The organism is Fontibacter flavus (assembly GCF_042432905.1).
Classification (GTDB): Bacteria; Bacteroidota; Bacteroidia; order Cytophagales; family Cyclobacteriaceae; genus Fontibacter; species Fontibacter flavus.
This window is the reverse complement of the sequence record NZ_JBHLWI010000001.1, coordinates 1-57,671: the sequence shown is the minus strand read 5'-3', so window position 1 is coordinate 57,671 and position 57,671 is coordinate 1. Positions and strand designations below refer to the sequence as shown.

The following is a 57,671-nucleotide window of genomic DNA, read 5'->3' as shown; positions in this document are numbered from 1 at the left end:
TACCTAGGAATGCTATCAAAGCGAGTAACATGGCAATATCCAAAAATGTACTTTGATCATTCTGCATACTGTAAACAGCAATAATCCCAATTGAGGTCAAGATCAGCATATCAAGTGCGATAACCCTATCCGCTATACTTGGACCTTTCAGAAATCGTATAAAGACCAAAATAACCGACAATCCCAAAATGGGAAGAAGTATATAATTATAGTATTCCTGAAGACTCATCTCATTAATTCTAATAAACGTTTTTCAAAATCTTTTTTAACCCCTTGGATAAAAGATTTGTTATCCTCACAGTGGATCACGTGCACATACATGACTTTCTTGTCATCGGAGACATCCAACACCATTGTTCCCGGAGTTAGACAGATCAGGTTTGCCAAGAAGGTGATTTCCAGATTACTTTCCGCCTCTAAGGGAAACTTGATGATAGCGGGAGATAATTTTGATTTGGAATAAAGGGACTCCTTGACAGTTTGTAAATTGGCAAGTACTATTTTCCAGAGTATGTAAAAAAGGAAAAGGACCACATTGGGCAATATGGTAAAATATTTGTTGTCCTTCCTGTTGACCGTGATGATCCAAAGAATCCCGAAACTGATCAGGAAACCAAAGACAAAATTTTCCTCTGTCAATGTTCCTGTGGCAAATAACCATACTACGGCCAGTAAAATATTGCTTAAGAAGAGTGATTTGGTCATGGATTCAAGGTTTTTTGTCCCAACACAGTTTCAATATACAAAGATGGATTCACTAATTCGGAAGCAATCTGCTTTGATAAGACAATGATTTGCTCTGCTCCGAAACCTATATAAAGGGAAATAAGAGATAAAAGAAAGATGGGAAAGATTATTACACCTTTTTCCTTTATTCCCAACTGATGGAAGTATGTTCCTATGGCTTTTTTCGGAAGATCTTTTCCGGGTTTCCAGAAAACTTCTGCCCATACTTTAGCAATTACCCAAAGGGTAAGAAAAGATCCAAGGATTACAAAACCCACTAATACATATTCTTTGGCTTCCAAGCCCCCTTGAATGAAGAACAATTTTGCCCAGAAACCTGATAGGGGAGGAATCCCCACCAAGGAAAACATGGGAATGGCCATCAGAAGTGACAGCAGAGGGTAAGATTTATACATCCCGCCCAATTCTTTGATATTCTGAGTACCGTTTATCTTGAGTATGAGTCCCGAAACCATAAATATATTGGTCTTGACCATGATGTCATGTACCAGATAAAAGATGGTTCCTGCAATGGCGATTTCTGTCATCATACCAAGACCGGCCATCATAAAACCGATATGGCAAATGATCAAATAGCCGAAAATTTTACCCAAGTGTTCATGTGTCAGGGCTCCAAGACCTCCTGAAAGTATGGTCAAAGCGGCCATAACAGACAAGATGATGCCCAAAAACTCATCCCCAACGAATATCAGGGTAAAAGTTCTCACCATGGCATAAACCCCTACTTTGGTCAACAAACCTCCAAATATGGCAGCTACTGCAGGTGGTGGGGTGTGATAGGAGGCAGGTAGCCAAAAGTAGAGAGGGAAAACAGCAGATTTTATTCCAAAGGCTACCAAAAACAAACTTGCCGTCACATGTACTAATCCTCTGTTATCGATATTTTTGACACTGATCGCCAGATCGGCCATATTCAAGGAACCTGTCAGACCATATAGAAAAGCGATACCAATGAGGAAAAATACAGAGGCCAAAAGATTTAAGGCCACGTATTTGATCGCTCCTTCTAACTGTGCTTTTTTTCCTCCCATTGTAATCAACACAAAAGAAGAAATGATAATGACTTCAAACCAAACATACAGGTTGAAGATGTCCCCAGTAAGGAAGGCTCCCTGGAGCCCCATCAATAAGAAGTGCAGCATTGGGAAAAAGCCAAATTTCAATCTAGCTTCGGACATGGTTCCTGATGAAAATATGGAAACGGCAAATCCTGCAATAGCTGTCAATAAGACCATGGTGATACCAAAAGCATCTGCTACAAAGGTTATCCCGAAAGGAGCCTGCCAATTTCCAGCTTGGGTGACCTGGATTCCATTTTGATAGACTAAAGTGAATAACGTGACCACAATCCCCAAGTTGATCAGAGAAAGCAGTATGCTCAAAGTTTTTTGGATTTTGGTATTACTCCAAAAAAACAACAGCGTGACAGCTGAGGCCAATTGGAATAGGATGGGAGAAACTATCCAGATATTACTCATATTTCTTCGTCAGTTGAATTCAACTCGTCCAGATCATCTGTTTCGAGGACTTTATACACTCTTTTGATCAGAATTATAGCAAAGGACTGTAGGCCAAAACCGATCACGATGGCAGTTAAGATTAGTGCCTGGGGTAAAGGGTCTGCATAGATTTCAGAAAAAACCTTTGATGCTTCGTCAATGACAGGAGGATGTCCTTTGACTAATTTTCCCAATAGGAAGATCAGTAAATTCACCCCATTTCCTAGAAGGATCAGTCCAATGATCATTTTAAACATACTTCTTCTTAAAAGCATATAGATGCCGGCAGCATGTAAAAGACCGATTATCAATATCAATAGTAATTCCATATCAGATGGTTTCAGAAATTGAAAACATGATGGTAAGTGTAGAGCCTACCACTACCAAATAAACACCAATGTCAAAAAACAGGGCTGATCCAACCATTCCGATAAGTCTGAGTGGTTCCTCAAACCATAAGCCTGTCATAACAGGAAGCCCTACTATCCATGGGCTTAAAGCAGATACTATGGACAGGGCAAGCCCAATAGGCATCAAGTACCTTGGATTAAGTTTGACTATGCCTTGGGTTTCTTTTAATCCAAAGGCAAATGAGTGTAAAATAAAAGCCAATGCTGCCATGAGTCCTCCTACAAATCCACCTCCTGGAAGATAGTGGCCCCTAAGCAAGATGAAAACTGAGAATAGTAAGAGTAAAGGCAGCAAATACGTGGCTGCAGTTTTAAATATCAATGATTTCATTTCAGTCTTTTTTAGATGGATTAAGGTCAAGTTTCAAAAGGCTGAAAACACCCAAGGCAGCTATGACCAAAACTACGGATTCTACCATGGTATCAAATCCCCGAAAATCTACGAGGATGACATTGACTACATTTTTGCCTTTAGCCAATAGATAGGCATTTTCTGCATAATAGTCAGAAATTTCAGAAGATGAAGGTGCTTCAAATACCTCCAATGCCAATACGGAAATGAGGGTTCCGAAAAGAATGGAAAGGATGGCATCTCTGATTCGGATCCTTTTGGAAGAGAAGGTTTTGTTTTTAGGCAGGCGGAACAAAACCAGCATGAACAATAATACGGTCAAGGTGTCGATTGAAAATTGTGTCATGGCCAGGTCGGGTGCAGAGTAGTATAGGAAAAACAGGCAGTTAGCCAAACCTATAATCCCTAAAGCCACAATTACACCTGTTCTAGTCGAGGCAAAAAGCGCAAAAAATATAGAAGTGACCATAAGAACCACTACGATAAATTCGGAAGGGGTAATTTGGGAAATTTGGCTCCAATCCAAATGGATATTCACACCATACAGGAGACGGTAACCCGCTAAAAATGTCAGAAAGAGTAAAATGGTAATCACATAATTTCTTAAATAACCATTTTGAAAGAAACCGGTCCAGTATTTCGCAAAAGCCCCAAAGCCATTTCCTAAATTTTCACTGAGTTGGATAGGGGCAAAACTGTCAAACCTCATTACTTTTTTACCCAACGCCTCAGAAGGCTTGAGCATATAATAGATCCCAAAGCCCAATACCAATGTCAGCAAGCTCAAGACGATTATCCAATGGAATCCATGCCAAATGGCCAGATGTATTCCTGTAGGATCAGTCGAAAGGTTACTGTAAACAGCCTGCATGAAGTTGTCTAAAAGAAATGGGAAAACACCGAAAATTACGGACAAAGTAGCCATCAGTACTGGAGGTACCCAAAGGAGTGGACTGGGCAAGTGTACTTTTTTGAAGGGTTCCGGCAAATTACCAGTGAAAGGTTTTACTCCCACCCAAAAACCTGCTACAAATAAGAAAATCTTCGTTAGAACCAGTAAAGAAGTCAATACAATTGCATAGCCACCAAAGTGGAAGGTTGCTTCATACATCACTTCTTTACTGATGAAACCCAAAAACAAAGGAATTCCTGCACTGGAAAAGGCAGCTACATAGCCTGCAAAAGCGACTGGTTTCATGACTTTTTGCAATCCGGCAAGGCGGGTTACATCTCTTGTGCCTGTTTCATGGTCAATAATTCCCGTGATCAAGAAAAGTGTTGCCTTATACAAGGCATGTGTTAAGATAAAAAGAACTGCCCCAAGCAAAGCCTCTTTTGTTCCAACACCTATTAAAAAAACCAAAATACCTAAAGCAGAAATGGTCGAGTAAGCCAGAATACTTTTTAAATCAGTCCTGAAAAGGGAATGTGCAGCGGCATAGACCATGGTTATTCCTCCTACTACGATCAGTGTCCCGTTCCAAAGTAGCGTATCACCCAACAAAGGAGTGAATCTTGCCAGCAAGTAGATACCTGCCTTGACCATGGTAGCAGAATGAAGGTAGGTACTTACTGGAGTTGGTGCTTTCATGGCACCTGGAAGCCAAAAATGAAATGGAAACTGCGCTGATTTGGTAAAGGCACCTATAAAAATCAAAAAGATGATCCAAGAATAACTGGAATGTTCCTTCAGTATTTCAGGGGATGATAATAATTCCGTGAATGAAAAGCTGTTTCCAATAAAGCCCATCCAGATCAAACCACCCAATAAAACCAATCCCCCAAGTCCTGTAATACCTAAAGCGGTCATGGCTGATTTTCTGGATGAAGCTTCTTCATTGTTAAATCCGATCAGAAAAAACGAGGTGATACTGGTCAGTTCCCAGAAAACAAACATGGTAATCAGGTTGTCTGATAGGACTAGACCAAGCATAGATGCCATGAACATGGCCAAATAACCATAAAATCTATCGAGATAGGTATGCCCTTTGAGATAATAGGAGGTATAAAAGAATACCAATGTTCCGATTCCTGTGATCAAAAGGGCAAAAAGCAAGGATAACCCATCCAGTCTGAAATTTAAGTCAATTCCATAACTGGGTATCCATTCATAAGGAAAAGGAATAAATTCTTCGGCTTTGATTCCAAAGACGAATTGAAAAAAGTACAGGAACAATCCTAACGGTAAAAGCGGGTAAATCTGCGGAATTACCTTTTTCGCATATCGGCTTAAAAGGGGTGTGAAACCAGCTAAAATAAAACCCGACAAAATAGCTATGATCATAAGGGTATTTTGATTCAAAGATGTAAATGGCCTGTAAAATACAAAAAAAATGGGGGGGAGCAGTTAGCATTTTTATGAAAAACACCTGAACTCTTTCAGGATAGTATAATAATGAAAAGGTAATGTTTTGATTAATGTAATTTTTATGTGTTTTTTTGGTCAAAATGATAAAAATTAATCCGTTTGGTTATTTTTTCTTAAATTCACATTCTCAATAACCATTAAGCCTATTATGTCTAAAAACAATTACCAAACCGAAGTAGCCAAAAGGTTTACCATTTATAATAGTTTATTTTTAGATCTTCCTTTTAGTGATATCCATAGGACAGGAACTCTATTGCCTATTTTAGCGAGCAAGTGCCAGGAAGGTTTTGATAAGGGAAGGACTCCCAAAGAAATTATAGAAGGATTCTTTGAAGAAATGATGTCCAAAAACTCAAAGGCCGAGCGGCATGATTTATTGTTCAAAATGGTCCAATATGTGGAACGGCAAGTTGTATTGTTTGACTCCATAGAAGATGCTGCTTTTGAGAAAATCCATGATTTAAAGGGTAAAGGTAGTGTTGCTGCCCTAGTTGCCAGGGTAGACAATGACCGAAAGCGTGAGGCCTTGATTGAGAAATTGAGAAATTTCTCTGTTCGATTGACCTTGACGGCACACCCTACTCAATTTTATCCGGGCAATGTGCTCGGCATCATCACGGATTTGGAATCAGCCATACGTTCCAATGATTTGGGTAATATCAACCTGCTTTTGCAGCAACTTGGAAAGACCGGGTTTATCAATAAAGACAAGCCAACGCCCTTGGATGAGGCTGTCAGTTTGATCTGGTTTTTGGTAAATGTTTTTTATCATAGTATTCCCGATATCATGACCAGATTGCTCAATATGCTTGAAATTCCCCTTCATGAATGGGACAATCCGGGCTTATTGAAAGTAGGCTTCTGGCCTGGAGGGGATAGGGACGGTAACCCATTTGTAACCCATGATATTACGGTAAAGGTTGCGGAAAGACTTCAAAAATGGATTCTGAGATGTTACTATAGGGATGTAAGAAAAATCAGAAGGAGATTGACCTTCAAAAATGTAGAACCTATTATGCTGAAGGTAGAGAATGGTCTTTTCAATTCCTTATTTGAGGACCAAAACTACTACAACAGCAAAGAGGAATTACTGTTTGATCTGATGGAAGCAAGAAAAGGATTGATTGAATATCATGAGGGACTTTTCTTGGAGCAGCTGGACGAATTTATCCTGAAAGTAAAGATTTTCGGTTTTCATTTTGCCAATATGGATGTCCGACAGGATAGTCGTAAGCATGATGGTTTATGGGATGAAATCATGGAACTGCAGATTGGGAAAGAAGCTTTAGAAACCTATCATCGGCTTAGCGAAGAAGAGAAAATCAAATTCCTGCTCGAAATAGAAGGATTACCGGATACCAAAAAAATCAAGGATGAGTTTCATCAAGAAATGCTCAAGTCCTTTGATGCCATTAAAACTGTGCAGCAAAACAATGGGGAAGACGGGCTGCACCGTTATATCATTTCAAACTGTCAGTCAGCTTTGCATGTATTGGAAGTTTTCCAATTGGCTAGGTTGACATTGGGCAAAGGCCAAGAAGATTTGCCATTGGATATAGTGCCGCTTTTTGAAACCATCGATGATTTGGCTGAAGCTCCTGCTATTATGGAAAAGTTGTATCAGCATGAGAGTTACAGGAATCATCTTAGGAACAGGAAATCCAAGCAGACGATCATGTTGGGTTTTTCGGACGGGACCAAGGATGGAGGATATATCAGGGCGAACTGGTCCATTTTACGTGCCAAAGAAGAGCTGAGTAAGATTTCGAGGAAATATGACGTGCATGTTATCTTTTTTGACGGTAGAGGAGGACCTCCGGCTAGGGGAGGCGGAAATATGCACAATTTCTATGCTTCGCATGGCCCACAAGTGGAAAACCAGGAAATCCAGGTGACCATTCAAGGTCAGACAATATCGTCGAATTATGGGAAACCAGCCTCTTGCAGTTACAATTTTGAACAATTGCTCTGTGCAGGAGTGGAAAATGAGCTATATCCGTCTCCTGAGAAGACATTGAATGCCTATCAAAGAGCACTTATAGATGAAATGGCAGAGGTTTCATACAATTTCTATAAAGATTTCAAAAGCCATCCCCAGTTTTTACCATATTTGGAACACGTTACCCCTTTGAAGTATTTCGGTCAGGTCAATATAGGTTCCAGGCCTCTGAAGAGAGGAAAGGATAGTGGCTTGAAGTTTGATGACCTTAGGGCTATTCCATTCGTGGGTTCATGGGCACAAATGAAGCAGAATATTCCAGGTTTTTTTGGTGTAGGAGCGGCATTGGAATCCTTAAAGAAGGAAGGGAAATTTGAAGCATCGAAACAGTTGTATAATGATTCGCTTTTCTTCCGATCCCTCTTAGGGAACTCAATGCAGTCATTGGCCAAATCTTTTTATGAAGCCACGGCTTATTTAAAAAAGAACAAACAGTATGCAGAATTTTGGCAATTGATGTTTGATGAATATGAAAGAACTATCCGGTTGTTGCTGGAAGTTTCGGGCATGGATACTTTGTTGCAAGACAATCCGACCTCTAAGGAATCTATTGAAATCCGTGAAAAGATCGTGCTTCCTGTCATTACTATTCAGCAGTACGCTATCCAGACCATGTTGGAAAAAGGAGTGGATGACCCTGTTTTGCAAAAACTGATTTTGAGGACCATGTTTGGCATTATCAATGCGGCACGGAACGCAGCTTAATTTTCTTTTTATTCAAAAAAAGCCCGAAAGAATTTTTCTCTCGGGCTTTTTTTATTCTTCATCATGAAAATCTGGCAGAGGAAGATGCAAAACCTCATACACCTTACTCAGGTTGTCATAGGTTTCTGCCAGAACTACAAGCATGTCACCCCCTAGAATTTCAGTTGTGCCATTTGGAGTTAGGTATTTATTATCCCTTTTTAACATGGCTATGATGGCATTTTTTGGAAATCCCAGTTCCAGAATTTTTTTACCGATAATGTCATTATCCTGAGGAATATGGATTTCAACCATGGCTGTTTTAGGTCCTTCTCGTAAAAATGTATCCAATGGTGACATCGGTTTAACTTTCTCAGGTAAAGCAACTTTCAACCATTCCGCAACTTTTGAAAGGGTGGTGCCTTGGATTAATACAGATGTTACCGATATGAAAAATACGATGTTGAAAATAATCGGAGCCTTATCTATGCCAGCAATAAGCGGGTAAGTGGCAAATACAATTGGAACAGCTCCACGGAGGCCAACCCATGAAATATACCATCTCCTTCTATTTTTCATTTTAAAGGGCAGCATACTGATAAACACTCCCAGTGGCCTTGATACAAAAATAAGGAAAAGAGAAGCTGCCAGACCTAATCCTGCTAAAGGTATCATTTCATTTGGATTGACAAGAAGCCCAAGGGTAAGGAACAGCACAATCTGCATTAGCCAAGCCAATCCGTCATAAAGTTTCAAAATAGTTTTTTTATGAATAAAGTCCTGGTTTCCAATATATACTGCGCAAAGATAGACAGCGAGGAATCCATTTCCTCCCAAGAAATCAGTAAATGAAAAAGTGATAAACATCAAGGAAATTAACAAAACAGGATAAAGTCCTTCGAAACCCAGATTGATTTTATTAATGGCTATTTTACTGAGCCAACCGAAGGCTAGTCCAAGAATAGCACCCAATATCATTTGTTGGAGAAATAAGATCAGAAGGGACAAAAATGAGGTTTCCGGATTCATAACAAGACCCAAAAATGCAATGGTCAAAACGTAGGCCATGGGGTCGTTACTACCACTTTCGAGTTCCAGTGTTGATCTTAATTTATATTTTAGTGCGAGGCTTTTTGACCTGAGGATGGAAAACACTGCAGCAGCGTCGGTGGAAGATACAATGGCACCAAGAAGGAGGGATTCATAAATGGAAAAGTCTGAGATGTACCAAAAAAACACGCCAAGAGATACCGCAGTAATCAACACTCCTATGGTGGACAAGACTATTCCCTGCCCGAGTACGGGTTTGATAGATTTCCAGTTGGTATCCAGACCACCTGAAAAAAGGATAAAATTAAGAGAAACTATTCCGATAAACTGAGCTATGCTCGGATTGTTAAACTGGATTCCCAAGCCATCAGTTCCGGCAATCATCCCAATTCCCAGAAACAAAATAAGTGTAGGTACTCCAAACTTATAAGATGTCTTTCCAGCCAAAATGCTCAAAAAAAGCAAGATAGATCCTATAAAAAGAATGTTTTCAGTTGTCAAGTTCATAATAAAGGATAATCAAAGAGTCGAGGTTAAAATTAATATTTCCGAACAAGTCAACAAAGCTAAATAAAACTCATAAGTATGTTTGTTTTAGTTTTTGAAAAGCAATTTTTTTTATGGACTGGTAAAAGGTAGAATTCTCCTAATTTGAGACGAATCTTCAAAACAAGGGTTCCGTTTTCATTTACTAAAACCAGAGTATGTTTAAAAAAATACAATTAGGACAGCATTTAAGTTTCATGTGGGCTTTTGGGAATGGTTGATTTTTTCTTAAAAAAGTTTTACTGTAAAGACAGGAACTGCTAAATATGGAATTTCAGTATTAATTTTTATATTGTTTTTATGGAGAGATTACTAACAAAAAGGCATACATTATACATCCTACTGGATTTTTCAGAATATTCTAAAACTGAACTGTTATTTGCGAAGTCCTGGATTGCAGACAGGGACTTCGAGGTTCGTGTGCTTCATCAGCTGGATCTTTTAGTTCCTACTTTGACCAGCAAAGACATGAGGCTTAAGATCTCCTATGGGGTTAAAAGAGATATCTTAAACAAATGGTTTCAATTGAAGAATGAAATTTTTCCGGACAATGAGCATGTGAAATTTGAGATTTTGGATCATTCAATTGTGGATTATCTTACAAAAATCCCTAAAGATGAGCGCATTTTTATAATAATGGGGCTGAAGGGTGGAGGGAAACTGAAGCAGATATTTATTGGCAGTATGGTCAATGAAGTGATTGAAAAATTGGATATTGTCACATTCGCATTACCTAAAAGTTTGAAGAATTTTACCCCAAATGAAATCATTATTACTGTCCATCCTGAATTTGATTTTAATATAGAAGCATTGCATCAATTATTGGACATTGTACCAGACACAGTCAATACTTTGAAATGGATCAGTATTGCTAAAGAAGGAGAGCAAGTGGAAGATCTAAATGATTATTTGGAATATTTGATCAAAAGGACTAATACAGGGCTGCAGCAGGAAATGGCAGTATTTTCTGGCATGAATGTTTTTGCTCAGGTCAAATCTTTTTTTCAGTCAAATGAAAATAAAATCCTGCTGATACAGAAAGGAGGTAGAACTTTTATGGATAAACTATTTAGGAAATTCCTGATCAATGATCTAGTATATGATGGTTCAATTCCTTTAATTATTTTACCCTTATGACCTGTTTGAATGAATTGTCCACTAGCCCTTTTATGGAGTTTGCCATTATTTTGTTTTTTGCAGCTTTATTGGGCATAATTGGTCAGTTATTGAAACAGCCTTTGATTGTAATGTTTATTTTTTTAGGTGTTCTGGTGGGCCCTTCCTTCTTGGATATTGTTCAATCTAAAGAACAAATCCATCTTTTGGCAGATATTGGCATTGCTATACTTTTGTTTATTGTAGGCTTGAAATTAGACCTTAGATTGATCAAATCCATCGGTAAGATTGCCTTGATGACAGGTATTGGGCAGGTCATTTTTACATCACTTTTTGGATATGTAATCGGAATAGCACTTGGTTTTTCCAGTATGGAAAGCTTTTACATTGCTGTGGCTTTGACATTTTCAAGTACCATTATCATCGTAAAGCTCTTGTCAGACAAGAAAGAAATTGATTCCTTACATGGTCAGATAGCAGTTGGTTTTTTAATAGTGCAGGATCTCGTGGTAATTCTCGTCATGATCATTTTGTCTACCTTAAACAGGGCAGGGGATTCACTCATAGGTGTTGAAATCGGATTGACACTGATTTATACCATGATCTTTGTTGGGTTTACTTTTCTGGCGATGAGATATTTTGTACCTGGGATAACATTATTTTTGGCAAGATCTATTGAATTGTTGACCTTATTTGGAATAGCATGGGCAGTAGCAATGGCGGCAATAAGTGAATTGATTGGTTTCAGTGCAGAGGTTGGAGCTTTTTTGGCAGGAGTTACCCTAGCCTCTTCTCCCTATAAAGATGTTATCAGTAGTAGACTGGTCAGTTTACGGGATTTTTTGCTCCTCTTCTTTTTTGTAAACCTGGGATCTAATCTTAATTTATCTTTGATCGGGGAGCAAATTCCTTCCTCAATAATTTTCTCACTATTTGTCCTCATTGGTAATCCCCTGATTGTACTTGTCATCATGGGTATAATGGGATATAGAAAGCGGACTTCCTTTCTGGCGGGTTTGACTGTAGCCCAAATCAGTGAGTTTTCTTTGATTTTTGCAGGATTAGGACTGGCTGTAGGGCATATCAACGAAGAAGTATTGGGTCTGATCACATTGGTTGGACTAATTACAATTGCTTTATCTACCTATATGATTTTATATTCTTATCCACTGTATGATTTCCTAGCACCTATCTTGGGTGTTTTCGAAAAACGACACATAAAGGAAGGAAAAGACCGGATGGCTAGAGATCAAAATCCATTTGAAATTGTTGTGATCGGACTGGGAAGGTTTGGAACTGAAATTATCAAGAGAATCGAAGAAAAATCATCGGCCAAATATTTTGGTGTAGATTTCGATCCACAGGTAGTGCGTGAATTCCAAGAACAAAATAAATCTGTTATTTATGGTGATTTGGAGGACCCTGAGCTTTTGGACCGTATCCCTCTTCAACATGTGAAATGTATTATCAATACTGTTCCAAATGCTGAATTTGCAGTTCATTTGGTAAAAAGGCTGGGCAGACTTGGGTTTAAGGGAAGTATATACCACACTGCTCTTCAGAAAATTGACCAATATTTACTAAAAGAAGAAGGTATTGAAGGTATCGTAATTCCCTATCAATTGGCGGCTACCAATTTTTTTAATGATTACCTCAATCCGGTTCTTCAAAAAAATCAATAATTCTGCTCTATGAAAAAAATCAATGCTTATTTTGAAAGTACCAAAAAATATTGGGAATCAGATGTGTCTTTTATTTCTCTCCTGCTAATGTTATTGGTCATTGTTTTTATACTGCCAGTGCTGATAGATAGAGAGACTGATAATGCGTTGTTCTTGAACCTCATGTTTATTATTTTGTTTTTTATCGGTATTTTTTCCGCGAGAGAGAAGGTTTTTGTAATAGCATCCATCACCATGCTAACCTTACATGTTTCACTCCGGTTAGTAAGATTTGGAGATAACCCATTTGAATTTTACCTGTTGGAAAGAATTGTGGTAATTTTAAATTTTGCACTATTTATGCTCATCAATTTCCGGCTACTCTTCAGAGATGATGAAGTCAATGCATATAGGATAATTGGTGCTGTGAATGTTTATCTTTCACTTGCATTAATAGGAGCATTTGCCATGGAAGTGATTCAATTGACAACAGGAAATTCTATTGAGGGGAATATCCAATTGACTGGTAGAGATGAAGATTTTGGCGATTATATTTATTTCAGTTTGGTGAGTTTGAGTACAGTTGGATTTGGCGATGTTCATCCAGTAAATATCTCCTCAAAAATGCTGTCTTCGTTTCTCTCTGTGGTAGGGATACTTTATCCTGCAGTGGTTATTGCAAAATTGGTCTCATTTTCTACAAAAAAACAATGAGGCTGTCTCATAAGTTGGGACAGCCTCTTTTTTATTATGCCAGGTATCTGAATCAAATTTCATATAGCCAAATTTCAGGGCCTTCATTTGACTTATGATACAATCTCATTGAATATGGGATCAATTTAAGGTGTATTCTACCACGATTTCTGTTTTCAATAACCTTGAAATCGGACAATTTTGCTCTGCATCTTTAACCAATTCAGCAAATTTTTCAGCATCAATTCCCTCCACTTTTGCTTTCAAATCCAACTTTGATTGCTTGATGGTTCCTTCTTCAAAAGTTATAGTTCCTTCGACATGAAGCTCTTGAGGGGTAAAACCTGCATTACTCAGGTTAAAACTGAGCTTCATAGCAAAGCACCCAGCATGTGCTGCGGCTACTAATTCCTCAGGATTGGTTCCTTTTCCATCTTCAAAACGAGAGCTAAAGGAATACTGGGTTTTATCCAAAACACCAGTCTGTGTGCTTAAGTGACCTTTTCCTTCTTTTCCTGTTCCTTGCCAAACGGCTGTTGCTTTTCTTTTCATTGTTAATTGGTTTGTTGTGATTATGAATAGTTTTTAATTTTTCCTGAAATCAAGGTTATGTCAAATCAATAAGAAACTTCAATTATTTAAAATTTTACGATTACAAAATCTTCCTCAAACTTGTCCGATAATTTTGTCTTTGTTTATATAATTTCTTGAAATTGGAAATGTTCAATTTATTAAATTTAAACTTTATCTTCATTTAAAATGAGCAGTTTATCTTTAAATATCGAAGTTTTATCCGATGATCATCTTATTGATGCTCTTTTATTGATGCAAAAAGTTTTTTTTGAAGAGCAACAAATTCCAGTAGACTACCTACCGGTAAAGATATTCCCGCAAATTTCTTGGGGGATCTTTAATGGAGATTCATTGATTGGATTGTCCATCGCCTGGAAAGAGGAAGATTTATGGCATTGGGGGAGATATGCCGTTCATCCTCAGTGGAGAGGGAAAGGGTTGGGTAGAAAATTAGCACAAGTTTGTTTAAGTGATCTATTCCAACAAGGTGCTCAGGAAGTTCATATAGATGCCCGCGATGTGACCTTAAAACTATTATTACAATTTGGGGCAAAAGTAGTGGGGGATACTTTTGATTTTTATGGACCGGTCACGCCAATGCGGTTAAAGGCAGTTGATTTTTTTGAAAACATGAGGCTTAACAAATTCAGAAGATGAAAAGGGCTATTTGAAAAAAGATGGCAATTATAAGGAAGTATATGAGGAAATAAAAAAACCACCTCCTGAGAGGTGGCTTTCGGATCGTAAGTGGTTATTGTATTTTCGATCTAGTAATTTACATTGGCAAGTCATTGCCCATGTAAGCATTAGGATTCGCCATAGGAATATTGGCGCCCCATTTTTGATTGATTGCTTTGATGAATTCATTGGCAACAAAGGCATGTGCCCTTGCATTAGGGTGAACACCATCCAAAGAAAATCCGCCATTAGGTGGAACAATGGAAGCGGTTAGGCCTACACCTCCAGAACTTACCTGGCCTTGAAGCACTCTGGTTAAAAGCGCATTTACATCAACCAATACCAATCTCTCCGCATTAGACTGAACTGCAGCAGCTATGATATTATTGAAGCTTGTAATTTTGCCAGAAACTTCATCTTGCTCAATTTTGGTCAATACAAATGAATCTTCAACCGGAGAGCTAACACCTCTAACTTGCTGTGGATCACCACCAACTGGCTGTCCAAGAGCTTGTGAAAGGGTTAAAGTAGCCTTATCAGTATTATTGGATTGTCTGATGGAAGGCAGGCCATATTGGGTCAGATCGGTGAGATGCTTGTCATGCATAACAAATCCATTTTGACCCGCAGTAAAGTTGATCGTTCTTAATGCTACTTCTTCAGCAGTAATAGCACCCATTGCCTGTAATTGCAAAAGACCTCCATTGTATTGTGCATATCCTTGGTTGACAGCAGCTGCTGTACCTGCATCTAAAGGAAGCGCATTCCACGGAACCAGGTTAAAATAAGGTAGTACTGCTAGGCTCGGAATATTGGCAACCGCCCCTTTGGCTTGGGCATTAGCCTGTAGCATAGCCCCCAAAGCAAGTCCAAGTCTTTGCGTGAAGTCAGCATCTGAAGTAAGGATAGCAGGGTTGGAAGCTCCACCTATTGCATATCCCAAAACATCATTATTACCCAGCCAGAAAGTAAAGAAAGTACCGCCATTTCCCAGGGCTGTAGCTGCATCCCCAATTATTGTGGAAGTACCTGGATTGCTGGCAAATCTGGCGTACAAAGGATTGTAAGCGGGGTTTTCTGCTGATGCCGGGCCACCTGTAAGAGGAGTCAAGGCCGTTCCCAATGTAATTCCAGGAACTCCAAAATTATTCAAAGCAGCCTTGTTCCCTGTGAACGGTGCAGGTAATTCTCCGGGTCCAATTGGGGCAGGAGCAGCAGCACCTGTGGTCGGGTTAACACGTAACACCAATCTGCCCAAAGGTCCCTGAGGTCCCATGGCATAATAACCGTTGACAGAATTGATGTCAGGAACATTGAAATCTCCTGCGCCTACAACTTTAGCCTGGTCAGCCAAAATCACTGCAAATGAATTTTGCTGACCTCTGGTATACAGGGCACCATCCATAAAACCAGCTGTCAGGGAGTTGCCGACACTTATAATCTTGGACATATCTGCTGAACCCGAGGTTGGTTCTTGAATGTCCGGAGCAGGGAATTCGTAGCTACAAGAGGCTAAGAAGCCAAGTACTACTAGGTATTTTATTCTATTTATAAATTTCATAAATCAGGCTTTAGGATTATTTGAACAACTCATCAAATGTGATGGACACATAGTAGATAGCACCGATTGTAGGGCCACCAAAGTTCAGGATATATCTGTTGTTCAAAATATTTGAACCACCGAATTTGACAATTGATTTCAATGAACTTACTCTATAACTCATCTGTGCATCAACAGTTCCTACTGCAGGTACATCACCTATTGCAAATGAAGATTCCCATCTGAATCCGGTTTGATATCTATAGGCTACATTGAAACCAAGATTTTTGGTCAGTTTTCTGTTACCGAATATCAAATTGAATTTATGCTCAGGTGTGTTGAATTCTGATAAAAACTCTTCACCGATTTCAGTGATCAGTCTGTTGAAGTTGTAGTTGCCAGAGAAAGTATAGTTTTTCGGTAAATTGTACATCATACCGAATGCCAATCCATGTGCCCTAACTTCCTGACCTACCAAGTTGGTATAAGTCTGGAAAGTATTCTCACTTCCAGGAGTAGTGATCGGGGTCAATAGGGTAGGGGCATTCAAAGCATTGATGGCCAATTGTTCTGCATTAGCAGGTACAGGGAAGATCGGCCCCGGAGCTTTTCTTACTGCTGTTTGGGTGATGAAATCGTTGTAAATGTTGTAATAGTATGCAAAATCAAACATCAACTTGTTGTCAGCCAACAAACTTTTATAACCTACTTCGATGGATTGTACTTGCTCAGGTCTCAATGCCGGTAATGAAGTAACTGGCTCTAATAGTGCTGTTGCAGCAGGGGCTACAGGGCTTGCACCGGCACCTACTGCAGCGATGTATCTGTTGACAGATGCTAGGGAGTAGGCATTGTTGAAGATGTCATACTTTTCTCTGTAGAATGGAAGGCCACCTATCAATCTAGCAGAAACCACGTTTAGGTCTATATGCTGTCCCTGCGTGGTAGGCATTCTAAAGCCAGTTTGGTAAGATAACCTGAAGTTATGATTCTTTTGGGTAAATACACCTGAAATCCTTGGACTGAACTGTCCATCAAAGTTTTCATTTTTGTCATACCTGATGGAACCGGTCAATTTCAATTTGTCATTGAATATTCGCTTCGCTGCTTGGGCAAAAGCACCATATTCTGCAATAGTGATATCATTGCCTTCCACATCAGCGAAGATGGTACCATTTGACCTTAGATCATATACTCTATATTGTGCACCAACCTGCAAGTCCATAAAGTCGATTTGATTGCTGAAGTCATATTGGCCTTCTGCCATGAACATTCTGGATTTATCGTTGAACAATGAACCTTGAGGGATAAATTGGTTCTTGATGTTGGCTGCTGCGTTGTTAAATTCAGGAGAACCTGGCATCCATCTTCCTTGGTCTGCCACACCTCTTGCTGCATTATGCGCTGCTGCTTGTTGTTGTGTGTTACCAAATGATCCCGGTGCTACACCCTGCTGAGCAAGGGCGCCCATATAACCCAATGTATATTGGGCAAACCATAGAGAGTTGTCTTTCCATTGGTTGTTGATGTTTACACCGGTAAGGTCAGCAATATAAGATTCACCTGAATTCTCAGTGGTTACATATGACCTTAAGAAGAAGTTTGAACCTTTCAATTCCACTTTATGCTGGTTGATTTCAAAGTTTCTAAGAGAATATCTTTGAGCACCGGTATAGACTGAAGTTCCGGCACCATAGTTCATGGTATAGGAAAGTTCAGCTTTGTCTGTAATCCTATAGTGGAGTGCACCGTTGAACTTGATATTTTTTGCGCCATAATCCACTAAGAATCTTTCGTCATATCCTGTTCGGGAGACTACTTGATCCGGGATACTGTTCAAATAACCGCCAAGTCCTAAAGCATTTGCTTGCTGTTGAACAGCTGCTACATTTCGTAATAATCCAATATTGTTGGCCACTTCATCACCAAATACGTGAACTCTGTTGGCTCCCGGGTTGAAAGGAAGGTCTCCCTGTGCCCTACGGCTAAGGTCAGTTTGGTCAGTTCCATGCCAATCTGTGGCCTGCATGTAGGAGAAGTTCAATTTGAAAGCAAACTTGTTATTGAATGCTTTTGCATATCGGATGGAGCCTTCGTACATCGGACGGGGACTGCTAGGTTCTCCTTCTCTTCCATTGATATGGTTGACTCCTTGCTTGTAGAATGCACTCAAGCCTTGGTATTCAAATGGGTTCTTGGAATTTACCAACAAGATACCGTTGAAAGCATTTGGGCCGTAAAGTGCAGAAGCAGCTCCAGGGATAAATTCAACGCTTTCTACATCCAATTCCGATGGGCCGTTCAAGTTACCGATAGGGAAGTTCAAAGCGGGAGCCTGCGTATCCATACCATCTGTTAATTGAACAAAACGTGTATTACCAGTGGAGTTGAAGCCACGGGCATTGATAATCTGGAAATTGATAGATGAGGAAGTGACGTCAACCCCTTTGAGGTTGGCGATACCTTTGTAGTAATTGTCAGCAGCGGTCTCTCTGATGGAAAGGATATCCATTTTTTCGATTGAAACCGGAGATTGTAAAATACTTTCTTCTACCCTTGATGCAGAAACTACTACTTCCTGACCCAACATGGTCTGTTCAGACATCACTACTTCCAGATTGGAAGTGCTTTGCGTGATTTCAACTTCTTTGGAAGAGAAGCCAACCATTGAAAACACCAAGGTGAAAGGAGGGGCTTGGTTTACTGTCAGCCTGAATCTGCCGTCCAGGTCAGTAACAGTACCTATGATTCTTCCTTTAACTATAATGTTTACTCCCACAAGGGTTTCTTTGGTGATGTCCTCAGTGACCCTACCGCTGATGGTAGTGGACTGGGCATGAACCTCAGTAGCCCCTATGATTACTACGACAAACAATAGTATTAATGTCTGCCAAACACTTTTAGTAAATTTTTGCATAAGGTATATTGGGTTAATTGTAGAATTAGTTTTATCCAATTTATTCTATTGTTAATAATTGTGAAATTTAGATTAAAATCCTAATTATCAATAAAAATGCAATAAAAATATTTGAGGATTATTGATTCCTTCTCGAAGAAATTTTTGAAACCTGCTCATTTTCAATGAAAAATATTTTGGCATAAAAATGCCCATTGAATTTTCTTGTTAAACCAAGTATCCAAAAATGAATCGAATTTTTTTGGTCTAATGCTTTTCAATGGGCAATTTGTATTTTAAAACGGCTCAGATCATCGAGGAATTTGAGATTATTTGCTGTTACTGGTTTTTTTATTTTCTTCGTTTACGTGCTTGACAAGACGGTCACAAAGGTCTTTAATTTCTTCAGCCATGTACTCATCACCGGTGCTGTTCAGAATTGTCTGCGCCATTCCGCCAAGGATGTCGATATAAAATCTTTTCATTTCCACTACTGACATGTCATCAGTCCAAAGATCAATCCTTAAAGTGCTGTGGTTTAGATTATCCCAAACATTCAAACTTATACTCTTCGTGGATTCCATTCCACCTTCTTCTTTATCGGTAGCATCCCATTTGATCGTTTTAGGAAGGTTTTTCTCATCTAATTGGACCGAAAATTTTATTTCTGAATTTTTCATTGAAGTTTAGATATTTTCGTGACAAATCTACTAAAAAAAAATTGTCCGTTTTTGTTCCCTACTTCCATCACTTTATTTCTATTTTTAAGCCATGCAATGGACACTTTCATTTGATATCCCTCAAGGGGAGACCAAAATCTCACACCGGTCTTCCATTTTTTCTATTGGCACATGTTTTTCCACCACGATAGGTGAGAAGCTCAATGAGAGAAAATTCCCCATACTCAACAATCCTTTCGGCACGCTGTTCAATCCTGTTTCTATGGCACAGGTGATGGAAGATGCCATTTTAGAAATGCCTATCAATACTGATATGATGTTGGTGAGAGATGGGCTATACCTTCATTTTGGGATGCATTCTGATGTGGTAGCATACAGTCAGGATTCTTTAGAAAGACTGATACATAAAAAGCAACAGCAGAGCAAACAGGTTCTCGAAAAAGCGACACATCTTCTGATTACTTTTGGTACAGCTTGGGTTTATGAATATGGCAATTCCGGTCAGATAGTGGCAAATTGTCACAAACAACCCGGTGAGCTGTTTGAAAAAAGACTGCTGCATCCGGATGAAATCCAAAAGGCATTCAGTAGCTTCTTCAATATTCTAAGGCAGATCAACCCGAAAGTGAAAGTCTTATTGACTGTCAGTCCGGTAAGACATACTAAAGATGGGATTCCAGAGAACCAACTCAGCAAATCTGTGTTGAGATTGGCTGCCCACGACCTGACTGAGACCTATGATTTTGTAGAATATTTCCCTAGCTATGAAATTATGATGGATGAGCTTCGTGATTATAGATTTTATAAAGAGGATTTGATCCATCCTTCTCCGCAAGCTGAGGATTATATTTGGGAAAGGTTTAAACAAACATGGATAGATCCAAAGACTTATCCTTTGATCCAGGAGTTTGAAAGTATCAAAAAGGATCTTGCCCATCGTCCTTTTAATCCGGATAGTCCTGCCCACATGAAATTTTTGGACAACCTGCAAAAAAGACTGGAAAAATACAGTAGAGACTTTGATTTTTCTAAAGAAATGGACCAGCTTAGAAAGCAGGTGAATTACAGGGGGAAATAAAAGGATTGGAACCTTTACAAAAGAACAATCCCAATGAGTCCAAATAGGAGGCCAAGCAAGCTTCCAGTAGCAATTTCATTGAGGGAATGCCTTTTCATCTCGAGCCTGGACCAAGATGTGGCTAATGCTAAAACGATAGCAGGAATCCCTATAAAAACGGAAAGGTCCCATAATCCCATGCTGACATAAAATGCGATTGCAGCATGCATGGATGCTTTGATTTTAAAATTGACCAAGGCCATTATCAATATCAATCCAGAAAAAACTAAGGTGTTCAATAGGACTGTGAGGGGCAGATTCATAAAATAAAATGTGCTCATTAAAATTAAAATCAAAAGCATAACGACAGGATAAAACCCTTTTCTTTGCTTTTGGTCAGAGACGTCAAAGTTGGTGTAAGTACCTTTTTTTGTTTTATGCCAATTATGAATGCTAATCGGTAAGGTGACTATGCAGATGATTGACAAAGAAACGAAATAGGCTTGTTCCAAGGTCAATCTTTGGAAGCTCACTGCAATCACATAGACTGAACCCAACAGTAAAGGATGACCGATTACGGAAATTATTTTGGCGGTTTTTGCTTTCATTTTAGGAGTTCACACTTCACAAAAATAGGGTAGTTGATATCTGCTTGTAAAAAAACTTATTGGATTTTGTCAGAAATCTGTTTAGCCAATAATTCATAACCAAGATCTGATGGATGTATACCGTCGGGTGCAAAAAAGTTTTTCGGGAATTTTTCTGAACTGTTCTCAAAATCGACTAGAGAAAATTTTGTTTTGAGATGGAGTATTTCTCTGGCTAAAATACTCCTGTGCCAACCTAGAAAAAACCGGATCAAACTTGGGATAGCAGGGAATTGGTTGACCGGAGGAATTGTAGGAATAATTATTTTTTTTACCGAACCAATTGAGGTAATTTCTTCAAGAAATTCGCTAAGTGCAGATTGAAACTTACCGGGAGAGGTAAAATTAAAACAATCATTTGCTCCAATCAGAATAATGACAATGTCGATTTTGGTTAAATCTTCAGGGTTTCCTTTGGTATACAGTTTTTTGAGCTGGAAAGCCCTGAGGCCATTTTTGCCCAGGTTATAAATATCATGAGCTTTTTTAAGTTGATGAAATACTTGGCTTGAAATGGTTTTTTCAACTGAACTTGCACCTACGCCAGCAGCGGTAGATTCACCTATTATGAGGATCTTGGATTTTGCCGAATGGCTTTTATGAACAATTGCCTCTGAAAATGGGGTGAGCCTGGTGATGTTTTTTCTTAGGTTTTTTCCTAGTTGTATGAGTATGGGGGAAAAAGGAATAAATAGAATTAGTTCGACAAAATAAGAAAGTCTATTCCAAAGCATAAAGAAGTTAATGATGGGTACATAAAAAGGGGTTGAATTTTCAACCCCCGGATTTTTTGGCTTTGTAACCTTCTTGGATGAGGATTTGCAGCACTTTATCCCTATGGTCTCCTTGGATGAGAATTTGGCCGTCTTTGGCACTACCTCCAACACCACATTTGTTTTTGAGTAGTTTGCCCAGATCTTTGAGGTCATCATCTGATCCTATAAATCCATCGATTAAAGTTACTTGTTTGCCACCTCTGGATTTTTTGTCCAGCATCACTTTAAGATTTTGTTGTTGGGGAGGGACTGTCTCTATTTCTCCATCTCCTTCCAGCTCAAATTCAAAATCCTGATTGGTGGAATAAACTACGCCATCTCTTTTCTTCCAATCGTTTTGTTTGTTTTTCGCCATTTTAATTTTTTGCTTTCATTGTCCAAACGGGTCTTTTGGCTGCATTGACCACGTCTTCCGCTATACTACCGCTCAGGAGGTGTAGAAACCCTGTTCTGCCATGTGTTGCCATGGCAATCATGTCTGCATTGATGTCATCTGCAAATTCAAGAATACCATCTTCTTCGGAGGTACTGTTATACACTGAGCTTGAAGTTGCTTCAACGTTAAAGTCACTGATAAAATCATTGATTTTCTCCATGGAAGTTCTGGTGTTCTCAAACATGGATGGTGTATTGATTTTGACCAAATGCAGCTCTGCATCAATTGTTTCCACTAATTTTTTTAGTCTTTTGACTACATCTCCAGGCACATTGTTAAAATCACTGGCAAAAACTATTTTTTTGATCGCATTAGGTTCCACCTTTCCTTTGATGGTTATCACTGGACAAGTGGAATGCCTCACCACTTTTTCTGTATTACTTCCGATCAGGACTTCTTCCAAGCCTGATGACCCTTTACTGCCCATGACTACTATATCTGCCTGGGCTTCTACAATTTCTTTTGAAATTCCGGCAAAGGGATTGCCGAATACCATTTTTGTTTCAAAAGAGAAACCAGAATCTTTCATGCTGGCCTCAAACTCTTCCATTTGTTTCTTTCTCTTTTCTATAAGCTCAATCATAAAAATCTGGGTACCCTCATTGCTGAAAGCACCTGCTTCACCGTAACTGCTAAAACTCTGTGGAGTAGGCAATTCAATGACATGGAAAAGTTTTAGTTTGTTTTTCGTTTTCTTCGCCATACCCTTGGCAAATTCAAGGGCATAACCAGCTTCTTTTGAAAAATCGTAAGGTACGAGAATTGTTTTCATGTTATCGGGTTTTGATTGATGTTGGAAAATACAAAAAATCCATCAATCCTAATCAATAGATGAAGATTTATCTAAAAAAATAATAGTCCTATACCGAATAAAATAACCCAAAGTAAAGTTGAGATGGCCATTTTCTTCAAAAATGGATCCAGTTCATGTGCCCGATTTTTGGTCTGTACGGCTTTTCCGATGCTAAACATCAAAGGAAGAACTAGAAAGGAAAGTAGACATCCCCAAGCTCCATGGGTCCAAGCAAAAGCAATCATGCAAAGATTTCCCACAATGATCAATGTCCAGTTATAGGCAACTGCTTTTTTTCTGCCTATTCTTACCGGAATGGATCTTTTTCCTGCTTTAAAATCAGATTCAATATCTCTGATATTATTGATGTTGAGCACAGCTGTGCTGAAGCATCCCAAAGAAATTGCTGGCCAAAAAACCCCTGCTGTAATCGATAAATTATGTAGAAAGTAAGTTCCGGCTACGCCCAATAGTCCAAAAAACAGAAAAACAGAAATATCACCTAAGCCCAAATAACCATACGGGTTTTTTCCAGAAGTATAGGTGATGGCTGCCCAAATAGCCGCTAAACCAAGCCCTAAGAACAGTAAAAATAATTTCCAGTCCTGAACTGCGATGTACAATAAAAACAAGCCGGATACTAAGGAAAGTGCTGCGAGAATGATCATAGCTTTTTTCATTTCCACTAAGCTGATCAAACCTGATTGTACTGCTCTGACCGGGCCTTTTCTTGCTTCACTGTCTGCGCCATGCACGCTGTCGCCATAATCATTGGCCAAGTTGGACAAAACTTGCAAAAATATAGTAGTCAAGGAAGCCAATGCAAGTATTTCCCATCGGAAGCCGTCGGTGAATGCTGCCAAAAAAGAACCCATGAAAATGCTGGAAAGTGCCAAGGGTAATGTTCTTAGCCTTAGGGCATGAAGCCAAGCCTGTTTTTTACTGGAAAGTGTAATGTCCACTTGATTGTTTTTGGGCAAAACTAATAAAAAAACCTGTCTCCCAAAGGAGAACAGGTCATTGAAATTTTTTAAGTGAATCTTAAGCTTTGATCAAATTGATAATCTCATCGTCAGTTGGTTTAACAGAAGAAGGGAAGAACTTAACTAATTCACCATTTTCATTGATCAAATATTTGCAGAAATTCCAAGTAGGTTCTTTGTCGTTCCAGCCATTCATATCCTTATCTGAAAGCCATCTGTAAAGCGGGTGTTTATCTGCTCCTTTCACAGAGATTTTATCCATCATTTTGAAAGTGACACCATAGTTTTCAGAGCAGAACTGTTTGATCTCTTCATTACTTCCCGGTTCCTGACCTCCAAAATTATTGGCAGGAAAACCGATGATGACCACATCTTCACCATGCATTTCATGGAGCTTTTGAAGGTCTGCATATTGTGGGGTATAACCACATTTAGATGCCACATTGACCAAAAGAAGTTTTTTGCCTTTGAATTGGGAGAAATCAACCATTTTTCCATTAATATCATTCATTTTGAAATCATACAATGACTTTTCCATAAGCAATTGGTCCAATGTTGTTGGTTTTTCAGTTGATGGCTTTTGAATGCTTGAAGTACAAGCTAAAGCAATAAGTGCAAATACAAATAGGATCTTTTTCATATTACATTCTGTGTGGGACTTTTATTCCTAGTAACTCCATGCCTTTACGGATTGTTTTGGCAGTTAAGTTAGAAAGTGCAATTCTAAACGATTGTATTTGGGCATTGCTTTCATTGAAGATGGACAATTCTGCATAGAATCGGTTATATTCCTTAGCCAGGTCAAACATGTACTGTGCGATAATGGAAGGGGAGTATTCTTCACCTGCCTGTTTGATTTTCTTTTCGAAATCATTCAGCATCACGATCAAATCCCTTTCGGTATTTTCCAATTGATCTAAATTTTCAAATGCTTCAGCATTGTAGTTGACACCGATCTGTTCAGCTTTTCTCAAAATAGAAGCAATTCTGGCATGGGAATATTGGATAAAAGGCCCTGTATTGCCTTGGAACTCGATGGATTCCTGTGGATTGAAGAGTATTCTTTTTTTCGGATCTACCTTGAGAAGGAAATATTTCAGTGCACCCAATCCCAAAATTTCATAAAGCGCTGTAGCCTCTTCTATAGAAAAACCGTCAATCTTACCCAATTCCTTGGTATGGCTTTCTGCTGTATCGATCATTTCCTGTATGAGGTCATCAGCATCTACCACAGTACCCTCTCTGGATTTCATTTTTCCGGTTGGTAGGTCTACCATCCCATAGGAAAGATGATAAAGGCCATCACCATATGGTCTGCCCAATTTCCTCATGATTTTAAACAAGACATCGAAGTGATAATCCTGCTCATTGCCTACCACATAGACGGACTTGTCAATCTGGAAATCGTGGTATTTGAGGTCACAGGTACCCATATCCTGGGTGATATAAACAGATGTACCGTCAGCTCTTAGCACAAGTTTTTCATCCAAACCTTCATCAGTCAGATCAACCCATACTGAGCCGTTTTCTTTTTTGAAGAAGACTCCCTTTTCAAGTCCTTCCTCTACTATATTTTTACCCAGCAGATAAGTGTCTGATTCATAATAGAATTTATCAAAGCTAACCCCCATTTTTTTGTAGGTGGCATCAAAACCCTCATAAACCCATCCATTCATTTTTTTCCACAGGTCTACCACTTCTTTGTCACCTGCTTCCCACAATCTGAGCATTTCCTGTGCCTCTAACATCAATGGGGCATTTTTCTTTGCGTCCTCCTCTGTTTGGCCTCTTCCAAGCAAATCTTTGATCTGAAGTTTATATTCCTTATCGAAAATGACATAATACTTTCCGGCGAGGTGATCACCTTTCAGACCTGATGATTCAGGTGTTTCTCCATTTCCAAAATGCTGATAGGCCACCATGGACTTACAGATATGGATACCGCGGTCATTGACCAAATTGGCTTTGATCACCTCATAACCATTGGCTTTTAAAATTTCGGAAACTGAGAATCCTAGAAAATTATTCCTTAAATGACCTAAGTGCAGGGGTTTGTTGGTATTCGGACTGGAATACTCAACCATCACTTTTTGACCATTTGAAGGCAATTGACCGAGGTTGTTATTGGTATATAAATTTTTGAAAATACTTAACCAAGAGGATTCACTTACTGAAATGTTCAAGAATCCCTTTACTACATTAAAATCAGTTACTGCGGCACAGTTTTGAACAAGGAATTCGCCTATTTTATTACCTGAAGCCTCTGGATTCAGTTTAGTGACTTTTAGATAAGGGAATACCACAAAAGTGTATGTGCCTTCAAATTCTTTTCTTGTGGGCTGTAGGCCAATTTCTTCCAAATCAACTTTGTGGTTAAAAAGTTCTTTGAATGCCTGTTGAATGGTGTTTAATATTTGATTTTCTAGTGTCATTTTTTTAGAAATGGCAAGTGATTTTCAATTATCACTTATATGTTTGAATATCGATTTTCAAATTTGGAAGACAAGGTTTCATTCAGAAATTTTCAACCAAAGATTTTGTGGTAGCTTCCAAGATATCAAAGGCATTTTCTGCCATGATATTTTCGGTGTCTAAGGTAGGATTTACCTCTACAATTTCCCAACAGCATACCCTTTTATCCTTGATCAATTCGGTGTTGAGTGCGAGCGCCTCTTCTACTGTCAAGCCATGTGGAACAGGTGTACCGGTGCCTACGGAAATTGAGGAGTCCAGACTGTCCACGTCAAAGGAAATGTAAATTTGATCGCAATCTTTGAGGACTTCCAAAGCCTGTTCAGACACCTTTTTTACACCTAAACTTCTAACTTCATCCGTGGTGAAATTTTTGATGTTATATTTTTTGATCAAGTAGTCTTCAGGTTCTTCTGTGTCTCTTACAGAGATAAAAACGATATCCTGTGCATTGATTTTGGGAAAATCACCTCCAATTTTTTTGATTTTTTCCCAGTATTGCACTGCCTCAGTTGTAGGTTCATTCACTTGACAGTCCAAGTTATCTGTCTTTATACACATGGCAAGCGGCATTCCGTGCATATTCCCGGAAGGGGTGGTATAGGGTGTATGCAGATCAGCATGAGCATCAATCCAAATGACTCCGAGTCTTTTTTCAGGATGTGCGGCTTTGATGCCCATAATAGTACCTGCTGCAGTGGAATGGTCCCCTGCCAATACTATAGGGAATTTTTTCTCTAATCTCAATGACTCTATGGTGCTGTACACATTTTTTAAAACCTGATATACACCATCAATATATTTGGCATGTGGAAATCTATTGCCTTTCCAAAGGAAATTGTTAGCATCCGGTACGTTGATCGGGTCGAATCGTGTAAAAAAATCTGAAGTTTTGTCCAAGCTGGCGATTTTCAAAGCATCTATCCCTAAGCTTGCCCCTCTGGTGCCTGCGGCAATTTCGGAACGTACTTCCACGAGTTTGATTTTTCTCATATTATTTAGCTTTTGGGTTTATCTCTAATTTGGCTTAAAGTGCCGCAAAAGTAGGTATTTAGGGCCCAAGAAACAAGCTGATGAATTGGGCCTGTCCATTTGAAACTAATAAGCAACAGTTTGAAATTTTCGATAATATAAACTTCTCATGTCGATTCATGATTTTAAGGATGGAATTTAGCAAATAAGTAAACAAAGCTGAAAACCAAGATGGAAATACTAATTGAGGCAATGATTTTCCTTATTTGACTATTCAAAAACCAATAATATCCCGGGCAAGAAATTTTTCTTTTTTTAATTATCTTGTGTGAATAAATTGAGGAAGGTCAAGGGAAAATTTCAGGGGCAATCGCATCGTTAAACGTTTACTTGATTGAAAATTAAAGATAAAATAGGCTGGAAAACCGCTGGAGCATTGGTGGTAGCCAATATGATCGGTACGGGAGTTTTTACCAGTTTAGGTTTTCAGGTTGCAGATAGTCAGAATACTTGGAGTATCATCATACTTTGGTTGGCAGGAGGGGTGATGGCTCTGATTGGGGCATTTGTATACGCAGAGTTGGGAACTCATTTTAAAAAATCAGGAGGAGATTATATTTTTCTTTCCAGGACTATTCACCCTGCTGCTGGATATTTGTATGCCTGGGTTTCTTTGACTGTAGGGTTTTCAGCACCGATAGCTATTGCCTCCATGGCAATGGTGCAGTATTGGGAACCTTTGATCGGTGTTGATTACAGTACATATTTGGGTATTGCTGCAATTTTGGCCATGAGTGCATTCCATTCCTTTTCTGTATCACAATCAGGCTTGGTACAAAATATTCTGACAGCTATTAAACTTCTATTTGTTTTCTCATTGATTCTACTCGGCCTTTTCTATGCCGGTGTTTTACCAGAAGCCGGATTTGATTTTAGTTCCTCTTGGACCAGTGAAGTAGTCCGCCCAGGTTTTGCGGTATCTATGGTTTTTGTGTTTTATGCCTACACGGGTTGGAATTCCGCAGCTTATATTGTGGAAGAAATAGACAGACCAGTAAAGAGTTTGCCTAAAGCACTAATTTCGGCTACGCTTCTGGTCATGATGGTATATATATTATTGCAGCTGGTGTTCCTTAAGCATGCCAGCATAGAGCAGCTTTCCGGAAAGGTACAGGTTGCCACTTTGGCTTTTGGAAATTTGTTTGGTACATCGGGTATTTTTTGGGTGAGTCTATTTATCGGTATTCAGTTAGTAGCCACTATCAGTGGTTATACCTGGGTGGGGCCAAGGATTACCAATGCTCTGGCCAAAGAATTCAGGTTTTGGCAGCCTTTGGCAAAAACGAATGCAAACGGAGTACCTGTAAGGGCAATTTGGTTCAATACAGCCGTAAGTTTGCTTTTGATGTTTTCCGGTTCTTTCGAAACAGTCTTATTATATGCAGGTTTTGTTCTGCAATTGATGGGGACGATGACTATCGGAGCATCTTTACTGGTCAAAAGCAATGATGGATTCAGAAGTCCCTTTAAGCCATGGCTACAGATTCTGTATATTATTTTCAGTTTATGGGTGATGGCATTTATGCTGTATGATAGACCAAAAGAAAGTCTTTTAGGGCTTGGAATTATCGGTGTAGGCTTCATCCTTTATTTGTTTGACAGAAAAAATGAATTGAAATAATCAATAAAAACACTGATTTTTAATTTGATTTATCTAGGCGTTTTTTTCTAAAAACGTCTTATCCGTTTATTTTTCGATAATAATCGGAAGTTTATTTATATTCACCCATCAAGCTAAAAATAAGCGGAAATCTCTATGGCCTTATTGTCTAAATTGCCCCATATTGGGACTACTATTTTCACGGTGATGTCAAAATTGGCTACCGATCACCATGCCATCAATCTTTCTCAGGGTTTTCCTGGATTCGATTGTTATCCCTATTTACAGGACTTGGTCTCGGAATATATGCGTAAGGGCTACAATCAATATGCCCCCATGAGCGGTGTTCCGATTTTAAAAAACAGGTTAGCTGAAAAAACGGAAAATTTATATGACGTGAGTTTTGATCCTGAAACGGAAATAACGATTGTTTCGGGAGCTACAGAGGCTATATTCGCAGCAGTTACTGCTGTGGTCAGAAGAGGGGATGAGGTGATTTTGCTGGAGCCTGCCTATGATAGTTATGCTCCGGCCATTGAGCTCAATGGAGGCGTTCCGGTGTATGTGTCTTTGAACTTGCCTGATTTTTCCGTCGATTGGCAAAAAGTGAAAGACGCCATTACGGATAAAACGCGGTTGATCATGATCAATACTCCCCACAATCCCTGTGGCTACGTCTGGACCCAGAATGATCTGGATATTCTAGCTGAATTGATTGAGGATGAAGACATTTACCTGATCAGTGATGAGGTATATGAGCATATCACTTTTGATAATAGGAATCATCTTCCATTATTTACCCATCCGGTTTTAAAAGAAAAGACTTTTACCTGTGGATCATTTGGGAAGACATTTCACATCACCGGCTGGAAAATTGGATATTGTCTAGCACCTAAAAAATTGAGCACGGAATTCAGGAAAATTCATCAATTTTTGACTTTCAGTACGTCCACACCTATGCAGTATGCACTAGCTGACTTTATGAAAGAGCCCAGCCGGTATTTGTTTTTAAATGAATTTTATCAAAAGAAAAGAGATCTTTTTTGTGAAGGATTGAAACAAACACCTTTTAGGTTTTCACCGACACAGGGCAGTTTTTTCCAGGTGGTGGAATATGGACACCTGTCTTCAGAAAAGGATTTTGACCTGGCGGTGAGGTTGACCAAAGAAATCGGAGTAGCAAGTATCCCTATATCTGCATTTTATCATGATCAAAAGGACCACAAATTACTACGGTTTTGCTTTGCCAAAGATGATGAAGTGTTGGAAGAAGCTTTGGGACAATTGTCAAAGGCCACCTTCTGATCATTAACCCAAGTCAGCCTTTAGAATGACAATGGAATGGCATTTTGTTCTGTAAGTTGTGCCTTGTACCTCTATTGCATCATGATACAAAATATCATTTGGAGAATCAAGACTGGTATCTAGCCATCTTCTCCAAGTGACCAGCTTATCATCCATGATTATGGGAAGTTCAAAATCCAGGTCATGGTGATAGGCATTGATAATATAATGCATGGCTTTTTTTCCATGCATAGCCACAATGGTAAATGCGATCGAATGAGATGTTTCTGACCAATCCGGGAGGTTTATTTTTACCCCATGCCAGATGATTCTGGATTGTTGAAGAAAATCGCTAAGGATTAAATTGAAGTCTTCCTGAGAAGATTCCATTCTGAACCGTTTATGGATCAGTAATTTAACAAAACGGTAGATGTCTTTATTTTTGTGAATCAGGTCCCAATCAAACCAGGTCAGTTCATTGTTTTGGCAGTAGGCGTTGTTGTTTCCATACTGTGTGTGACAAACTTCATCACCCATCCAAATCATTGGTACGCCCAATGAAAGGAGGTTGATTGTTAAAAAGTTTTTGACTTGCCTTCTTCTCAATGCCAAAATATCTGGGTCATTAGTTGGCCCTTCCACACCACAGTTCCAGCTGAGATTGTCATTATTTCCGTCTCTATTTTGCGCATTATTGGCAAGGTTGTGTTTTTCATTGTACGAAACCAGGTCATGAAGGGTAAAGCCATCATGGCAGGAAATGAAATTAATACTTTGTTCAGGCCCCCTTTTTTTGGATGCATACATGTCCGGACTTCCGATCAGTCTTGTGACAAAATCACCTATTTTCCCCTTATCCCCTCGGAGAAAACTTCTGGTGTCATCACGGAACTTACCGTTCCATTCTTTCCAGCTATCTCCTGTGAAATTCCCAACCTGATAAAGACCTGCGGCATCCCAAGCCTCAGCAATCAGTTTGGTACCTGCCAAAATCGGATCTGATTCAATATCCCATAAAATTGGAGGATTTTCAATAGGATTACCTTTTTCGTCCCTTGAAAGGATAGAAGCCAAATCAAATCGGAATCCATCCACATGCATATCCCTGACCCAAAAATGTAGGCTGGATAAGATCATTCTCCTGACAATAGATTGGTTTGCATTGAGGGAGTTTCCGGTGCCAGAATAGTCCTTGTATTTAGATTTATCCTCTTCCTCCAGTAAATAATATATGCTGTTGTCGATTCCTTTAAAAGTATAGGTAGGACCGTTCTCCTTGTTTTCTGAACTATGGTTGAATACCACATCCAGGATTACTTCAATGCCTGCTTTGTGGAAAGCTTTGACCATATCTCTGAAATCATTCAGCACCTGCAAAGGGTTGCTTGGATCACTGCTATAGCCTTGGTGCGGAGCAAAAAAAGAAATTGGAGAATAACCCCAATAATTCTCTAATCCTGAAGGGGCATCTTGGGTATCGAATTGGAATACAGGAAGTAGCTCAACAGCGGTAATGCCCAAATCTTTGAGATAAGGGATTTTTTCAATCAGACCAAGAAAGGTCCCTTTGAGATGTTCTTCAACCCCGGAATTATCCCTTTTGGTAAATCCTCCAACATGCATTTCGTAGATTACTGTTCTGGAGAAAGGTCTTCTGGGGTGCTTATCATCCTCCCAATCATATTGACTGGTATCAACCAAGACACTTTTCAATGAGGATGCAGATGCGTTTCCAAATTCATTCAAAGCCTTGCGATTGTAATCCTCAGGTATGGTTACTGCCTTGGCATATGGGTCTAAAATAACCTTGGAAGGGTCAAACCGATGTCCTTTTTCTGGCTGATAGGGTCCATGGATTCTATAGCCGTATAATTGTCCAGGTTTTAGGTCTTCCACGCAAATATGCCAATAGTGATAGGTTTTATTTTTGACCTTATCCAATTTAAAGACCTGACTTGGCAGAAGGTCATTGGCATCGTTGAATAATAATAAGTCAACATCAGTGGCATTTTTTGAGAAAATACAGAAGTTGACCCCATCTTCAGAGAAAGATGTGCCAATAGGAAAACTCTGACCTGGATGTGTCTTTACGGATACTTGAGTATTCAACATATTAAAGAAGGACAAGGGTGATGCTTGTCCATTAATGGGTGATTATCAAAAATTTAGATGCAATATCTGTTAAAATACGATAAAATCAATATTCCTGGGGAATTTATTATGGCAGAATTGGTGATGTATTGATTGTTTTTTCGACCTGATTAGAGAACTTGCTTATGATGAACTGTTGGATTTTCCCCTCAATTCGTTTGATTTACCAATTATAAAAGCAAATTTTGTAGTTGGTTTTTAAGCATAACCCAATCCTTTAAAATGAATAAATATATAGATCTTATTCAGCAGACATTTGATTTTCCAACCAAAGAGTTTCATGTTGATAATAATGAGTTGCACTTCAATGGTGTGAACCTCATGGATATCATCAAAACTTATGGTACACCGTTAAAGCTGACATATTTACCTAAAATTTCAGAGAACATTCAAAATGCCAAAACCTATTTTGGCAATGCCATTGAAAAACATAATTACAAGGGGAAATATACGTATTGTTATTGTACTAAATCTTCACATTTCAGTTTTGTGCTGGATGAAGCTTTGAAAAATGATATCCATATTGAAACATCCTCAACCTTTGATATCAATTTGGTCAAAAACCTCTATGCCAAGGGTAAGATAACGAAGGACACTTACATTGTTTGTAATGGGTTCAAGAGGGAATTGTACAAACAATACATCACAGAATTGTTAAATGACGGTTTTGTCAATTGTATTCCAGTCTTAGATAACCTTGGAGAGATAGATTATTACCTGGAACATGTGAAAGTGCCTTTTCAGGTGGGGATTAGGATTGCAGCTGATGAAGAGCCCAAGTTTGGTTTTTACACTTCAAGATTAGGTGTAAGGTACAGCGATATCATCAGTTTGTATGAAGAAAAAATCAAAAATAACCCCAATGTGTCTTTAAAGATGCTGCATTTCTTTTTGAATTCAGGCATTAAGGATACAGCATATTATTGGTCAGAGCTGACCAGATTCATTCAAAAATACGTGGATTTGAAAAAAATTGCACCTTCTTTGGATACTATGGATATTGGTGGTGGATGGCCGATCAAGTATAATGTATTTTTTGATTATGATTACCAATATATGGCAGAACAGATCGTCAAAAACATCAAATGGATGTGTGCCAAAAACCATACTGATGAGCCCAATATCTTCACAGAATTTGGCTCCTATACAGTAGGGGAGAGTGGGGCAGTATTGTATTCCATATTGGACGAAAAGCTGCAGAATGACAAGGAATTATGGTATATGATCGATGGTTCTTTTATTACTCAGTTACCGGATAGCTGGGGCCTGAACCAAAAATATATCATGTTGGCTGTCAACAATTGGGATGAGGAATACCATAACATCAACTTAGGTGGTCTGACCTGTGATAGTATGGATTACTATAACTCCGAGGCACATCAATTTAATATTTACCTTCCTAAAGTAGAGGAGGGGAACAAGCAGTATATAGGTTTTTTCCATACAGGAGCCTATCAGGAGTCCTTAGGGGGGTATGGTGGTATTCAGCACTGTCTGATTCCGGCACCCAAACATGTGATCATAGATAGGAATCCGGATGGCAGCATCAAACATTGGTTGTTTGCACCTGAGCAGACATCTGAAAGTATGATGAAGATTCTTGGTTACGAATAAAGCTAAAAAGCATGGTCAGATCAGATCATGCTTTTTTATTATTTTTTTAAACTGTACATTGTTTTATAAAATTGACTTTTATCACCTTTAAGCGAACCATGAACATCCTTTCAGCATTTATTTTCATTATTCATCTAGGAAAAATGGATTCTTGTGATCAAGTGCAATTGGTATATAAAAAAGGAACTCCAATTAATCAATCGGAATTGCTTTATATAAAGAAAAGTGGTGGAGATTTTTTTGACAGAGCTGAAAAGATCTTAAAAGAAGTTGAGAAAGAGATTATTGAATTAGCAGAAAAAAGAAATGTAAAAACGGTTGAAATTTACGTGTTGGATAAGCAGCATGGAGAAATTCCGACTGAATCTCAGATAGGAAAAGTCGGATTTGTTACGGTTTTGATTTCATTGAAAAATCATATTTAAAATTTAATGTAGTATATTTTATTCTTAAACTATCTTAATTTTTAGACTTATTTTATGTCAAATTTGTTAAATATTTAGCTTTTTCCGCATTAACTTTGGTTATTTGTGGTTGAGTTTAATAAAATTTCACAAAAAACATTTTGGTGTGGTTTTTGTCAAAGGTTTTATTAATTGGCTTTAATCGTGTAAAATTTAAACTATTTCAGTTTTTCTATTTCATAATTTTATGATACTTCGTTCTTCAAAAAAGTACTTACTACTTCTCCTTGTGTCTGTCTCTCCTTTGATATTAACTGCTCAACAGATTTATAAGGGGGAGTATAGCTTCAATGGTATAAAAGGGGAAGGCGTAATTGAGTTTGTGGAAGGGGAAGAAAAAAGTATGATCAAGCAAGGTGAGTTTAGATTTTTAAGAAAAGAGAAAGACAGAGAAGATAAGACCAGATTTTTAAATACTGAGGTAAAAGGCATATATGAGCAAGACAAAAAATCAGGATTGTGGGAGTATATTGATGAGCGTCACTTTGTGCTATTAAACGATGTAGAGGATTTCAGGTTATTATATGACATCAATAGCCAACAGATCAAACTAAAAGCAAACTATAAAGAAGGTCTTCCGGATGGTATTTGGACATTTGAGGAGAATGAATACAAGGGGGGGAAATTAAGTCGAAAATCACAGGCTGAGGATTTCAGGTTTAGGAATGGGGATATTCAAGGCAGGTTTCAATACAAATCATTTGTAGGCGACAAAACTCATTTCATAAGAGGGGAACTTACCAGAAATGGAGACATGAATGGAGAGTGGACATTTGTCTATGAGGAGAATGGTAGTCTGATCAGCGAGGTTAGGAATTATGAAAATGGATTTTTGTTAGGTATTGTCAAAAGAGATCTGGAGTCTGATAAAGTTTTAGAAGAAGTTGTTTTTTACCAAACGATAAAGAAACTCAACCAAGTAAATGCCCAGGAAAATAAAGGATTTAGAATTTCAGAGGAAAATTTCGGGATTCTTTTCAACGATGGGTTTTTATCAGGTTCAGAGCAGTTTAAAATACAGGAGGCAGGCAATCAATTCATTACTGAATTTTTGACGAATGTGTTGAGATATGATGAGCAGTTTGTCAATGAAAAAGGAGAGTTGATTGATTACCCTATACATACCAAAAAGTTTGTTTTTGAACTGAGCAGAGCAGAACAAAGGATTGTTGAAGAGTTACCTGTTAGGTTTGACAGGATTCGTGCTACAGTCAAGGATTATGCTGAAAGGAATTCATTGAGACTAAACAGGCAGAAATCAGACTCCTTATCCTTTGCCTATGCTTATTTTCAATATCAAGTCGGAAAATTGGATCAATTCAGTGAAATCATGAATTTGTTCAGGTCAAAGGATATTCAATATTATGATTTGGAAAATCTTGTAGAAGAAGGATTACCTTTTTTGACTGAAATAGACAAGGTAGAATACAGCTTTGAAGATAGTGTAAGGATACGCGAATTGGAATACAGGATCGGGGACTTGTCAGGAGGTTTTTATGGTGTTTTTGAAAGTTATATCAATCAGATCCAGTCTAAAACAAACGAGATCAAATTATTTGTTGACAAATCTTTGACCAGTATTGAAAGGGATGATGACCTAAGATCTCTTCAAAATCAGATTCAGGAGAGAAAAGATGATTTGGATGAAATGTTTTCCAATACTGGAGAATTGGATAATAAAACAATTGAATTGTTGCATGCTGTTCAGAAAAATATTTTGGGTAATAATTTCAATCAGATCAACGAACGATATGCTAGAGAAACAGAATTTGCCGGAAAGAAGGAAGTTGCTGATATCATGATTGACTTACTGGATGAAATGGAAAATCAATTCGAACTTTTGGTGGGTGTTTATCCTAAATTCCAACAGATGGACGAATTGTATATGGAGGAAGTCTTCAATCCTTTCACCTATACCCGATATGAACAAAGGGCTAAAAACAGGTTGTATGAAAGTGCTGAGAAGCTTTTGGAGTATTATCTGGAGCAATTGGCAATCGAGCAAAATTATACAGAAATCAAGATTTGGTTGAATAAGGCGGACAAATTGTTTGAAAGAATGGGTGAGTTGAGGGAAGCTGATACCAGGAGGATCGAGAGAAGGATTAATAGAAGACAGTCAGTAAGTAAAATCGAATCTTTGCTGGAACTTTAATTTGGAATTGGAATGATTAAGATATTTAATAATCTCAGGATTTTTGGGGTGTTTTTATTAATGATAACGGCTTCTATACCGGGGATTTCGCAAAATATAGCTGTGCCTCAGGAAAAGATTGGCTTACCTGCAACCACTGAAAACTGGAATGGTCTTTACCTAAAATTAAGATTTACCGATAAATGGTGGTGGTATCAGGAGAATCATTACAGAAGAAGAAGTAGTGTAGATAATAGGTCAGATTTTATAGGGAGGATGAGCCAATTATATAACCGCTTTGGTATGACTTATTTATTTACAGATAATTTTGAAGTTACTTTTGGTCCTACCTTAGTCTGGAATTTTTCTCCTGACAGGGGTAATCCAGAGTATGTAGATTCAGTGCTTGAGCCAAGGTTTTGGCATCAATGGCTCCTGACGCAAGGGGTAGGCAGGGTGAAGGTTTTACATCAATTCCGATTTGAGCATAGGTTTAAGAGAAATAATGATTTAGGAGCTGAATTCAACTATACGGATAGATGGCGCTATAAAATCACCGCTTATGTTCCCTTGAATAAGCCAAAGATGGAAAATAAAACTTTTTTCCTAGCTCCATCAAATGAGTTTTTCTTTGAAACAGGCAAACAGGTTTGGAATATCTTTGAGGAAAACAGGGTCTATACAGCCATAGGTTATACATACAATAATTATATGTTTTTTGGTGGGCATATGTGGACTTATGGACCTACTAATACACCTGGTACTTATAGAAACCGGCATATCATCAGGTTGAATGTGATGTATACAATTGACTTTAGAGACAAGAGAAGGCCTCTGACCAGGGATTTTGCTTTTTAAAATTAAGGAAGGGTAGAAGTAAAAATGAAAAAAATAATCATTGTATTTGTTTTAGTATTTGCAACTCATCTGGCACATGCCCAATACAAGGGTCAGTTCAGAGGTATACATGCCTATGAAATGACCACTGGAAAAGGTTTTTTCGGAATGAATTTTACAGGAGAGTATTTTCCTTTAAATTATTTCTCCATTGCACCCTCTGTTACTTTTTTCTTGCCAGCGACCGGTAACGCTCGAGGGTTTGACCTGAATGCGAGGTATTATCTGACCGAAAAGGAAAAACAATGGTATGCCTTATTCGGATACGGGCATTATACCAGGAAATTTGAATTCAATCCAAAGGAAACAGAGCGGTTTAATTCCATCAACCTTGGTTTGGGGGGCATGCTGAAAATCAGAGATGAATTGGGTTTTAATCCTGAGATCAGGTATCAGCCCATTGGGAGAAATGAACTGATTTTCAAACTGGGGATAGTTTATTTCATCAACTAGAAAAAAGTCCAGTCAATTTATGTTGACTGGACTTTTTTAAGTCATTAGCCTGCTTCTGCATGGTCAATTTTTTTACCGGCTAAGCTGAGGTATTCCTCCATACAATCAGCAGTCATACAACTGTGAATGGGGAGGATTCCCAACAAATCACCCACTTTTACTTTGGAGAGTAATTCATCAGAGGCTTTGATGATGCCATGTTCCTGTGAGATGCTTTTCAGAAATGAACGTTGGATTGGAATTTCCCAACCTGCTTCCTTGAGATAGACCACCTCCCCGAAGTTCTTGGTGCCGTCCGGTTCAGTCAGCACATCCTTTGCCAGGTGAACACCTCCTCCATGAACGAGTATTTCTTTTCGGTCTTTTTTGATATCCACCACCGGGACTGCCAATGCCACAGCGACATCTTCCGTTTTGCAGCTCCCCAAATTGACCTGCATCATGTCGTAAAATACAAAATTACCAGGCCCCATTTCATCCACATCACCAAAATCATCAATAACCGAACAGCCCGGTGTATCCCCAATCCTAGTCACCAGATTTGGGTATTCTGTAAGGTATTTATTCTTGAGCATACTCAGTGCAGCAATGCTCTCGTCGTATATTTTTTGCTTATTTTCTATGTAATAGGTATGGCCTGGATGGAGGTAAAAACCCTTGAAATATAGATTTTTACCCTTTTTGGCTTTCCTCAAGATCGCTTCAATCAATCCAAAATCTGTAACCTCAACTCCTGTTCTGCCATATCCTGCATCAATTTCAATAAAAAAGCCAACCGGATGTTCCAGTTCATCGGTCAATTTTTCCGTGACTTCTTCATTGATCAACTGGACCGAGAGAGATTGGTTTTTGGCCAATTTATTCAGCTTTTGTGTTTCCAAAGGATTGAATGGAAAAGCGATATGGATATTTTCCCAGCCATGGCCGCAGAAATACTCAGCCATTTTGATGGAGGAAACAGTGATCTCTTTGATGCCATATTCTTTGGCCCATTCTCCCACTGTGTGCGATTGCGCAGTTTTGAAATGTGGAACCAGTTTCATGCGATTTTTATGCGCCTTATCTGCCATTTTTTTAAGGTTTTGACGGCAGATTTTTTCATCAAGCAATAAGGTCGGAGAGGTGATGTGATTTAGGTAGGACATGTGATGGTTTCTTTATTGATGGGAAATTAGGAAGAAAGCTAGACTTCCCCAACAATGGTTTGATAGAAGGGCTATGTGAAAAAATTAAAATTGTACCAGGTACCAAGTACCATTTACTAAGTACAAAGGGCCAAGAAATAAGTTTATTGGAGCATAAGGAGGATCAATTATGATGGGCAAGGAATAATAGGAAGTTATGGCTTTGTTGAGAAGGAGATGATTTGATTTTGAATTGGCCTTCAGTTTCTATTACCAAGGGATAATAATTATTCTTACCAATAAGTATTATTCATCACCTCATTCTACCAATAAAAAAGTTTGGTTGATTACAAAATTGTGGAGAAAAGAAATTTTTGTGTTTTTTCTCTATATTTCATTTTCAATACAATAAACCAGAACAAACCTATGAAAACTATTGTAAGATCTCTTCCATTCAGTTTGATGGCAGGATTGTGCACCATCATTTTTTGGTCCTGTAAAAAATCTCCTTCGGAACCCGTTGATTTAAGAATAAAGCAAATGGACCATGAGGAAGTCAGGAAAATGGCTTCAGAAATTGAATCTACAATGAATCCGACGCTTAAAGATGGACTCTCTATGTCCCTTTGGGCGGTAGATTCCCTGATTGTTGACCCCATATCCATCGATATGGATGAGTACGGGACATTATACTATACCAGTTCGGACAGGCTTGGTAAAGTCGAGTTTGATATAAGAGGCCATCAAAACTGGGAAATAGAGTCTATTTCACTACAATCTGTAGAAGATAAAAGGGCATTTTTAAGGAAAGAGCTTTCACCGGAAAGAAGTCAGGAAAACACCTGGCTGAAAGATTTCAATGGTGATGGTTCCCATGACTGGAGGGACATGTTGGTAATCAAAGAAAGTGTCTACCAAATCAAGGACACTAATGGAGATGGATTGGCAGACTGGTCCCAAAAGATGATTGAAGATTTCCATGAAGAAGTGACCGATATCGCTGCAGCGGTTTTAAAGCATGAAGACGATTTGTTTGTCGGTGTAGGCCCGGATTTCTGGCGTTTGAAAGATAAAAACGGAGATGGTGTTATTGATGAGAAAACCGCTATTTCACATGGATATGGCATCCATATTGGCTTCGGGGCGCATGGGATGTCAGGTGCTACTGTCGGACCTGATGGACGGATTTACTGGGCAATTGGTGACATTGGTTTCAATGGCAAAGGTCCTGATGGAAAAGAGTGGAAATATCCCAATAGAGGAGTGGTCGTACGGGCCAACCCGGATGGTTCAGATTTCGAAGTTTTTGCCATGGGCGTCAGAAATACCCACGAGTTTGTATTTGATGATTACAATAACCTAATATCTGTGGACAATGATGGTGACCACAGAGGGGAGAGTGAGCGCTTGGTTTACTTGGTCAACGGTTCTGATACTGGTTGGCGGATCAACTGGCAGTTTGGCAAATACAGGGATCCGGACAACAATACATACAAAGTTTGGATGGATGAAAATATGTACAAGCCCCGTCATGAAGGTCAGGCTGCTTATATCACTCCTTGTATCATCAACTATGTCAACGGTCCTACAGGGATGTTGTATAATCCAGGTACAGCTTTAGGCCCGAGGTGGAAAAATTCATTTTTTGTGGTGGAATTTGTGGGCAATGCAGCCCGTTCCGGAATACATGCCTTTAAACTGCAGCAGCAAGGGGCAACATTTGAGCTGAAGGAGACCGAAATGATCCAGAGTGGAATGCTGCCGACAGGCATAGCTTTTGGTCCAGATGGCGCATTGTATGCAGCGGATTGGATCAGTGGTTGGGGGAATAAGAATTATGGAAGGGTTTGGAAGATTGAAGATGAAGAAGGGAAAAACTGGGAAGCAAGAAAAGAAACAGAACGGCTGATCAAATTGGATTATAAAAAAATGTCCGAAGCTGAATTGGAGGAACATTTATTCTACGAAGACCAAAGGATCAGGAGGAAAGCCCAGTTTGAACTTGCCAAAAGAGGTGAGAAAGGTGCTGCTGTCTTCGAAAAGGTGATGAATCAAAAGGAAAATCAATTGGCAAGGGTCAATGCCATAGTAGGGATGAGCCAAATTGCCCGGACTAAGGACATGAAATTTGCCAAGACCTTGGTGCCTTTACTTAAAGATACTGATCCTGAAATCCGCGCCCAGGCTGCCAAATGGCTTGGGGACATCAAATATAAAGAGGCGGGAGAGTTTATGCTTGCCCTTTTGGTGGATGATTATCCAAGAGCCAGGTTTTTTGGCGCAGAAGCCATTGGCAGAATGGAATACAAACCCGGCTTCAATTCACTCATAGATCTTTTGGAGAATAATGACGATGAGGATGCCTATATCAGACATGCGGCATCTTTAGCCCTGTCGAGGTTAAATGAACCTGAGGGTTTGGTAGCTTTGTCCAATCATTACAGTGATGCAGTTCGTTTGGGAGCGGTATTGGCTTTGAGAAGATTAGAGCATGAGGGCATCAAAGAGTTTTTAATTGATCATAACGAATATATCGTCACTGAAGCAGCGAGGGCCATTAATGATGATTTTTCAATTGAAGGAGCACTCCCTGAATTGGGTAATCTTTTGGCTACCACGAAATTTACGAATGAGCCTTTGATCAGGAGAGCCATTAATGCAAACCTAAGAGTGGGTACTGAAAAAGCCATGCAAAACTTATTGTCTTATATGCTTGATCCCAAAGCCCCATTGGTTTTGAGACAGGAAGCTATAGATGCTTTTGGGACCTGGACCAAGCCTTCTGTCTTGGATAGGGTAGATGGAAGATATAGAGGAGATGTCAAGAGAGATGCTGCTTTGGTTAGAACTGCTGCCTCTTCTTCTTTAATCCAATTACTGTCTTCAAAGGAGGAAAACCTGAGATTGAGTACTGTTAAAGCTATAGGTAAATTAGGTGTTGAATCAGGATCGGTGCAGCTTCTTGCGATGGTGGGTAGCGATCCATCCTCAGCAGTAAAGATTGCAGCGGTACAATCTTTGGCAAAAATGCAAGGTCAAAATGCTGCAGAGGCGATTGAAAAAGCCATGGCAGACAAGGATAAAACCGTGAGGGTGGCAGGTCTTACATTATTGGATCAACTGGATATTGATAAAGATTTGAAAGTAAGTCTTTTAACAGATGTTATTGAAAAAAGAACTACAGAAGAAAAACAAGCTGCTTTGGTGGCTTTGGGAAAGATACCGGTAGGGTTTACACAAACGACATTTGAAGGTTTGATAGCACAAATGTCCAACGGAAGAATTGATCAGGAAATCTTATTGGAGCTGTCTGAAGCAGTCGAATCTAGCAGTAGTGAAACCTTACAGCAACAGTATCAAAAAGCAGCTGAGCAAATGTGGAAGGGCGATATTTTGGCATCTTATCAAAGTAGTTTGAACGGAGGGGATGTGATCAAAGGAAGGTCTATTTTCTTCCAATCCCAAACAGGTCAATGCATGCGCTGCCATGCTTATGATGACATGGGTGGAAATGTAGGTCCTGGCATGAATGGCATCGGAAGAAAACTCAGTAGGCAGGAATTGTTGGAATCACTAATAGATCCAAGTAAACGGATTGCTCCAGGATACGGAATTGTCACATTAGATCTTGATAATGGCCAGAGAGTTACAGGAATTCTCGGTGAAGAGACAGCCCAGACCTTGTTGATGAAGCAAGGCAACAAAGCGGACACCTTAATTAGAAAATCAAATGTGAAGGAAAGAAAAAATGCCCCTTCCAGTATGCCAGACATGAAAGCTGTATTAAGCAGGAGGGAAATTAGGGATTTGGTTGCTTATTTGGCAACTTTGAAAGAGGATTTTCATTAAGTCCAACATAAATCCAATTTGGATTTAGTTAAAGTCATTTTTATCAATCAATGAAGATCAGGGACAGGTTATTTAACGGATGTTCCTGATCTTTTTCATTTAGAAAAACCTTCTGATATACAGTTTCTGTTTTTGCGGCGATAATTGAACCAAATGTGTTATGAAGAGTATTTTTTAGGTCATTTGTTTGATTGTTTGTTAAGCTTTAGTAATCTTAAAGTTATCATAATAGACTAAAGAATGTAGTATCATTAAAAACAACAAAATGTATGATTCGATTAACCATCCGTCTGAATCGCAGATTGATTTATCTTAAGTTTTTATACTGATGTTCATAAACAAATAAATGCAATTACCTTAATAAAATAAGATGGGGTTGTCCTTTATAAGAGACAGCTTAGTACATTTGAGGTGTATTAGGTGGGACGAAAAAAGTCAAAAGTCTTTAGTCTTTATTGATTTTTGCCAATCTTTTGTCTAATTTGATTATATGAAAACCGACGACTTCAACTTTGATGAAAAAAACAATGATGTAGATTCTTTAGAGGAATTATTGAGTTTTCAGGATTTGATTTTAACACTTACAACAGAATTTTTTCATATCCAGCCAAAAGACTTTGATTCTACCATCAGTAAAATACTGAAGACAGTAGGGGAAGCTATAGATGTGGAAAGGGTTTATATTTTTATCAGAAATGAAGAACTTCATTTGTATACCAATACATATGAATGGTGTCAGGAAAATATAAGTCCACAGATTGATAATCTCCAACATGTCCCATTTGACCTATATCAGCCTATAAGAACTTTAATACAAAAAGAAGGTAATGCCAATATTCCAGATATTTCTGTTTTCCAGTATAATAAGCCCCTTTTCTTACATTTCTATAACCAAGATATCAAATCATTTTTGATGCTTCCATTATTTGGAGGAGGCTCCAAAATTGGATTAATCGGTTTTGATTCGGTTTCGAAAAGGAAAATTTTTTCAGAAAGGGAAATTTCCTTGCTCAAAGTTCTTTCCAATGTTATTGGAAACGCCATCATCAAACATGATCAGGAAATTAAGATTGTTCAAAGTGAGGCTGAATTCGCCAATCTTTTTGAATCCATGTCGCAGGGTGTGATTTATCAGGATTGGACAGGAAGAATCATTAAAGCCAATACTCAGGCGTCAAGGATCTTAGGACTTACACTAGAGCAATTAAATGGTGAAGAACCCATACCAAACTCATGGTATTTGGTCTATGCAGATGGTTCAAAATTACCCAATCAGGAATTTCCTGCGCATGTGGTTTTTAGTTCCGGCAATCCGCAGGTAAATGTTGAAATGGGGGTTTATCGACCGGATTTAAAGGATTTTATATGGATATTGGTCAATTCAATACCGGAGTTTTCAAATAATTCCAAAAAGCCGGATAGGGTTTTGACCACTATTACTGATATTACTGAAAAAAGGAGGGATCAGGAAGCCAGAAAAGCTAATGATATAAAATTCAGAAAATTAGTCGAGAATTTGCCTGGAGCTGCATATTTAGGGAAGTTTAAAGGAAGTTATTCCGCAGATTATATCAGCGAGAAAGTTTATGATATACTGGGATATACAACAGAAGAAATTCTGGTAGATAACCCAGATTTTGAAAGTCTGTATCATCCGGGAGATCATGTAGTAGCCAGAAAGGTTTTGAGTGATGCAGTTCATAATAAGAAACCATATCACCTGAATTACAGGATGCGCCATAAAAATGGACATTGGGTTTGGATTGAGGAGTTTGGAGAAGGGGTTTTTGAGCAGGGAGAACTTCAATACCTGATTGGTTTTTTTGTAGATGTTTCCGAAAGGAAAAAAAATGAGGATCAGATTATTTTGCACGGTAAACTTCAGGATCTTCTGATGAAGATTTCTTCAACTTATATTTCTGTAGAACCAGATTTATTTGATGAAGCCATTCAGAACTCATTGGCAGAATTAGGGGAATTTATCCAGGCTGATAGATTTTACATTTTTAGTTATGATTTTGAGCGGATGACCTGCTCCAATACCCATGAATGGTGTGCTGAGGGTAATGAACCTCAGGTCGAAATTTTGCAAAACGTACCCCTTGAAGAAATTCCGGATTGGGTAAATACACATAAAAAAGGGGAGACATTGATCGTCTATGATGTGGCCGGCCTTGATGAAAATAGTCATTTGAAAAGTATTCTGGAACCCCAGGGTATAAAAAGTCTGATCACAATCCCTCTGATGGATGATTTGAATTGTATAGGATTTGTGGGATTGGATTTTGTGAAGGATAAACACCATTATTCATCATTGGAAGAGGATCTTTTGAAGGTTTTTGCAGACATGTTGGCAAGTGTTAAAAAAAGGTTTAAACTCTCCAGCGAATTGATGGAAAAACAACAGTTTCTGGCTGATATTATTGAAAATAATGAATCACTGTTTTATGTTAAAAACCTCAAAGGCCAGTATTTACTGGTCAATAAAAAGTGGGAAAAGACATCAGGTGTAAAAAGGGATAAGGCTATTGGTAAGAAGGATAGGGAGATTTTTTCAACCAAAAATGAACAAAACATCATGGCAATTGAAGAAAATGATGAATTTGTTTTTAAGAAGAAGCGGGTTCTTTACAAGGAAGAGGAGTTGTTGATCCATGGTAAAAAGAAATATTATGAAACCATTAAATTTCCTTTTAAAGACAAAGTAGGAAATACAATTGGAGTGGCAGGTATCAGTACTGAAGTGACAAATAGGAAAATGGCCGAATTGGTATTGAAGGATAGTGAGGAAAGATTCAAGACCATATTTGAAAAAAATGCTTCTCCTATGTATTTGTTTGATCCCAATTCAAGGCGTTTTGTTGACGTAAATGAAGCGGCCGCTTCATATTATGGCTATTCAAAAGAAGTGTTTTTAACCTTGAAATTGGAAGACATCAATGTGTCCAAGACAGATCTGGATAAAAAAATACAAAAGGTCAGGCAGACCAATAGGCAAAGGTATGAGTTTAAGAATAAACGGTCAGATGGGTCAATCAGGGATGTGGAGGTTTTTGCCAGTGTACTGAAAATCGGGGAGAAAGAACTCATTCATTCTATTGTCCATGATATTACTGAGAGAAATGAGTATTTGCAAACTGTAGAAAACCAAAACAGTTTATTGCAGGAAATTGCATGGGAACAGTCACATATAGTCAGGGCACCATTGGCAAGGATGATGGGGCTGTTTGATTTGCTAGAAGAAGAAGACCTTGACCGTAAAGAAAAGAAGTTTATCAGAAATGAAATCCTCAGCTCTGCATGTGAAATCGATGAAATTATCAAACAGATATCAGCTAAAACAAGTCAGCTTAATCTGGATGAAATCAAGGCTTCCGAATATAAAGATAAGGAAAGAAAAAACCATCTCAGATTGACTTGCTGTTGATTGATGATGACATGGTAGTTCAAATGGTTCACAAAAAAATGATCACCAAAAACGGGCTTCATGAAAATCCTCATGTTTTCATGTCTGCTCTTTCCGCACTTTCATATCTAAAGGAAAAAAATTTACCAGATCAGGGCTTTACTATTTTATTGGATATCAATATGCCAGAGATGAACGGATGGGAATTTTTGGATGAATTGTCAAAAATGGAACTTCTTTCCTATATTGAAGTGATCATGCTGACATCTTCTGTAGACGAGTCAGACAAACAATTGGCTAGAAAATATCCTTTGGTAGTTGATTACTTGACCAAACCTTTGAATGCAGATGCAATTAATCTATTGATGAATAGGTTTAAACAAAACAAAGGGGACTCATAGCTTGGAAGTGTTTAAGGTATTTCGAGTCAAGCAAAGGGTTTAAGGTTAATTAAAACAGCTAGTTGGTTGAAAAGATTTGGAAATGGCAAGACTTTATTAATTTTGCTTTGATTGCCTGATTTTAAAGTATTGCCTCTTTATGTTATTTAACTCGCTTGATTTTGCCATTTTCCTGCCAACAGTATTCATTCTTTATTGGATGATCTTTAGGGGTAGTTTCAAAAGGCAGAATGTCTTATTGGTATTGGCGAGTTACGTGTTTTATGGATGGTGGGACTGGAGATTTTTGAGTTTGATCTTGTTCAGTACCCTTGTGGATTTTTGGGTAGGTCTGCAATTGGACAAAAGTCAGGATAAAAAAGTCAGAAAAGGTTTGATGACACTCAGTGTGCTGGTCAATCTGGGTTTCCTGGGTTTTTTTAAGTATTACAACTTCTTTGTAGACAATTTCCAACAGGCTTTTAATTTTTTAGGATACGAATTTGAGTCTTATTCATTATCCATAATACTGCCGGTAGGAATCAGTTTTTATACTTTTCAGACGATGAGTTATACCATTGATGTGTACCGTAACAAACTTCAGCCAACTAAGGATTTTATAGCATTCTCAGCCTTTATCAGTTTCTTCCCCCAATTGGTGGCAGGTCCTATCGAAAGGGCCACGCATTTATTACCCCAGTTTTATCATCCCAGGAGTTTTGATTTTGGTTTGGCGATCTTAGGCATTAAGCAGATTATTTGGGGATTATTCAAAAAGATGGTCATTGCTGATAATGCAGCTGTAATTGTAAATGCAGTTTTTGCCAATGAACAGGCATATAATGGCAGTGCACTTTGGTTGGGAGCATTCTTTTTTGCATTGCAGATTTATGGGGATTTTTCAGGCTATTCAGATATTGCTATTGGTACAGCGCGGTTATTTGGCTTTGATCTGATGAAAAATTTTGCCTTTCCCTATTTTTCTAGGGATGTGGCAGAATTTTGGCGACGCTGGCATATTTCCTTGTCCACTTGGTTTCGGGATTACCTTTATATACCCTTAGGAGGCAGCAAAGGCAATAATTGGTTTAAAATCCGGAATACCTTTATCATCTTCCTTGTAAGTGGATTTTGGCATGGTGCCAATTGGACTTTTTTGGCTTGGGGTTTATTGAATGCTCTTTATTTCCTGCCGTCATTGTTGTCAGGTGGTCACAGACAGCATTTGGATGTAGTTGCAAAGGGAAAAAAACTTGTTGGGTTCAAAGAAGGGCTTCATATTTTGACGACTTTTGTTCTGATTACCATCGCCTGGGTGTTGTTTCGGGCAGAAAATATACACCATGCCTGGAATTACTTAAAAGGCATGTTTTCTACCAGTATTATTGAACTGCCAAACCTTAACCATATGCAGGATGTATATGTGATGTTAGGGCTGATTGTGTTTTTTATCTGGATGGAATGGAGAGGCAGAGAAAGGGAATTTGCTCTTAGTCATGTTGGCTATAAACTAGGGGTTTTTGGGAAATGGACTGTTTATTCCGGATTGGTCCTGTTAATTTATATTTTTGGCAATACAGATGTAGAGCTTGAGTTTATCTATTTTCAGTTTTAAAACATTTGAGCGATGGAGAAATTTTTGAAGTTTTCAGCTGTAGCTTTTCTGGTCTTGTTCATATTGAACGTGTTTTTGTTCATTATAATCAAGTTCTTCTACATCAAGAAGTATGATCAATACGAATTGGACCATGACACCTATCTGTTGGCGGATTCCCATGGCATTCCCTTAGCTGATATTCTGGAGATTGTGGATGTTTACAATTTTTCAGAACACAGTGAATCTTATTTGGATATGGAAAGGAAGCTTGATTTTCTGATCCAACAATCTTCAATCAAGTCTGTATGGCTTAGTGTAGATGACCATACTTTGTCTCCTTCTAGAGAAAATCTGAATAATCTTGACAGGTCGGTTTTTTATGCATCCAAAGAGGAATTTACTTCTCAGGCAAATTACTTCAAAGCAAAATACCTGGAGTATTACCTGCCATTTTTAAACCCGAAGTATGCTTTGGTAATCAAGAATTTCCTGGTCAATGAGCTTTTAAATCCAGGCAAATGGGGAGGTGGAAAAAGGGTTCCATGGGAGAAACTAGATGATTTGACCCAAAGAAGAAAAAGTGAAGAAAGGATACAACAGTATTTTGAAGGTCAAAATCCTTCAGAAAAACTTCTGGCATCCTTAATGCGGATCATCGAAAAATGTGAAGAACATAACATTGAAGTGATCGGTATTCGGTTTCCTTTGACGGAAGAATATTTAGAAGCAAAACGTGATCTGAGTTACAATGCAGATAGTCTATTCCTGGCGCATGGATTGAAGGTGCTGGATTTTGACTCTTTGTATTTAGGTAAAGATGAATTGTTTCGTGATCAGGACCATTTAGACGCAGAAGGAGGAGAGGAGTTTGCAGAAATTTTAAAGGAATTTGAGTTGAAGGAGGAAGATTGATTTTTGCTGATCATAAGGTTGATTTAAAAGTTCCATTTCAAGGATGCTGCAATAAGGCTACCGGTTTGGGAGAAAAATGAACTGGATGAACCAGTAAAAAATTGTCCTATCAATAATAGATCTAAATTTTTGACGATGTTTCCTGTAATGCTTGGACTGAGGAAAACAGCCTTCTCGCTTGGATAATAGATTGTTGCGGCACCAGCGTTTAAAATTGGCGATATGGGATATTGGGCTTGGAAAAAAATGGAATGATCGGAAAATGACAAATTGTCGGCCTGAAGTGGTTGGGTGAGTAATAGGACGTCCTGGCTTACTCCTGATCTAGGTTGGTTATAAAGGTACTCAATGACCAAAAAAGTACCATTGGAAAGAATATGGTCAGCAGATATACCTGCAACAATATTACCAGCTTCCCTGCCTGCAATAGGCTGCAAATCTCTAAAATAGCTTAGTTCACCTTTAAAACCTGTGTTTTTGATACTTCCTGCCCATCCAATACCACCAGTCCAGCGATTTTTAAATACGCCCGAAATAAATTGAATGTCATAGCCATTGGAATTAAAACTGTAATAAGCAGCAGCAACACTTTCATGCTTGTTTTTACCTGGTGCATATGCTATTTCAAATCTACTCAGATCTCCAGTGAAATATTGGAATCTAATTGCATCTGTTCCCGGTCTTTCTTCATAATCAAAATCAAAAAAAGAATAAGTGTTGAACAGGTCATTGGGGTTGGAAACGAGGTTGATGCCCCAATTTATTCTCTGTCTTCCCAGCCGGAGTTCCCATTTGTCTGTTTTATAAGTGAAATTGAATCGATCTATAGTGGTATGTAGAATGTGTTGGCGGCCGCTCCAGATTACCTTGCTTAAATCCAAGGCTCCAAAGTCATTATCGATAAATTCTTTGAAAACGGGAAATTCTTCGATGGTTCGACCATAAAAAAACCGTGTCCTCAAACTGCCCTGAAAGGTGAAATTATCATGAATATCTTTTTTGAAGTTCAGTCTGTTATGTAGCAATTGGTCAAAAAGGGCCCTTTCAAAAAGTGAACTTTTTCGATAGGATGGGAGGTACTTGAGATAGCCATTGATAGTAAGTTTTCCATTCTTTTCAGGTTCATCTACTTGGCTTAGGGGAATGGTGTCACTATAAGAATGATTTGTTTTTTTGCGGAGCGATGATATAGAATCCCATTCTGAATCAAAGTCTTCTTGATGGGAAGTGAAAAATAACCTGTTCTGGCTATATACAGTCTTTGGAATTGCCAACAGGAGGAAAAGGACGGCAAGGAAATATTTACAGTCCATTTTTCTTTAAATCTTCATGTAGAGCACCATCTACCAATGTCACCACTCGTCGGGCTCTTTCGATAACCCTTTGGTCATGTGTACTGAATATAAAAGTCATACCCTCTTCTTGGTTCAATCGGGCCATTATATCCAATAAATTCATGGCTGATTTGCCGTCAAGGTTAGCGGTAGGTTCATCTGCCAAAACATACTTTGGCCTGGAAGCCAATGCCCTTGCGACAGCTACCCTTTGTTGTTGTCCGCCAGAAAGTTCTGAAGGCCTGCTGTGCAGTTTATCTGCTAAACCCACTTCTTCCAATACCTGAATGGCTCTTTGTTTTATTTCATTTTGGGGCATTCCCTGTAGTTCCATGATAAAACTTACATTCTCAATGGCAGTCAGCACGGGTATCAAGTTGAATGACTGGAATACAAAACCTATATTCATCATCCTGAAATCAATCAGCTCATTTTTCTTCAAGGTAGCGATATCTGTACCATCTATCCATACCTTGCCCCGGGTAGGAATATCCAATCCACCAATCATATTGAGTAAGGTGGTCTTTCCGGAGCCCGATGGACCTACAACTGCACTGAATTCCCCAAGTTCAAAAGAGATACTAAGATCTTTCAGGGCAAAGACAGGGATGGTATCTTCATTATAGATTTTGAATAAATTTTCAGTCCGTATAATTGCCATGATAGTATCGTTTATTTTCTGATTGCCTCTGCTGGATTAAGGTAAATTGCCCTCAAGGTGGGGATGATTGCTGAAGAAACCGAAGTGATGATTACAAGGATCAGCACCACAATGATATCTTGTTGGGTAACATTAGGAAATACAACAGCTTCATAACCAAACTGGGCCAATGCATCTGCAAAATTTGAGAGATCCAATCCTTCTTTTTCAAAGTACTGTACGATTAACAGTCCCAATGCAATCCCCAAGACCCCTCCAATCAAAGTCAGGTAGACTGTTTCCAGTATGATCATGGAGGCAATTCTGGTTTTGTTCATACCTATAGCCATTAGCATACCCAATTCCTGCATGCGTTCGAAAACAGCCATTAACATGGTGTTTAAGATGCCAAATGCCAATCCCAATAAGATGATGATGATAAAGATGTAAAGAATGTAACTTCCCTGTTCGACCAAAATCCTTAGTTCCGGCGATATGTCTTCCCAACTTCTAGTGTCTAAATCCGGGAAATTTTGGCTAATATAAGCAGCACTCTGATTGGCGAAATCTTGGTTGTTAAGCAAGATGGCAACCTCATGTATGATTGGTTCGCCCGCTAATAATTCCTGAAGGTCTTCTCTTTTGACCATGACATGTGTATTATCGAATTCTGCATTTGAGCTTTTAAAGATGCCATCTACCCTAAAAGCGGCAGCAGTAATTTCATTGTCAATTCTTTGAAATGTAAGCACCACTCTACCACCTAATTTTACCTTAAGTTTTTTAGCCGCTTTGCTTGAAATATAGATAGGGTATTTCATATCATCCGACAGGAATTTGCCTTCTACCAAGTTATCATGAAATCGGGTAATATTGACTTCTTCATCAGAGTTGACTCCCATGATTTTGACACCAATCGAATTATGCCCGGAGGCAAGCATACCAAAAGACAAAGTTCTGGACGCATAGCCTTTCTTTTGGGGAAGTGTGTCAAGAAATTGAAGCAATGAATTTTCATTTGCGATAGTAATGGAACTTTCCTGTTCACGGATGTAATTTTCTGCATGGATCTGAACATGTGAAACCTGGTTTAAAATCAGGCTTTCGAATCTTTGGTTGATAAAACCTGCATATAGTCCGAGAAGCATCAGTCCACAAGCCATTCCAAACAAAACAGACAGCATCAGTGCAAGGCTTCTGCCTTTGTTTCTCCATATATTCCTCCAGGCCAATGTCAGGATCATTTTCATCTTCTTAGGTTTTCAAGGATTGGGAAAGTCATGCTGCGCCAAACAGGGTAGGTTGTGATAATCAAAGAAATGATGAGCATGACTAGACCCTGAAAAACAAACACTTCATGGGAAAGTGAAAACGGCAAATAGGGTTCCATGCCATATTCCTTTACCAAATCGGATAAATCACCTGTCAATGGAATAGGGTTGTGAAAAAAATAGATCAGCACAGGTAAACCTAAAATCAGACCAAATATGACCCCTATTAAGCTGATCATAATGGTTTCCAAGAAGCATTGCATGGCCAAAAGATGGCGTTTCATCCCTAAACTGACCAGAATGGCAAACTCTTTTTGTCTTTCTAATGTCATGGTCAGTACAGTTCCGAAAATCCCAAAGGAAATTACCAGATATAAAATTAACTGCATCACCCGGCCCGATGCTAAGTCAAATACAAGTGCTTTGACAAGATCTGGTTGAAGTTCCTTCCAATGTAATATTGTCAAGCCTTCTTTTTCCAGGGATTGCATCAGGGTTCTTTGGATCTCTAAGGACTTAACATCATCCTGACTCATGATCAGATAGTGGCTTACCCTATTGTCCATGGAGAAAAGCCATGCGGCCTCATCCAGGTCCATGTATATGATCTGATTGTTCATCCCTTCCATGGGATGATCTACCAATCCTGAAATCGTATATTTTCCTGCTGCCTGTATTCCCTGAAAACCCTGTCCCACCAATACTAAAGTGTCTCCAACATTCAGAGAGAGTCTTTGGGCGAGGCCTTGGCCTATCAACAATTCCTGCTTTCCTTTTTCAAATAATCTGCCTTTTTGAAGGAATTTCAGAAAGCCATTCATACGGTTTTCCAATTCCGGGATTATTCCGATCACAAAGGCACTTCTTGTATTAATTTCTCCTGCTGCCAAGATGAAGGACTCAATTCTTGGTATTAGATAGGCCTCATTTCCAAATGATGTGGAAAATTGTGACATCAGTTCTTCCGGCAGTTCAAAACCTAAATCAAGGGAGGGTGATTCGAAATAAGCAGTGTCCTGAATTTGTAGGTATCCTGTTCCAAATTTCAGGGTATTTCCAATCATTTGTTCATGGCTCCCTTTGGTCATGGAATCAGTAAAAAGGGCCAAAACCAAGGCAAACATCACCGATCCGGAGGTGATCAGGGTGCGCCGTTTGTTTCGCCACAAATTGCGGCATGCCATCTTGCTGATAAGAGAAAGCTTCATTATCTCAGGTCTTTCATTCGCTGTACAGAAAAGAAACTATCGTCAATAGGTTTATCGAAAATCATGTTTTTATAGCGTAAAACAGTTTTTTGGTTGGGCTTATCGGCAGGGATCATTTCCATCCTGGTAGGAATTTCACGATCATCCATTTTTTGGATATCATAGGCGAAAATTGTGCTGACCAAATTATCATATTCATCATAGTTTTCTACTTTAAGTTCTACAAACAACTCTTTATCAACCCAAACAAGTACTTTTCCGAAAACTACTGCTGCATCAGGCTTTGGGATCATCTGAATGACATGACAGTCACTGTTCTGGTATTTTTCTGATTTCAGGATACTGTGGTCATAATCTTCAACCACAGAACTTTCCTTCACAAGGTCATCATTTGTAAAATCCGAGCCCATCCAGGATTGTGACATCATAGAAGGGGGAAGTTTGATGGTTCTTTCTATCGTAGGGACCCAGTTCCATATTTCTTTTTGCCTTTTGAGGTAGGAAGTTCCTTTGTCTCTTGCCGGGGAAGTGATCAAAATCATCGAATAATCTTTTCCTTTGGCCCATGACTTAATACCCACCGTTCTTGAAAACCTTGGCCGCACAATATCCATTTCAATTTCTACCTGTATGGTTTCTCCTCTCATCTTTTTATCCATTTTTTCAATTATTTCTTTGGCAGTTTGACCAAAGTTTAGCCCGGGAAGGAGTACGGCTGTAAGCAATAGGAAAATGATTTTGATTTGAATAGTCATAAAGTAAAGGATGGAACCCACTGGTTTGGATTTCAGTTAATTATACTTTTAAGTTCAAAAAAAAATGCTGTAAATCCAATGAAAACAATCAAAATTATAAGTTCATTGTGAGGTCCATATCTAAAGGAGAAAAACTACCCGAAAAAGAAAAAAGATGGGTGGTAGTTGCCCATCTTTTAAAATTTTGTATTCGGTATTTGGCGTATTGAAATCATTGTAGATGATACCTGTAAGTAACTTGAAATTGCGCAGCAATATCAGATTTTATTATTTTCTGCTGTAAACTATTTCCCTCCATATTTCCAAAAGGACTGATCATCAATGTGCCCTCAATCCCTAAATCTCCTTTAATTTCAGGCATGTTGATAAATGCGCCTACCCTAAAAGGGAAATAGATATTTGTATTGGATGCATTGTAAGATTCTGTAGAAAATTCAGCACCATTATAAATACGCCTTTCATCTTTTCTTAGAGAATGAAAAAATCCAACTCCCAGTCCGGTATACACTTTCACTAAAGAAGGTAAAAATCCCCTTTTGTCGGGATTGATATGATAAATAGGCATGACATCACCATAAATCAAGCTTCCTTTAAACGCATGAGGGTATCCTGCCAATGCAATTTTTTCAATCAGTCCTTCACTATAAAAATCTCCACTTCCTATCATCTGCCATCCCAATGTGCCTCTAACATCGAAATGTGTATCGATAAATCTATTATAATCAACGCTTAAAGCAGGGAGCACTTTGAATCTGAGATCTGAAAAAATACCCGTATTGTCCCCATATAAAACAGACGGCCCTAATCCAACTCCCAATTTATCTGTTCTATTGGATTGCGCTTGGGTAATTGATATAGTTGAAAATAATAAGAATAATATATAAAAGATTTTTTTCATGATGATTATAACTTAGGGCTTAATCAAATAAGACGTACTTTTTTAGAAGAGATGGCGGATTTAAATTGCTTCCCGTTTTATTTTTAAAAAAGATTAACGTCATGCATATACAATTGTTTATAATTTAATTTGCAATTTTAAGTAAAGTTTGCTTAAAATAAAAACCATTCGTGTTCAAAAAAAATAATTTCAAGTATAAAAAATTGTATTTCGTAATATAAAAACGTTTAATCAGGAAATAACTGATTTTTAAGAATTTTTTTGGAAACGTAAAATTTGTCCTCAAAAACAATAGTAAGAATTAAAAATTGAATACTGGGATGATTGGGGATGTTGATTATCAGTTCATTTCTCCCTTTTGCTTGATTGGTAAATTCTCCTTGTTTGATGATCTGTCCATGGATATTGGTCAGGTAGTAGTCTGTTTTTGTAGTTTTGTCCAAATGGAACCTCACAGTAATCTTATCTTCAAAAGGATTAGGGAATACCAAAACATCAAAAGGATTACTTCCATCAATAGGTGGAATGCCTGAAATCGGACTTTTGATCAATTTGATTTCATAAATTGAAGGATTAGCTGTGGTGGTATTGGTCTGATTATTGGCAAAAGGATTTCGGGTGGGACTGCTTATCCCTCCATAAATATGCCCCAATAGGATAGATTCTTCCTTGATTTCGGATAGCTTGACCACTTTATTGTCATAGATAGGCAAGGTCAAATTAGGAATAAATTCAGCACTGGCACCTTGTAACCCCGGCATTTCGACAGGGATTAAATATTCCTGTAAATTGCCATCTTCATACCTAGTGACTCTGCTGATGGTTTTGGTAAAAGGTACAAGATTGTCCTGTATCAGTTCTCCATTTTCGTAGTAATACTGACTCATTCCTCCAAAAAAGAGCGAATGCATCTGCTTGTTTTCTTTATCATAAACTCCAACTTTAGCTCCATGATAATGACTCAGGTACTGATTGAAATTTGTTCTTGGAGTATAACCCTCCTCCGTGATATCTACGGGATATAAAAATGGCAGATCGGCATTGATCTGGAATACCCCTGATGAAATCATATAGCCCTGTTTTTCAAATGCAAAAATCTGAGGCACTAGGTTATAATCCCGACGTCTTAAATGGACAGGGTCAGTAATGGTCTCGTATTCGACGATGGCAAAGGGGCCAATATTTGGTGCTATTTTAAATTTCCGGATTTGATTGGTATATTCTTGTGTGAAGGAAGGACCTCCCACGGGGTTATATCTGCCATCGAAACGGTGTCCTCCGATCAGGTAAAAAGTTTCCCCGATTTTGCCCATTTGACCTCCTGATACCGCAAATCTTTCATCATGAATTTGAGCAAAAAAGGAAGAAATATCTGTCTGATTCATTACAGCCTGAATCAGTCCAGGAACATCTACAACTATAATAAAAGGAAATGTGATGTGATTGGCTCTTGATGCCGAAAAAGCATAACCACCCGTAAAATAAAGTCTACTGCCATCCTGAATAAAATTCATGTTGGTAGTTTGAAGTTGCTCTTTGAGATTAGTGGAAAGACCGTTGACAGAAGCAGACCAATATTGCTTTTCTTTAACATCTATCACAAAGATATTAGTGTTATTTGAGGCAGCTGGAAAAGCTGTATTGGGTGTCCGATTGTGCAATCCATCAGTTCTTCCTCCAATAATTAGCCATTTTCCGTCATGTTGGGCATGGGCATAAGAATGAAGCCCGGGTAAGCTGGGCATTTCAACAGGGTTAATTTCAAGTAGGTATGGGAAAAAATCTACTTGGGCTGATACAATAGAACCCGATAATAATGCCAGAATAAACAATATCTTTTTCATGGTGCGGGATTATTTTCTCTAATTTAAATATTTTAAAAATGATAAGGGGGTGTCCGAAAAGTCGAGACACCCTTTTTTTATTGTTGATCTTCTCTAAAATTATTATTTTAGAGTTGAACAAAATACAACAATGTCTAAGGTAGTTTTTAAAAATCAGACTGGCAATTG

The 57,671-nt window shown here is 38.5% G+C and carries 46 protein-coding genes (1 of these 46 running past the window's edge); 18 read left to right on the top strand and 28 right to left on the bottom strand.

The genetic code is table 11. The annotated features are described in order from the left end of the window. The 6 genes in view from ACFFIP_RS00230 to mbhE are tightly spaced (at most 1 nt apart) and all read right to left on the bottom strand, a layout consistent with a single transcriptional unit that may run on beyond the window. Nucleotides 1-229, bottom strand: partial view of a cation:proton antiporter gene (locus ACFFIP_RS00230; RefSeq protein ID WP_382385545.1) — the 5' portion only. 50 nt of this gene lie to the left of the window's left edge; 229 of the gene's 279 nt are visible here — the first part of the coding sequence; it begins with the start codon at nucleotides 227-229; its stop codon lies off the left edge, out of view. Beyond that, the gene (locus ACFFIP_RS00225) at nucleotides 226-705 is read right to left on the bottom strand and encodes a Na+/H+ antiporter subunit E (protein WP_382385544.1); all 480 of its coding nucleotides are present in this window, start codon (nucleotides 703-705) and stop codon (nucleotides 226-228) included. Before ACFFIP_RS00225 ends, ACFFIP_RS00230 begins: the two co-directional genes overlap by 4 nt. Beyond that, nucleotides 702-2,225 (bottom strand): proton-conducting transporter transmembrane domain-containing protein, encoded by a 1,524-nt coding sequence (locus ACFFIP_RS00220; protein ID WP_382385543.1) that lies wholly within the window; start codon nucleotides 2,223-2,225, stop codon nucleotides 702-704. The genes ACFFIP_RS00225 and ACFFIP_RS00220 overlap by 4 nt, the downstream gene beginning before the upstream one ends. Then, on the bottom strand, nucleotides 2,222-2,575 hold the full coding sequence (locus ACFFIP_RS00215) for a Na+/H+ antiporter subunit C (protein WP_382385542.1): 354 nt from the start codon (nucleotides 2,573-2,575) through the stop codon (nucleotides 2,222-2,224). Before ACFFIP_RS00215 ends, ACFFIP_RS00220 begins: the two co-directional genes overlap by 4 nt. Before the next feature lies 1 nt (nucleotide 2,576). Further along, complete coding sequence (locus tag ACFFIP_RS00210) at nucleotides 2,577-2,987, bottom strand: Na+/H+ antiporter subunit B (protein WP_382385541.1); 411 nt, start codon at nucleotides 2,985-2,987, stop codon at nucleotides 2,577-2,579. Between the two features lies 1 nt (nucleotide 2,988). Beyond that, nucleotides 2,989-5,292 (bottom strand): hydrogen gas-evolving membrane-bound hydrogenase subunit E, encoded by a 2,304-nt coding sequence (gene mbhE / locus ACFFIP_RS00205; protein ID WP_382385540.1) that lies wholly within the window; start codon nucleotides 5,290-5,292, stop codon nucleotides 2,989-2,991. Nucleotides 5,293-5,524: 232 nt separating this feature from the next. Between mbhE and ACFFIP_RS00200 the strand changes: the two genes are divergently transcribed. Beyond that, complete coding sequence (locus ACFFIP_RS00200; protein WP_382385539.1) at nucleotides 5,525-8,080, top strand: phosphoenolpyruvate carboxylase; 2,556 nt, start codon at nucleotides 5,525-5,527, stop codon at nucleotides 8,078-8,080. Nucleotides 8,081-8,131: 51 nt separating this feature from the next. Here the strand turns inward: ACFFIP_RS00200 and ACFFIP_RS00195 are convergent, their stop codons facing one another. Next, nucleotides 8,132-9,616 (bottom strand): potassium/proton antiporter, encoded by a 1,485-nt coding sequence (locus ACFFIP_RS00195; protein WP_382385538.1) that lies wholly within the window; start codon nucleotides 9,614-9,616, stop codon nucleotides 8,132-8,134. 339 nt (nucleotides 9,617-9,955) lie between these two features. Between ACFFIP_RS00195 and ACFFIP_RS00190 the strand changes: the two genes are divergently transcribed. Genes ACFFIP_RS00190 through ACFFIP_RS00180 form a run of 3 tightly spaced genes read left to right on the top strand, consistent with a single transcriptional unit; the run spans nucleotide 9,956 to nucleotide 13,146 of the window. Then, nucleotides 9,956-10,792, top strand: coding sequence for an adenine nucleotide alpha hydrolase family protein (locus tag ACFFIP_RS00190; RefSeq protein ID WP_382385537.1), 837 nt, complete (start codon nucleotides 9,956-9,958; stop codon nucleotides 10,790-10,792). Then, a complete protein-coding gene (locus tag ACFFIP_RS00185) occupies nucleotides 10,789-12,453 on the top strand; it encodes a cation:proton antiporter (protein ID WP_382385536.1) in 1,665 nt (554 codons plus the stop codon). Before ACFFIP_RS00190 ends, ACFFIP_RS00185 begins: the two co-directional genes overlap by 4 nt. A 9-nt stretch (nucleotides 12,454-12,462) precedes the next feature. Next, the gene (locus tag ACFFIP_RS00180; RefSeq protein ID WP_382385535.1) at nucleotides 12,463-13,146 is read left to right on the top strand and encodes a potassium channel family protein; all 684 of its coding nucleotides are present in this window, start codon (nucleotides 12,463-12,465) and stop codon (nucleotides 13,144-13,146) included. A 120-nt stretch (nucleotides 13,147-13,266) separates the two neighbouring features. On the opposite strand, the gene ACFFIP_RS00175 is transcribed toward ACFFIP_RS00180, so the two are convergent. After that, on the bottom strand, nucleotides 13,267-13,677 hold the full coding sequence (locus ACFFIP_RS00175) for an OsmC family protein (RefSeq protein ID WP_382385534.1): 411 nt from the start codon (nucleotides 13,675-13,677) through the stop codon (nucleotides 13,267-13,269). Nucleotides 13,678-13,884: 207 nt separating this feature from the next. On the opposite strand from ACFFIP_RS00175, the gene ACFFIP_RS00170 reads away from it, so the two are divergent. Further along, nucleotides 13,885-14,355 carry a GNAT family N-acetyltransferase gene (locus ACFFIP_RS00170; RefSeq protein WP_382385533.1) on the top strand — a complete coding sequence of 157 codons (471 nt, stop codon included), beginning with the start codon at nucleotides 13,885-13,887 and terminating at the stop codon, nucleotides 14,353-14,355. A gap of 118 nt (nucleotides 14,356-14,473) precedes the next feature. On the opposite strand, the gene ACFFIP_RS00165 is transcribed toward ACFFIP_RS00170, so the two are convergent. The 3 genes from ACFFIP_RS00165 to gldC all read right to left on the bottom strand — a co-directional run bounded on the left by ACFFIP_RS00165 (nucleotide 14,474) and on the right by gldC (nucleotide 19,492). After that, nucleotides 14,474-15,937 carry a hypothetical protein gene (locus ACFFIP_RS00165; RefSeq protein WP_382385532.1) on the bottom strand — a complete coding sequence of 488 codons (1,464 nt, stop codon included), beginning with the start codon at nucleotides 15,935-15,937 and terminating at the stop codon, nucleotides 14,474-14,476. Between the two features lie 16 nt (nucleotides 15,938-15,953). After that, a complete protein-coding gene (locus tag ACFFIP_RS00160; protein WP_382385531.1) occupies nucleotides 15,954-18,833 on the bottom strand; it encodes a TonB-dependent receptor in 2,880 nt (959 codons plus the stop codon). Between the two features lie 308 nt (nucleotides 18,834-19,141). After that, nucleotides 19,142-19,492, bottom strand: a complete 351-nt coding sequence (gene gldC / locus ACFFIP_RS00155) for a gliding motility protein GldC (RefSeq protein ID WP_382385530.1) — start codon at nucleotides 19,490-19,492, stop codon at nucleotides 19,142-19,144. Between the two features lie 91 nt (nucleotides 19,493-19,583). Between gldC and ACFFIP_RS00150 the strand changes: the two genes are divergently transcribed. Next, nucleotides 19,584-20,570 (top strand): GSCFA domain-containing protein, encoded by a 987-nt coding sequence (locus ACFFIP_RS00150; RefSeq protein WP_382385529.1) that lies wholly within the window; start codon nucleotides 19,584-19,586, stop codon nucleotides 20,568-20,570. 14 nt (nucleotides 20,571-20,584) lie between these two features. Here ACFFIP_RS00150 and ACFFIP_RS00145 read toward each other — a convergent pair whose 3' ends face one another. The 8 genes from ACFFIP_RS00145 to rocF form a co-directional block, all read right to left on the bottom strand. Beyond that, complete coding sequence (locus ACFFIP_RS00145) at nucleotides 20,585-21,157, bottom strand: hypothetical protein (protein ID WP_382385528.1); 573 nt, start codon at nucleotides 21,155-21,157, stop codon at nucleotides 20,585-20,587. Between the two features lie 56 nt (nucleotides 21,158-21,213). Continuing rightward, nucleotides 21,214-21,930 (bottom strand): SGNH/GDSL hydrolase family protein, encoded by a 717-nt coding sequence (locus ACFFIP_RS00140; protein WP_382385527.1) that lies wholly within the window; start codon nucleotides 21,928-21,930, stop codon nucleotides 21,214-21,216. 40 nt (nucleotides 21,931-21,970) lie between these two features. Further along, entirely contained in the window at nucleotides 21,971-22,327 is a 357-nt protein-coding gene (locus tag ACFFIP_RS00135; RefSeq protein WP_382385526.1) for a translation initiation factor, read from the bottom strand. Nucleotide 22,328: 1 nt separating this feature from the next. Beyond that, a complete protein-coding gene (locus ACFFIP_RS00130) occupies nucleotides 22,329-23,180 on the bottom strand; it encodes a universal stress protein (RefSeq protein ID WP_382385525.1) in 852 nt (283 codons plus the stop codon). 71 nt (nucleotides 23,181-23,251) lie between these two features. Next, nucleotides 23,252-24,163 carry a 1,4-dihydroxy-2-naphthoate polyprenyltransferase gene (locus ACFFIP_RS00125; protein ID WP_382385524.1) on the bottom strand — a complete coding sequence of 304 codons (912 nt, stop codon included), beginning with the start codon at nucleotides 24,161-24,163 and terminating at the stop codon, nucleotides 23,252-23,254. Between the two features lie 79 nt (nucleotides 24,164-24,242). Then, nucleotides 24,243-24,824 carry a glutathione peroxidase gene (locus ACFFIP_RS00120; RefSeq protein ID WP_382385523.1) on the bottom strand — a complete coding sequence of 194 codons (582 nt, stop codon included), beginning with the start codon at nucleotides 24,822-24,824 and terminating at the stop codon, nucleotides 24,243-24,245. A 1-nt stretch (nucleotide 24,825) separates the two neighbouring features. Then, a complete protein-coding gene (gene argS, locus ACFFIP_RS00115) occupies nucleotides 24,826-26,616 on the bottom strand; it encodes an arginine--tRNA ligase (RefSeq protein ID WP_382385522.1) in 1,791 nt (596 codons plus the stop codon). A gap of 82 nt (nucleotides 26,617-26,698) precedes the next feature. Further along, complete coding sequence (gene rocF, locus ACFFIP_RS00110; protein ID WP_382385521.1) at nucleotides 26,699-27,649, bottom strand: arginase; 951 nt, start codon at nucleotides 27,647-27,649, stop codon at nucleotides 26,699-26,701. Between the two features lie 373 nt (nucleotides 27,650-28,022). Here rocF and ACFFIP_RS00105 point away from each other — a divergent pair, with 373 nt between their 5' ends. Then, a complete protein-coding gene (locus ACFFIP_RS00105) occupies nucleotides 28,023-29,309 on the top strand; it encodes an APC family permease (RefSeq protein ID WP_382385520.1) in 1,287 nt (428 codons plus the stop codon). A 135-nt stretch (nucleotides 29,310-29,444) separates the two neighbouring features. Then, entirely contained in the window at nucleotides 29,445-30,593 is a 1,149-nt protein-coding gene (locus ACFFIP_RS00100) for a methionine aminotransferase (protein ID WP_382385519.1), read from the top strand. Nucleotides 30,594-30,596: 3 nt separating this feature from the next. On the opposite strand, the gene glgX is transcribed toward ACFFIP_RS00100, so the two are convergent. Continuing rightward, nucleotides 30,597-32,684, bottom strand: coding sequence for a glycogen debranching protein GlgX (gene glgX, locus ACFFIP_RS00095; RefSeq protein ID WP_382385518.1), 2,088 nt, complete (start codon nucleotides 32,682-32,684; stop codon nucleotides 30,597-30,599). A gap of 261 nt (nucleotides 32,685-32,945) precedes the next feature. On the opposite strand from glgX, the gene ACFFIP_RS00090 reads away from it, so the two are divergent. The 5 genes from ACFFIP_RS00090 (at nucleotide 32,946) to ACFFIP_RS00070 (ending at nucleotide 38,285) form a co-directional block, all read left to right on the top strand. Further along, nucleotides 32,946-34,337, top strand: coding sequence for an arginine decarboxylase (locus tag ACFFIP_RS00090; RefSeq protein WP_382385517.1), 1,392 nt, complete (start codon nucleotides 32,946-32,948; stop codon nucleotides 34,335-34,337). Nucleotides 34,338-34,435: 98 nt separating this feature from the next. Then, nucleotides 34,436-34,762 (top strand): hypothetical protein, encoded by a 327-nt coding sequence (locus tag ACFFIP_RS00085; RefSeq protein WP_382385516.1) that lies wholly within the window; start codon nucleotides 34,436-34,438, stop codon nucleotides 34,760-34,762. 226 nt (nucleotides 34,763-34,988) lie between these two features. After that, nucleotides 34,989-36,956 carry a toxin-antitoxin system YwqK family antitoxin gene (locus ACFFIP_RS00080; protein ID WP_382385515.1) on the top strand — a complete coding sequence of 656 codons (1,968 nt, stop codon included), beginning with the start codon at nucleotides 34,989-34,991 and terminating at the stop codon, nucleotides 36,954-36,956. A 60-nt stretch (nucleotides 36,957-37,016) separates the two neighbouring features. Further along, nucleotides 37,017-37,793, top strand: a complete 777-nt coding sequence (locus tag ACFFIP_RS00075; protein WP_382385665.1) for a DUF2490 domain-containing protein — start codon at nucleotides 37,017-37,019, stop codon at nucleotides 37,791-37,793. 24 nt (nucleotides 37,794-37,817) lie between these two features. After that, on the top strand, nucleotides 37,818-38,285 hold the full coding sequence (locus ACFFIP_RS00070) for a hypothetical protein (protein ID WP_382385514.1): 468 nt from the start codon (nucleotides 37,818-37,820) through the stop codon (nucleotides 38,283-38,285). Between the two features lie 44 nt (nucleotides 38,286-38,329). Here the strand turns inward: ACFFIP_RS00070 and ACFFIP_RS00065 are convergent, their stop codons facing one another. Continuing rightward, nucleotides 38,330-39,430, bottom strand: coding sequence for an alanine racemase (locus tag ACFFIP_RS00065; protein ID WP_382385513.1), 1,101 nt, complete (start codon nucleotides 39,428-39,430; stop codon nucleotides 38,330-38,332). Between the two features lie 405 nt (nucleotides 39,431-39,835). Between ACFFIP_RS00065 and ACFFIP_RS00060 the strand changes: the two genes are divergently transcribed. From ACFFIP_RS00060 to ACFFIP_RS00040, 5 genes are all read left to right on the top strand, one after another. Further along, nucleotides 39,836-43,258, top strand: a complete 3,423-nt coding sequence (locus tag ACFFIP_RS00060) for a DUF7133 domain-containing protein (protein ID WP_382385512.1) — start codon at nucleotides 39,836-39,838, stop codon at nucleotides 43,256-43,258. 490 nt (nucleotides 43,259-43,748) lie between these two features. Continuing rightward, on the top strand, nucleotides 43,749-46,685 hold the full coding sequence (locus tag ACFFIP_RS00055; RefSeq protein WP_382385511.1) for a PAS domain S-box protein: 2,937 nt from the start codon (nucleotides 43,749-43,751) through the stop codon (nucleotides 46,683-46,685). A 38-nt stretch (nucleotides 46,686-46,723) separates the two neighbouring features. After that, entirely contained in the window at nucleotides 46,724-47,065 is a 342-nt protein-coding gene (locus ACFFIP_RS00050) for a response regulator (RefSeq protein WP_382385510.1), read from the top strand. Nucleotides 47,066-47,204: 139 nt separating this feature from the next. Continuing rightward, complete coding sequence (locus ACFFIP_RS00045; protein ID WP_382385509.1) at nucleotides 47,205-48,659, top strand: MBOAT family O-acyltransferase; 1,455 nt, start codon at nucleotides 47,205-47,207, stop codon at nucleotides 48,657-48,659. 12 nt (nucleotides 48,660-48,671) lie between these two features. Continuing rightward, entirely contained in the window at nucleotides 48,672-49,553 is an 882-nt protein-coding gene (locus tag ACFFIP_RS00040; RefSeq protein ID WP_382385508.1) for an SGNH/GDSL hydrolase family protein, read from the top strand. 23 nt (nucleotides 49,554-49,576) lie between these two features. Here the strand turns inward: ACFFIP_RS00040 and ACFFIP_RS00035 are convergent, their stop codons facing one another. The 7 genes from ACFFIP_RS00035 to ACFFIP_RS00005 all read right to left on the bottom strand — a co-directional run bounded on the left by ACFFIP_RS00035 (nucleotide 49,577) and on the right by ACFFIP_RS00005 (nucleotide 57,503). Beyond that, on the bottom strand, nucleotides 49,577-50,866 hold the full coding sequence (locus ACFFIP_RS00035) for a hypothetical protein (RefSeq protein WP_382385507.1): 1,290 nt from the start codon (nucleotides 50,864-50,866) through the stop codon (nucleotides 49,577-49,579). Further along, entirely contained in the window at nucleotides 50,856-51,548 is a 693-nt protein-coding gene (locus tag ACFFIP_RS00030; protein WP_382385506.1) for an ABC transporter ATP-binding protein, read from the bottom strand. Before ACFFIP_RS00030 ends, ACFFIP_RS00035 begins: the two co-directional genes overlap by 11 nt. An 11-nt stretch (nucleotides 51,549-51,559) precedes the next feature. Next, nucleotides 51,560-52,777 (bottom strand): ABC transporter permease, encoded by a 1,218-nt coding sequence (locus tag ACFFIP_RS00025; RefSeq protein ID WP_382385505.1) that lies wholly within the window; start codon nucleotides 52,775-52,777, stop codon nucleotides 51,560-51,562. Continuing rightward, nucleotides 52,774-54,006 carry an ABC transporter permease gene (locus ACFFIP_RS00020; protein ID WP_382385504.1) on the bottom strand — a complete coding sequence of 411 codons (1,233 nt, stop codon included), beginning with the start codon at nucleotides 54,004-54,006 and terminating at the stop codon, nucleotides 52,774-52,776. Before ACFFIP_RS00020 ends, ACFFIP_RS00025 begins: the two co-directional genes overlap by 4 nt. Then, nucleotides 54,006-54,761 carry an outer membrane lipoprotein-sorting protein gene (locus ACFFIP_RS00015; RefSeq protein WP_382385503.1) on the bottom strand — a complete coding sequence of 252 codons (756 nt, stop codon included), beginning with the start codon at nucleotides 54,759-54,761 and terminating at the stop codon, nucleotides 54,006-54,008. The genes ACFFIP_RS00020 and ACFFIP_RS00015 overlap by 1 nt, the downstream gene beginning before the upstream one ends. A 211-nt stretch (nucleotides 54,762-54,972) precedes the next feature. Further along, the gene (locus ACFFIP_RS00010; RefSeq protein ID WP_382385502.1) at nucleotides 54,973-55,659 is read right to left on the bottom strand and encodes a hypothetical protein; all 687 of its coding nucleotides are present in this window, start codon (nucleotides 55,657-55,659) and stop codon (nucleotides 54,973-54,975) included. 227 nt (nucleotides 55,660-55,886) lie between these two features. Then, a complete protein-coding gene (locus tag ACFFIP_RS00005) occupies nucleotides 55,887-57,503 on the bottom strand; it encodes a T9SS type A sorting domain-containing protein (protein ID WP_382385501.1) in 1,617 nt (538 codons plus the stop codon). Nucleotides 57,504-57,671 lie beyond the last annotated feature (168 nt).

Excerpts from the sequence above, each read along its gene's own strand:
- ACFFIP_RS00225 (WP_382385544.1), bottom strand. The coding sequence starts at position 705 with ATGACCAAATCACTCTTCTTAAGCAATATTTTACTGGCCGTAGTATGG.
- ACFFIP_RS00220 (WP_382385543.1), bottom strand. The coding sequence starts at position 2,225 with ATGAGTAATATCTGGATAGTTTCTCCCATCCTATTCCAATTGGCCTCA.
- ACFFIP_RS00215 (WP_382385542.1), bottom strand. The coding sequence starts at position 2,575 with ATGGAATTACTATTGATATTGATAATCGGTCTTTTACATGCTGCCGGC.
- ACFFIP_RS00210 (WP_382385541.1), bottom strand. The coding sequence starts at position 2,987 with ATGAAATCATTGATATTTAAAACTGCAGCCACGTATTTGCTGCCTTTA.
- mbhE (WP_382385540.1), bottom strand. The coding sequence starts at position 5,292 with ATGATCATAGCTATTTTGTCGGGTTTTATTTTAGCTGGTTTCACACCC.
- ACFFIP_RS00200 (WP_382385539.1), top strand. The coding sequence starts at position 5,525 with ATGTCTAAAAACAATTACCAAACCGAAGTAGCCAAAAGGTTTACCATT.
- ACFFIP_RS00195 (WP_382385538.1), bottom strand. The coding sequence starts at position 9,616 with ATGAACTTGACAACTGAAAACATTCTTTTTATAGGATCTATCTTGCTT.
- ACFFIP_RS00190 (WP_382385537.1), top strand. The coding sequence starts at position 9,956 with ATGGAGAGATTACTAACAAAAAGGCATACATTATACATCCTACTGGAT.
- ACFFIP_RS00185 (WP_382385536.1), top strand. The coding sequence starts at position 10,789 with ATGACCTGTTTGAATGAATTGTCCACTAGCCCTTTTATGGAGTTTGCC.
- ACFFIP_RS00180 (WP_382385535.1), top strand. The coding sequence starts at position 12,463 with ATGAAAAAAATCAATGCTTATTTTGAAAGTACCAAAAAATATTGGGAA.
- ACFFIP_RS00175 (WP_382385534.1), bottom strand. The coding sequence starts at position 13,677 with ATGAAAAGAAAAGCAACAGCCGTTTGGCAAGGAACAGGAAAAGAAGGA.
- ACFFIP_RS00170 (WP_382385533.1), top strand. The coding sequence starts at position 13,885 with ATGAGCAGTTTATCTTTAAATATCGAAGTTTTATCCGATGATCATCTT.
- ACFFIP_RS00165 (WP_382385532.1), bottom strand. The coding sequence starts at position 15,937 with ATGAAATTTATAAATAGAATAAAATACCTAGTAGTACTTGGCTTCTTA.
- ACFFIP_RS00160 (WP_382385531.1), bottom strand. The coding sequence starts at position 18,833 with ATGCAAAAATTTACTAAAAGTGTTTGGCAGACATTAATACTATTGTTT.
- gldC (WP_382385530.1), bottom strand. The coding sequence starts at position 19,492 with ATGAAAAATTCAGAAATAAAATTTTCGGTCCAATTAGATGAGAAAAAC.
- ACFFIP_RS00150 (WP_382385529.1), top strand. The coding sequence starts at position 19,584 with ATGCAATGGACACTTTCATTTGATATCCCTCAAGGGGAGACCAAAATC.
- ACFFIP_RS00145 (WP_382385528.1), bottom strand. The coding sequence starts at position 21,157 with ATGAAAGCAAAAACCGCCAAAATAATTTCCGTAATCGGTCATCCTTTA.
- ACFFIP_RS00140 (WP_382385527.1), bottom strand. The coding sequence starts at position 21,930 with ATGCTTTGGAATAGACTTTCTTATTTTGTCGAACTAATTCTATTTATT.
- ACFFIP_RS00135 (WP_382385526.1), bottom strand. The coding sequence starts at position 22,327 with ATGGCGAAAAACAAACAAAACGATTGGAAGAAAAGAGATGGCGTAGTT.
- ACFFIP_RS00130 (WP_382385525.1), bottom strand. The coding sequence starts at position 23,180 with ATGAAAACAATTCTCGTACCTTACGATTTTTCAAAAGAAGCTGGTTAT.
- ACFFIP_RS00120 (WP_382385523.1), bottom strand. The coding sequence starts at position 24,824 with ATGAAAAAGATCCTATTTGTATTTGCACTTATTGCTTTAGCTTGTACT.
- argS (WP_382385522.1), bottom strand. The coding sequence starts at position 26,616 with ATGACACTAGAAAATCAAATATTAAACACCATTCAACAGGCATTCAAA.
- rocF (WP_382385521.1), bottom strand. The coding sequence starts at position 27,649 with ATGAGAAAAATCAAACTCGTGGAAGTACGTTCCGAAATTGCCGCAGGC.
- ACFFIP_RS00100 (WP_382385519.1), top strand. The coding sequence starts at position 29,445 with ATGGCCTTATTGTCTAAATTGCCCCATATTGGGACTACTATTTTCACG.
- glgX (WP_382385518.1), bottom strand. The coding sequence starts at position 32,684 with ATGTTGAATACTCAAGTATCCGTAAAGACACATCCAGGTCAGAGTTTT.
- ACFFIP_RS00090 (WP_382385517.1), top strand. The coding sequence starts at position 32,946 with ATGAATAAATATATAGATCTTATTCAGCAGACATTTGATTTTCCAACC.
- ACFFIP_RS00085 (WP_382385516.1), top strand. The coding sequence starts at position 34,436 with ATGAACATCCTTTCAGCATTTATTTTCATTATTCATCTAGGAAAAATG.
- ACFFIP_RS00080 (WP_382385515.1), top strand. The coding sequence starts at position 34,989 with ATGATACTTCGTTCTTCAAAAAAGTACTTACTACTTCTCCTTGTGTCT.
- ACFFIP_RS00075 (WP_382385665.1), top strand. The coding sequence starts at position 37,017 with ATGATAACGGCTTCTATACCGGGGATTTCGCAAAATATAGCTGTGCCT.
- ACFFIP_RS00070 (WP_382385514.1), top strand. The coding sequence starts at position 37,818 with ATGAAAAAAATAATCATTGTATTTGTTTTAGTATTTGCAACTCATCTG.
- ACFFIP_RS00065 (WP_382385513.1), bottom strand. The coding sequence starts at position 39,430 with ATGTCCTACCTAAATCACATCACCTCTCCGACCTTATTGCTTGATGAA.
- ACFFIP_RS00060 (WP_382385512.1), top strand. The coding sequence starts at position 39,836 with ATGAAAACTATTGTAAGATCTCTTCCATTCAGTTTGATGGCAGGATTG.
- ACFFIP_RS00055 (WP_382385511.1), top strand. The coding sequence starts at position 43,749 with ATGAAAACCGACGACTTCAACTTTGATGAAAAAAACAATGATGTAGAT.
- ACFFIP_RS00050 (WP_382385510.1), top strand. The coding sequence starts at position 46,724 with ATGATCACCAAAAACGGGCTTCATGAAAATCCTCATGTTTTCATGTCT.
- ACFFIP_RS00045 (WP_382385509.1), top strand. The coding sequence starts at position 47,205 with ATGTTATTTAACTCGCTTGATTTTGCCATTTTCCTGCCAACAGTATTC.
- ACFFIP_RS00040 (WP_382385508.1), top strand. The coding sequence starts at position 48,672 with ATGGAGAAATTTTTGAAGTTTTCAGCTGTAGCTTTTCTGGTCTTGTTC.
- ACFFIP_RS00035 (WP_382385507.1), bottom strand. The coding sequence starts at position 50,866 with ATGGACTGTAAATATTTCCTTGCCGTCCTTTTCCTCCTGTTGGCAATT.
- ACFFIP_RS00030 (WP_382385506.1), bottom strand. The coding sequence starts at position 51,548 with ATGGCAATTATACGGACTGAAAATTTATTCAAAATCTATAATGAAGAT.
- ACFFIP_RS00025 (WP_382385505.1), bottom strand. The coding sequence starts at position 52,777 with ATGAAAATGATCCTGACATTGGCCTGGAGGAATATATGGAGAAACAAA.
- ACFFIP_RS00020 (WP_382385504.1), bottom strand. The coding sequence starts at position 54,006 with ATGAAGCTTTCTCTTATCAGCAAGATGGCATGCCGCAATTTGTGGCGA.
- ACFFIP_RS00015 (WP_382385503.1), bottom strand. The coding sequence starts at position 54,761 with ATGACTATTCAAATCAAAATCATTTTCCTATTGCTTACAGCCGTACTC.
- ACFFIP_RS00010 (WP_382385502.1), bottom strand. The coding sequence starts at position 55,659 with ATGAAAAAAATCTTTTATATATTATTCTTATTATTTTCAACTATATCA.
- ACFFIP_RS00005 (WP_382385501.1), bottom strand. The coding sequence starts at position 57,503 with ATGAAAAAGATATTGTTTATTCTGGCATTATTATCGGGTTCTATTGTA.